This is a genomic window from Sphingopyxis sp. Soil_C_28 (assembly GCF_057657055.1).
Genome location: NZ_JBDGJE010000001.1, coordinates 1,020,230 through 1,077,900 on the forward strand (window position 1 = coordinate 1,020,230; position 57,671 = coordinate 1,077,900).

Genomic DNA, 57,671 nt, shown 5'->3' on the forward strand with positions numbered 1-57,671 from the left:
GGTGTTGCCCGACGTCAGGCGATAGAGTGGGGGCTGTGCCAGATAGACATGGCCGCGCCGCACGATATCGGGCATTTCCTGAAAGAAAAAGGTCATAAGCAACGTCGCGATATGCGCGCCATCGACATCGGCGTCGGTCATGATCACGATTTTTTCGTAACGCAGCCGGTCGGCGTCGCAATCCTTGCGCATCCCGCAGCCGAGCGCGAGCGCGAGATCGGCGATTTCCTGGTTGGCGCGAATCTTGTCGGCGCTGGCGCTCGCGACGTTCAATATCTTGCCGCGAATGGGCAGGATCGCCTGTGTCTTGCGATTGCGCGCCTGCTTGGCGCTGCCGCCGGCGCTGTCGCCTTCGACGATAAACAATTCGGTGCCTTCGGGACCGTTATTCGCACAGTCTGTCAACTTGCCGGGCAGGCGCAGTTTGCGGCCGCTGGTCGCGGTCTTGCGTTTGACCTCGCGTTCGGCCTTTCGCTTCAGCCGCTCATCCATGCGGTCGAGGACGAGGCCCAGCAGCGCGCGGCCGCGATCCATATTGTCGGAGAGAAAATGGTCGAAATGGTCGCGTACGGCGTTTTCGGTAAAGCGCGCCGCTTCGGGGCTGGAAAGCCGATCTTTCGTCTGGCTCTGAAACTGCGGCTCGCGGATGAAGACCGACAGCATCATCTCGCCGCCATTGAAGACGTCTTCGGCGGTTATCTGCGCGGCTTTCTTTTGTCCGATCAATTCTCCAAAGCCGCGCAATCCCTTGGTGAGCGCCGAACGGAGGCCCGCTTCATGGGTGCCACCCGCGGGGGTCGGGATGGTGTTGCAATACCAGCTGTAGCTGCCGTCCGACCACAAGGGCCAGGCAATCGCCCATTCGGCGCGCCCCTGATCGCCGGGAAATTCCTGGCGCCCCACGAATGGCTCGGCGGTTGCGCACTCGCGGGTGCCGATCTGCTCTTTTAGATGGTCGGCGAGGCCGCCCGGAAACTGGAATGTCGCTTCGGCAGGGGTGTCGTCGCCGATCAGTTCGGGCGCGCATTTCCATCGGATTTCGACGCCCGCGAACAAATAGGCTTTCGATCGCGCCATGCGGTAAAGGCGTTGCGGCTTGAAACGCCCATGATCGCCGAAGATTTCGGGATCGGGAATGAAGCTGACGCTCGTCCCGCGGCGGTTCGGCGTCGGGCCCAGCTCTTCGAGCCCGTCGAGCGGGGTGCCGCGAGAAAAACGCTGACGATAGAGCTGCTTGCCGCGAGCAACCTCGATTTCGGTTTCGACCGACAGCGCGTTGACGACGCTGACCCCGACGCCGTGAAGGCCGCCCGAGGTTGCATAGGCCTTGCCCTCGAACTTGCCGCCCGAATGGAGCATGGTCATGATGACCTCAAGCGCCGACTTGCCCGGAAATTTGGGATGCGGATCGACGGGCATGCCGCGGCCGTTGTCGGTGACGATCAGCCGGTTTCCCACCTCTAGCGTCACTTCGATGCGATTCGCGTGACCCGCGACCGCTTCATCCATGCTGTTGTCGATCACCTCGGCGGCGAGGTGGTGGAGCGCACGTTCGTCGGTGCCGCCGATATACATGCCGGGGCGGCGGCGGACGGGTTCCAGGCCCTCGAGCACCTCGATTTGCGACGCGTTGTAGCTTTCGGTCGCGGGGCTGCTGCTGTCGAACAAATCGTGACTCATGGCTCAGCTATAGGGGGCGGGAAAGGCCACTGGCAAGGGCAGTTTTGGGCGGTTGCCGACCACTCGGTTCGTCCCATTTCTTTCACTGGAGGGAACTTTGCGTACGCGCGAAGGGTTTGGGGCGCTGACTGTAAAGTCATTCAAAAAGTGGAGTAAAAAATGAAAAACATCTCTCTCCTCGCCGCGCTTGCGGCCAGTGCGCTGGCGATGCCTGCGATGGCCCAAGACGGTCGCGATACCTCGCAGGACTTCAACGGACCCTATATCAGCATCGTTGGTGGTGCCACGCTGCAGGGCAGCGATCGCGGCGAAACGCTGCTGTTCGACACCAACCGCGACGGCACCTATGGCGACCAGGTCACGACCGTGGGCGGCGCCAACGCGTTTTCGCCGGGCTTCTGCAATGGCGCAGCAACCGGTACGTCGAATGCTGGCTGCCGCAATGACAAGGATGGTCCCGAATATTTCGGTCGTCTGGGTTTCGACAAGCGCATGGGCAATTTTGTTCTCGGCGCGGTGATCGAAGGCGGGCGCAGCCACGCACGCGACAGCGTCAGCGGTTTTTCGACGACGCCCGCAAGCTACACGATGAGCCGTGAAGCCGACTATCAGGCGGGTGCCCGTCTGCGTGCCGGTTATACCCCCGGCGGCGGCGCGCTGTTCTATGTGACCGGTGGCGGCGCCTATGCTCGCCTCGACAACAAGTTCACGACGAGCAACACCGCAAACAGCTTTGCCGACAACGGCAAGACCAATGGCTGGGGCTATGCCGCTGGCGGGGGCGCCGAAGTCATGGTTACCAAGAACATCTCGCTGGGCCTTGAGTATCTTTACACGGATATCAAGGACAAGGACTATGTCGTCAATGTTGGCCCCGGCACCGCGCCGGCGACCAACCCGTTCCTGCTGAACGGCGGCGGGACCGATATCCAGCGCAGCAACCCCCACTTCCGTACGCATAGCGTACGCGGTTCGCTGAGCTTGCGCTTCTGATCTCTTGGGAGCGTGAACGGGAGGCGTCGGGTCGAAAGATCCGGCGCCTTTCGGCTATCTGGACACGGGTGCCGCGAAAATTGCGAAATTGCCGTTGGCGCTGCTGACTAGGCGGCCGTCCTGATAGAGTCGCGCGTCGATATTGACGACGCGCTTGCCGCGATGCAGCACTTCGGCCTCGCATGTCAGACGACCCTCGCCGACACGAATGTGATAGTTGAATTTGATTTCGAGCGTCGCGCACCACTGGTCTTCGGCCAGCAAGCTTGTCAGCGCGCCGCCCATTGCGGTGTCCGCCAGTGAGTAAGCAACGCCGCCGTGGGCGGCGCCCTGCGGACTGAAATGGCGTTGGCGGTCGATGTCGATCGCCATGGTGCATCGTCCGTCGCCGCGCTCGATCATTTGCAGACCGAGCGCGCGCGCGAATTCAAACTCCTGCCCGAAGGGCTTCACCAGACGCGCCTTAACGGACTCGGGGGCCACCGAACGGCGGGGGCGGGGGCGGACGGCGGGTACCACGGGGCAACTGCGCCTGATAGGCGCGGCCGCAATGTTCGACGCAATAGGGAAAGCCAGGGTTCACGGCTTCACCACAAAAATGAAAGTCGGGCTCGCCCGGATGCCCCATCGGCCAACGGCAGATGCGGTCGTTGAGATCGAGCAACGTCGTCTTGTCAGCAATTTCCGGGCTCGGCTTGGCGGGCACCAGACGGCGGGGCGGTGCGGGCGGGATCGGCGCCTGCTGGTCGCCCGGGCCCTGGCGGATGAATCCGCCAGGGCCGATCGAGACGATGCGCGGGGAATCGGATTTTGGTGTCGCGTCGGCCAGAGCGCCGTCGGCGTTCGGGGTGTCGACCGGGGCCCGTGCTTCGGGTTTCGGTGCTGCAACAACTGGGCGCGGTGCAACCGGTGCGGCAGCGCGCGGGGCTGCCACGGGCGCCGCGGGCTTCGGCGCAGCTGGTGCCGCCGCCTTGACCGACTTGACCTTCTCGGTCGCTTTCACCGGTGACGGGCGTGATTTCAGTCCCAGGCGATGCGCCTTGCCGATCACCGCGTTACGGCTGACACCGCCGAGTTCGTCGGCGATCTGGCTGGCAGTCAGCCCTTTTTCCCACATATTGCGCAGGCTTTCGATGCGCTCATCGGTCCATGACATAGTTCATTCCTTATCATTCCACGCCGCGGGCGGTTTAACGATCCACGTTGCCGGCCCTTTTGAGACCGACATTCAGTCGCTGCCCAGCTTGCGGTAAGATCGGGGAGGCGATAGGCGAGAACGCCATGAACGACCAGCCCCAAATTTCGCGCTCCGACTCGAGCAATTTCGTTGCAGTACCGACCTTTGCCGAACCCGGCGTGCCTCATATCCACACCCTGAACGTTCCGGGCATGCAGGCCCTATATGTCAAGGAGGTGCGGCGGTTTTTCAAGGTGCAGCTGCAAACTATCTGGGCACCAGCGATTACTACGCTTTTGTTCCTCGTGATTTTCACTGTCGCGCTGGGCGGGGCGGGGCGCAGGGTCATCGGCGTGCCCTTCGCCGATTTCATCGCGCCCGGTCTCATCATGATGGCGATGTTGCAGAACAGCTTCGCCAATTCCAGCTTTTCGCTGCTTGTCGGCAAGATCCAGGGAACGATCGTCGATTATCTGATGCCGCCGCTCGCGGTCGGCGAACTGATCATTGCTCTGGTCGGCGCCGCCATCACGCGGTCGATCCTTGTTGGTCTGGCGCTGTGGCTCGCGATGCTTTTGTGGCCGGGGGTGCATGTCACACCTGATCATCTCTGGGCGGTGGCTGTATTTGGCGTGCTGGGCGCTTCGATGCTCGGTTTCCTCGGGCTTATTACGTCGATCTGGGCGGAAAAGTTCGATCATGCCGCGGCGGTAACAAATTTCGTCGTCACCCCGCTCGCGCTGCTGTCGGGCACTTTCTACTCGGTCGACAAGCTCGCGCCCTGGTTCCAGGAGATCGCGCACGGCAATCCGGTCTATTATGCGATCATGGGCTTTCGCTACGGCTTCATCGGCACGGTCGATTCGACGATCGCCAATCCGGTGCTGACCGCCGCGCTCGTGCTGGTCGCGGTGAATATCGCGCTGGGGCTGCTGACCTATCGCCTGCTCGCCTCAGGCTGGAAACTGAAAGCCTGACGCCGTTTAGTGGCGGTGGATGGCGCGGACGCGATAGCGGCCGTGGTCCAGTCCTTCGAACATCGCATCGACCTGCGGATGGTCGATCGGTCCGCCATCGCCGTCGGCAACCAGATTCTGCTGGCTGACATAGGCGATGTACGACGAATCCCCGTTTTCGGCGAGCAGGTGGTAATAGGGCTGCTCTTTCGCCGGGCGGATTTCTTCCGGGATAGCCTCATACCATTCGTCGCTGTTCGCGAAGACCGGATCGATGTCGAATATGACGCCGCGAAAATCGAACATGCGATGGCGGACAATATCGCCCGGCGCGAAGCGCGCACGCCCGATGAGCGGGGCAGTAACGGTGGCGGGAAGTTCGGAAGTGGATTCGGCGGTCATATGGTCAATCTATGGCAGTTTACGCGCGTTTCAAGTCCGTTACATTCCAGTTCGGCTGTGGTTTGCCGAATCGGGCTGTGATCCGCGTTACAGATGCATTGGCAATGCGGGCTAAATAGCTCTTCTGGCTTTTGCATATCCCATTCGGGTTGTGGGCCGCACGATCAGGGGAGAAGCATTTATGTCTGACGTATCACCCAATGGTTCAGGTCCGGCTTCGGGCGTTATTCAACGAGCTAAGGACATCCTCCTCAAGCCCAAGGAAACATGGCCGGTCATCGCCGCCGAGCCGGCGACGACGCAATCGATCTACGTGCCTTATGTGCTGGTGCTGGCGGCGATAGGCCCGATCGCCGGGTTCATTGGCGGGCAGGTTTTCGGGTTTACCATGCTCGGCGTGACCTATCATCCGCCGCTGGTCGGCGCGCTGGTGTCGGCGATCGTGACTTATGGCCTCTCGCTGGCAACCATCTTCATCCTTGCGCTGGTCATCGACGGCCTCGCGCCGAACTTTGGTGGGCAGAAGGACCAGATCCAGGCGCTGAAAGTCGCAGCTTATTCGGCGACCGCGGGCTGGGTCGGCGCTATTTTCGGGATATTGCCCGCGCTCTCCGTGATCGGCCTCCTGTTCGCGCTATACGGGCTTTATCTCTTGTATCTCGGCCTTCCGGTGCTGATGAAGGCGCCGCAGGACAAGGCACTCGGCTACACCGTGGTCGTGATCATCGTTTATATCGTGCTGTTCCTGATCGTCGGCGCGGTTGTCGGAGCGCTCGCCGCGCCGTCGCTCGTTACCATCAGGTGACGGACCTCGCAGCTGCCCCGGTTCTGCACCGGGGCGGCTCGCTGTGGTCGAAAATGTAGAAAAATGGAGGAGAGTGAGGGATTCGAACCCTCGGTACCGTTGCCGGCACTTCGCATTTCGAGTGCGACGCTTTCGACCACTCAGCCAACTCTCCTCGCTGAGAGGAGACGCCCCTAGCGGCGGTCCGGACGTCTTGCAACCCTCTCGTCACAAAATTACGGCCCGCCGCTGGAATCTGTCGCTCGATCAGGGTTTTTCGGCTTCCCACCAATAGGGCTGGCGCTTGCGCGTTCCCGTCTCGGCTTCGTTCATCGTCAGCGGGTCGTAAAGCCGCCCGCCGAGCATCACGCGGTGGATTTGTTCGGTGTTGCGGATGTTGGCGGTCGGGTCCGCGTCGAGAATCAAAAGATCGGCGAGCTTACCGGCTTCCAGAGAGCCCACATCCTTCGCATAGCCCAATGACGTTGCGGGCATGATCGTCGCAGCGCGGAGCGCATCGATATTGCTCCAGCCGCCGCGCACGAACGACCAGATTTCCCAATGCGCCCCCAGCCCGGACTGCTGGCCATGCGCCCCGATCGAGACCATGCGGCCAGCCGCGGCGATCTTGCCCGCTTCGCGTGCCGAATCATCGTCGACATAATCGCCCTCCGGCGCGATCACGCGGCGCTTGTTGTTCGCCGCGAGCTCGGTCGGCGGGGCGTGACGCGACAGGATCGGATGTTCCCACACATTGGTGTGCGCGCGCCAATAGGGATCGCCGGCGGGGCCGCCATAGGTCACGACCAGCGTCGGGGTATAATCAACCTGCGTCTGCCCCCACAGCTGGACCAGATCCTTGTAGAAGGTGTGGAGCGGGATGTTGTGCTCGACGGTCGAATTGCCGTCCTGGATCAGGGTGACGTCTTGCGTAAAGAGCGAGCCGCCCTCGGGCACGACAGTCAGGCCCTCGGCTTGCGCCGCCTTCACAACCATCTGGCGCTGGTCACGGCGCGGCTGATTATAGTTTTTGACGCTGTGGGCGCCCTGCGCCTTCAGGCGGCGGACGTGGGCGAGTGCGTCGTCATAGCCGTTGATCTCGGCATAGACCCCGGCGGACTTGGCGCCATAGATGATCTCGCCGGTCGAAAAGATACGCGGCGCGAGAATCAGCCCGGCGCGCTGCATCTCGGACGAGACGAAAATCTCCGACGCGCGCGACGAGGGATTGTGGCTGGTCGTAGTGCCCATCGCGAGATTGACGATCTCCGACCAATTCTGTTGCGGCACCAGTTCATCGTCGCCGTGCGAGCCGTGGGCGTGGGCATCGACGAAGCCGGGGACGATTGTCTTGCCGGTCGCATCGACTGTGACGGCGCCTGCGGGAACGGTGATCGAAGCCGCCGGACCGACTGCGGTGATACGGTCGCCGTCGATGACGATCGCGCCATTTTCGATCACGCCGCCGTCCTTGTCGGCCATCGTGACGATCTTGGCGCCGGTAATGACGACAATGCCCTTATGCTTCGACGCCGCCTGCGTCATCGACAGCGACACACCATCGGTCGGCGGGGTGAACTTCGGGGCCTTGTCATCGACCGGCGCGTTGGTGAAGAGGCTGGCGAGGTCGGCGCTGAACAAGGTCGCGCCGCGGCTCCAGTGAAGGCGACGGCCGCTGTCCGACCAGTTCATATATTCGGCGCCGCTGCCAGAGACGCGGGTTACGGGAAGCGCCCCGCTCTTGGTGCCGAGCGAGACGTCCTGGCCGCCGGGCATCAGCGGGGTGACGTAGGCGTCGTAATTCTGGCGGAAGGCCAGCGTGCGTCCGTCGGGCGAGATTTCATAGTCGCTGACGAGTTCGCCATTGGCGTGGACGCGCTTGTCCTGACCGTGAAGGTCGGTGCTGACGAGCTGGCTCTTACCGTCGGCGGCAGTGACCATGAAGACGCGGTCGCTGGTCGAAGCGAACTGCGGCTTGGCGCCGTCGCTGCTGATCCTTTCGGCTGCACCGCCGGTCGCGACGATACGATAGACGCCGGGATCTTCGCTCCAGCGTGCCGAGGTCAGCCCGCCGCTGCCGCGCCGTTCGAACGCAATCGTCTTGCCGTCGGGCGAGAAGCGCGGTTCGGCATAATGGCCGGGTGTCGCGGTGATCTTGCGCGACGCGCCACCACCGGCGCCGACAATATGGATTTCGCCCATGCTGCCATCGGTCCAGCGCACGAAGACGAGCGACTTGCCGTCGCGCGACCAGCTCGGCCACAGCTCCATCGCGTCGTCCTTTGCCGCGGTCAGGCGGCGCGCGCTGCCGCCGGTCACGGGCTTGACCCACAGCTTGCCGAGCGTTTCGAACACAACGCTGCGGCCATCGGGCGACACTTCGGCCCAGCGCGGCATTTGCGTCGCGAAACTGTCGGGGGCGACTTCGACCGTCGGGTGCGTCGCGTCGACGATTACGCGGTCGTCGTTGACGCTGAACGGGATGACGCGTGCGTCACCGCCGGCGCTGTCAACGCGGCGCAGCTTGCCGCCGGCCCAGAAGACGATGTCGCGGTTGTCGGGCGTCCATGCCATATTCGGATAGACGCCAGTGACGGCCCAGGTTTCCTGCACATCCTGGTCGAGCGCGTCATAGACTTTCTTCTCCGCGCCCGAAACCAGATCCTTCACATAGAGCTTCGACTGCATTCCTTCGCGGCGCACGAAGGCGAGGCGCTTGCCGTCGGGCGAGGGCGTGGGGCGGACCGCACCGCCAGCGCCCGATGCTGCCGTGCTGACTTCGCCATCTTCGAGGCTGTAGCGTTCAATATGGAAAAGGTCGGTGTTGCTGTCCTGCGCATATTCAAAGATCGGACCCGGCGTGACGTTACGGGTGTAGAAAACGCTCTTGCCGTCGGCCGCGAAGATCGGTTCGCCGAGTTCCTTCTGATGGCGCTCATTGGGCTTCTTGACCAACGGCACGCCCGCGCCGCCCGAGACGTGGTACATCCACACCTCGCCGGTCCCCAGCGACCGGCCGGTAGTGAAATGTTTCTTGGCGACGATGAACTGGCCGTCGGGGCTCCAGCTCGGCTGATTGAGCAAGCGGAAATCCTCTTTCGAGATCTGGCGCTTGTCGCTGCCGTCACGGTTCATCAGCCAGATATTGTCGCCGCCTGCACGGTCGGAGACGAAGGCGATGCGCTTGCCGTCGGGCGAGAAGCGCGGTTGATGCTCATAGGCGAGCCCTTCGGCGATCCGAGTTGGTGTCCCGCCCTCGATCGGCATGGTGTAGATATCGCCCAGCATGTCGAAGGCGATCGTCCGCCCGTCGGGCGCGACGTCGACATTCATCCAGCTACCTTCGTCGACGGCGAGTTGGACTTTGCGCGTCGCGAGGCCCGGAGGTGCGTTGACGTCCCATTTGTCGGGCTTCGCATCGGGAGCTGGAGCTGCCGCCGGCGCGCTTTGCGCCCAGACCGAGGTTGAACAAGCCAAAGTCGCCGCGAGGGCGAGAGCGAAGCGCGCCATGAAATTATCCCCGTTTGAAATTATGTGCTGACCATATGGTCCGGGGACGAACTTGCAAGTGACAGGTTTCGACGAAGAACTGGCAGGGTCGACGGGCGACTGCTAGCCCGGACGAAAGATAGATGTCGGGGAGAGTGAAGCGTGCCGTTGAAGGGGATTAGAGTACTCGATTTCGGCCGCTATATCGCGGGGCCTTATTGCGCGGCGCTGCTGGCCGATTATGGCGCTGACGTAATCCGGATCGAGGCGCCGGGGGGCAACGACGACCGCTTCACGGTGCCGGTCGCCGAGGACGGATCGGGGGCGATGTTCATGCAGATGAACCGCGCCAAACGCTGCCTGACGCTCAAGCCGGGTAGCTCAGAAGGGCGCGAGATCGTTCGGCGCCTGGTCGAGACCGCCGATGTCGTGATCGCCAACCTGCCGCATGATGCCTTGGCCAAGCTCGGGCTTGATTACGATAGCCTGTCGGCCATCAACCCGCGCATCATCCTTGCAACGGCATCGGCGTTCGGCAGCGAGGGGCCGCTCGCGAGCCGCGTCGGCTTCGACGCGGTGGGGCAGGCGATGTCGGGAACGGTGCATCTGACCGGAACGGCCGACCAGCCTTACCGGGCACAGGTCAATTATGTCGATTTCGGCACGGCGCTCCACTGCGCCTTTGGCGTGATGCTCGCCCTGCGCGAGCGCGAGGTGACGGGGAAGGGACAATGCGTGTCAGGATCGCTCCTCGGCACTGCGCTTGCCATGTCGAACGCGCTGACCATCGATCATGCGCTCAACGGCATCGACCGCCAGCCGATCGGCAACCGCAGCTTCAGTTCGGGGCCGACAGATGTGTTCCGTACCCGCGACGGCTGGATCATCACCCAGATCGTCGGCGCGGGGATCTTCGCGCGCTGGGCCGAACTCGTCGGGCGGCCCGAGCTGGTGGGCGATCCACTCTACGCCAGCGATATCCTGCGCGGCGACAATGGCGAAGAATTGAGCGCGATCATGCAGCGCTGGTGCATCGAGCGGACGAGCGCCGACGCGATCGCAGAACTCGCCGCCGGACGGGTGCCAGCGGCGCCGGTGCTGCGCGCCGGTGAGGCACTGGCGCAGCCGCAGGTCGCGGCGATGGGGTTGGTCGAACCCGTCGATTATCCGGGCGCGGCAGGCACGGTACCGGTCATCCGTGCGCCCATCCGTCTTTCTGGAAACGATAAGGTCCAATCCGCGCGCGCGCCGCAAGTGGGTGAACACAGCGACACGATCCTTTCCGAGCTCGGCTATGACGCCGAAGCTATTTCGGCTTTGCGCGCGGCAAAGATTATTTGAACCGGGAAGGGTGGACAAACGCCAATCCCCACTTAAGTTACCGGTCAGTATAAAAATCAACCCAGGAGTTCTCGATGACCGATAACAGCGAATATGTGCCGCCGAAAATCTGGACCTGGGACAAGGAAAGCGGCGGGCGTTTCGCCAACATCAACCGTCCGATTGCCGGGCCGACGCATGACAAGGATCTGCCGATTGGCAAGCATCCGCTCCAGCTTTACTCGCTTGGCACGCCCAATGGCGTAAAGGTGACGGTGATGCTCGAGGAATTGCTCGCAGCGGGCCATGAGGGCGCCGAATATGACGCGTGGCTGATCAAGATTGGCGACGGCGACCAGTTTTCGAGCGGTTTCGTCGACGCCAATCCGAACAGCAAGATCCCCGCGCTGGTCGATCGCAGCGGCGCTGCACCGATCCGCGTGTTCGAATCGGGCGCGATCCTGATCCATCTTGCCGAAAAGTTCGGCGAATTCCTGCCGACCGAACCGGCTAAACGCGCCGAAGTGCTGTCATGGCTGATGTGGCAGATGGGCAGCGCGCCCTTCCTCGGCGGCGGTTTCGGACATTTCTACGCTTACGCTCCCTTCAAGCAGGAATATCCGATCAATCGCTATGCCATGGAGGTGAAGCGCCAGATGGATGTACTCGACCGCCGTCTTGGCGAGAGCGAATATCTGGGCGGCGCCGACTATTCGATTGCGGACATGGCGGTGTGGCCTTGGTACGGCGCGCTGGCCAAGGGGCTCGTCTATGACGCGGGCGAATTTCTGCAGGTAGAGGGTTACAAGAATGTCCAGCGGTGGACCGATCAGCTTGCGGAGCGCCCGGCGGTGAAACGCGGGCGGATGGTCAATCGCGTGATGGGTGATCCGGCGAGCCAGCTTCACGAGCGGCACGATGCGTCGGACTTTGAATTGAGGACGCAGGACAAACTGCAGGATGCCGAATGATGCGCAATTTGCGCAGCGACAGGGCAGGGCGGCCTTAGCGATTTTTTCAATCGTGCCGGCTGCTGCGGCAATATCCGCGCATCGGCTGAAGTTTGAATCCCGCAAAATATGTAAAAGCGGCGTCGGGTTCTTTCGACGCCGCTTTCATTTGCGCGCGGCCATTCTGCCGGCATGACAGCTGTTACCCGACCTTCGCGGCGCGTCCGCAAAATCGCCACGACCGGCCTTACCCTGGGGCGCGAGGAGCGCGGCGCCGCCATCGTCGAAATGGCGTTGGTTTTGCCGCTGCTCCTCGCGTTACTGATGGGGGTTCTGGTCTATGGGCAATATTTCATGTTCGCGCACAATGTGCAGCAAGCAGCGAACGATGGGGCCCGCGCGTCGATCATCGGCCTCGATGCGGCTGACCGGCGCACGGTCGCATTGCGGGCCGTGACCCGCAGCTTGCAGGCGGTTGGCGGGACGCACAGCGTGGCTGTCTCCGAAACAAGCGAAGCGATCACTGTCGCGGTGACGTTCATCGTGCCGCAGGACAGTTTCCTGCGGTCGAGTTTTGTGCCGTCGCCCGGCAACATCATTCGCGCCCGCGCGACCTTCGAATTGCCGGTGGATTGAGCATGACAATCTTGCCTTTCCTCCGCCGCCTGATCGGCCATCGCGGCGCCAGCATCAGCATCACGACTGCGTTCGGCATGACGATGCTGATCGGTTCGGCGGCCTTCGCGGTCGATCTGGGTTCGCTCTATCTCGATCGCCGCAAATTGCAGGGTATTGCCGATGCTGCGGCGATGGCAGCGGCGGGCCGACCAGGCGAAGAACGCGCGGCGGCGCAGCGGATCATTGCGGCCAACTGCGATTGCGATATCCGCATCGCGGCGATGATCCCCGGCACCTACACCGCCGATCCAACGCGTCAGGCGGAGCAACGCTTTGCGGGCGGGGGCGCATCGCCGAACGCGGTGCGCATCACGCTGACCCGCAACCGCCCGCTGTTCTTCGGCAGCTTTCTGACCGGAAAGCCGGACAGCGTCATTCGCGCGACCGCGACGGGTGCGCGTCGCGGCTATGCGGCCTTCTCGGTCGGCTCGCGCGTCGCGGTGTTGAACGGCGGCCTGCCCAACGCATTGTTATCGGGCCTGACCGGCAGCCAGCTGAACCTTTCGGTGATGGATTATAATGCGCTGGCCAGCACCGATATCGACCTGCTCGCCTTTTCGGATGCGCTGCGCACCGAACTGAACGCCGATGTGCTGACCTTTGGCCAGACGCTCGATGCGCAGGCGACGCTGCCGCAGGTCGTGTCGGCGCTGGCCAGCGCATCCGACGGGCAGGCGGCAAGCGTGCTCGAACATATCGCCGATCGCGCGTTGCCGCGGACATTGCTGCCATCGCGCGCGATCGATCTGGGGCCGCGTTCGTCGAGCATTCGCGTCGATGCCGCCAATCCGGTCAAGGTCAATGCGCTCAGCCTGCTGCGCGCCATGCTGCTGCTCGGCAATGCGAACCGTCAGGTCGATCTGGCCTTGGCGAGCAGCCTGCCGGGCGGATCGGGGATCGACGTCGCGCTGATGATCGGCGAGCCGCCGGCGAATTCGCCGCTGATCGCGGTGACGGATACAAACGACGTGATCGTCCGCACCGCGCAGGTGCGCCTGAAAATCGAAACGCGCATCGCAACACCTCTGGCCAGCGTTCATGTTCCCGTGCTCGCCGAACTCGGATCGGCGTCTGCGCGGATCACCGATATCGACTGCCGGCCGAACAGTAGCGCCGCGGTATCGCTTGGCGTCGTGACGTCGCCTGCGATGGTGGCAATCGGAACGGTCGCGGACGCCGATTTCAAAAATATGAAACGTCCGCTCGACCCCAGTCCCGCGCGCGTGGTGAAACTGCCGCTGGTCAGCGTCGATGCCGGGGCCGAGCTGATCCTGTCGGATCTCGGTGAAAAACGGGTCGCCTTTTCGCGTAGCGAGATCGACAGCGGAAAGGTCAAGACGGTGTCAAGCACGGGGCTGGTCGCGGGCGCGGCGAAATCGCTTTCGGATCGAATGGAGCTGGACGTCAACGTGCTGGGGCTGGTCCTCAACCTGAAGGCGCTGACGGCCGTGGTCGGCGAGACCGTGGCGCTGGCCGCCCCGGTGCTCGACACCGTGTTGTCGGACCTCACGGGCTTGTTGGGTGTCCATGTCGGGCAGGCCGATACGCGGATCAACGCACTGCGCTGCGGCAAGGCCCGGCTGGTCTGATCGCAAGCGCGATGGCGCCGTTCCGGATACGACGGCGGGCCGATGCATCCCTTTCGAACCGAAAGCCGCCGAATCCCACCTTATAGGCTCGATAGACGTTGACGAGGTTGAAGGGGATGAACGTGGCGGCTGCACAGGAACCACAGCGTGTATCGGCGGCGGACTTCATCCGCGGCTTTGCCAATTGGCGATTGCAGTCGGCGCGCAAGCCCGTGGTCGTAACGCATCACGGCAAGGACGCACATGTGCTGATCTCGCTCGATGATTATCGCCGTCTGGATGGCGAGATGGCGAGCCAGATCGCCGCCGCCTCTGACGTACTGCAAGTCTCGCTCGCCGGCATCGTCGACTCGTTTCGTGACGGGGTGATCCTGATTGACCGGCAACACCGTATCGCGGCGATCAATCCTTCGGCATCCGACATGCTGGAGATTCCGGCGGCCCGGCTGATCGGCGAAGAGTTGATGGCGGCGGTGCCCGGCCTCAAGGAAAACCTGATCTTTCATCATATCGTCCGGATGGTCGATTACCGCGAGCGTTTTTCGGGCGACGTGCCTGGCATGTTCCGCCCCTATCAGTGGCTGCATGTCGATCTGGTTCCGCTGCCGGTCGGCGGCGCGATCGTGCTGCGCGATGTCAGCGAAGCGATGGAAGGCTTCGTCGCCGGTGATCTGCGCCAGGCGACGCTTGATGCAGTCGAGATCGATGGCGACATCGGCCACGCGCGCATCTCCGTCCGCGAAACAGTCGAGTCCGCGAACGCAATGCTGACCGGCCTCTTGGGGGTCGATGTCGCCGCCGTCCGCCGCGTCCGTTTTTCTGCCTTGCTGGCGGTTGGACAGCGTGCGGCCTTCGCCGAGGCGCTCGAATCGGTCTTCCGTTCCGGCAATCCCGCGCGGGTCGCGTCGCAAATGGTGACGCGCGATGGGTCGGTTATCGACGTTACGCTGTCGATCGTCGAAGTTCGCGGCCCTTATGCCAGCGATGGAGCCGTCGTGCTCGTCACGCGCCGCGTCGTTTAGAGCCAAGCTTTCTTTTTCACTTTTCGCCCGGCCGCCGCGCACGCTGGACAAGCGGCGACGTTGAGCGCAATCAATCGGACGAGGTGAGTTGCAAGTGGCAACTTGCCGTTTACGTAAAGGTGAGCGCTCAGTATAAGGGCGCCATTGCCCAATGGGAGATTCGTGATGGACATGGAATTCAGCCCCGAAGATCTCGCCTTCCAGCAGGAAGTGCGCGACTTCATCGCCGAAAATTACCCCGCCGACCTGCGTGACAAGCAGGATGAGGGCGAAGAGATGTCCAAGGAGGATTTCCTCGCCTGGCACAAGATACTGTACAAAAAGGGTTGGATCGCCCCGGCGTGGCCGGTCGAATATGGCGGCACGGGCTGGACGCCGACGCAGCGCTTCATCTGGTCCGAAGAAACCGCGCGCGCCGACTGCATCCGGCTGATGCCCTTCGGCCTCGCCATGGTCGGCCCGGTGATCTACACCTTTGGAACGCCCGAACAGAAAACCCATTTCCTGCCGCGCATCCTGTCGGGCGAGGATTGGTGGTGCCAGGGCTATTCGGAACCGGGTTCAGGCTCCGACCTTGCGTCGCTTCGCACGACGGCCGTTCCTGACGGTGATGACTATATCGTCAACGGCCAGAAGACCTGGACGACGCTGGCGCAGCATGCCGACTGGGGATTCTTCCTCGTCCGCACCGACAAGGAAGCGAAGCAGCAGGAAGGCATCAGCTTCCTTTTGATCGACATGAAATCGCCTGGCATCACCGTGCGCCCGATCATCACGCTGGGGGGCGAGCACGAAGTCAACGAGGTGTGGCTCGAGGATGTTCGCGTCCCACAGTCGCAGCGCGTCTACGAAGAGAATAAGGGCTGGACCTGCGCCAAGTTCCTGCTCGCGCACGAGCGCACCGGCATCGCCGGCGTGGCGGCGTCGAAGCGCGGGATCGAGAAAGTGAAGGCGATTGCCCGCACTGAAATCGACGGCGACAAGCCGTTGCTCGCCAACGCGTTCTTCAAGCGCAAGGTCGCTGAGTTGGAAGTCGATCTTGCAGCGCTGGAATTCACGGAGCTGCGTAGCCTTGCCGGCCCCAACGCAAACCGCGGTCCCGGGCCGGAATCGAGCCTGCTCAAAATCAAGGGTTCGGAGATCCAGCAGCGGCTGACCGAATTGTCGCTGGAGGCGGTCGGCCATTATGGTGCGCCCTATTTTCGGGGATTTGGCGAAGGCGACAACGAGCATCCGATCGGGCCCGATTACGCGCACCGCGCCGCGCCGACCTATTTCAACATGCGCAAGACGACGATCTATGGCGGGTCGAACGAAATTCAGCGCAACATCATCGCGAAGATGGTTCTCGGCCTCTGATCAAATAATCCACGTCATTCCGGCGAACGCCGGAATCTCGGCCATGCGGCCTTGAGACCCCGGCTTTCGCCGGGGTGGCGGTGAAATTAGGGAATAAGAAGAATGGATTTCACCTACACCGAAACGCAGGACATGATCCGCGACACGCTCGCCCGTTTCCTCGGCGACACCTATGATTTCGAAACGCGCCAGAAATTCACCAACAGCGACGGCGGACGCGATCCCGCGATCTGGACCGCTTTGGCGCAGGAACTGGGCATGCTCGGCGCGCCTTTCGCCGAAGAGCATGGCGGCCTTGGCGGCGGCGCGCTCGAAAATGCGATCGTGATGGAGGAACTGGGCAAGGTCATCGGGATCGAGCCCTATCTTCCGACCGTCGTCATCGCGGGCGGCGCGTTAAAGGCCGTCGGCGGCGCACAGGCCGATGCGATGATCCCCGAGATCATCGCAGGCAACGCGATCATCGCCTTCGCCTATGCCGAACCGCAGGGCCGTTACGACGTCGCCAACCTGCGCACCACCGCGAAGAAGGATGGCGGGGGCTATGTCCTGAATGGTCACAAGAGCGTCGTTTATGCCGCGCCATGGGCGACCCATTTGCTCGTCACCGCGCGCACCGGCGGCAATCCGCGCGACCGTGACGGCGTTTCGCTGTTCCTGATCGACGCGAACCTGCCGGGTATCGTCCGGCGCGACTATCCGACCGTCGACGGCAGCCGCGCTTCGGAAATTTATTTCGAAAATGTGGCGATCCCGGGTGACGCATTGCTGGGCGGCGAGGGCACCGGCCTGCCGCTGATCGAGCAGATCGTCGACGAAGCGACCGTCGCCGTCTGCGCCGAAGCGACCGGCGTGATGCAGAAACTGCACGAAGGCACGCTGGAATATACGCAGCAGCGCAAGCAGTTCGGCGTTCCGATCGCGAAGTTCCAGGTGCTCCAGCACCGCATGGTCGACATGTTCATGGAGGTCGAACAGGCGCGCTCGATGACTATCATGGGCACGCTGAAACTGGGGCTGCCAGCGAACGAACGCATGGCGGCGGTCTCGGCCGTTAAGGCGAAGGTCGCACGCGGTGCCAACTTCGTCGGCCAGAACGCGATCCAGACGCACGGCGGCATCGGCATCACGCAGGAACTGGCTATCGGCCATTATTTCAAGCGGGCGACGATGATCGAAGGCCAGTTCGGCAGCCACGACTATCATATGGATCGTTACGAGCGGATCACGCTGGCAGACTGATTTCGCGAACGCCGTCGATGGAGCTAATAGGCGACGTCGACGGCGATCCGCAGCGTGCGCGGGCGAAGAGGGGTCATGAACCCCGAATTGCCCTCAACAAACGGGGTTCCCAGCGAAAAGCGGTTGCCGCGCGAGTCGAACAAATTCGTCAGCGTCAGCGACAACCCGCGGCGTTCGTTGCCAACCCGCAACGCGACGCCGGTATCGACATAGTCACCCTGGCTTTCGCCGAGCACGGGGCCAATGCCGAGCCGTGACGGCCCAATATAGCTGGCCCAGCCATTCACGCGGAAATCCTGGTCGCCGATCATGGTCGCATAATTGACCGACCCGCGAACCGCGTGGCTCGCGACATTCGGAATGCGGCCCAAGCGGCCCGGTGCGGCATCGAACACGGGTAAAATCTGCGGCGAGAGATCATCGACGCGGCTGTGGTTATAGACCGCACCGAGTTCGAAGGTCAGGGCGGCGGTTGGCCGCATCGCGATTGCGCCTGACACGCTGGTAATGCGGCCGTCGCCGATATTGGCGGTGGTCGGGAACCCGGTGCTGTCGATGAAGTCGGCCTGGATGTTGCGCCAGCGGCTATGCGAGATCGAGATGCTGGCGTCGAGCAGGCTCTGTCCCTTGTCGCCGAAGCGCATTCCCGCTTCCCAGGTGCGGACTTGATCGTTCAGGAAACGCCGCACGAAATTGCCGTCGACGGCGAGCCCTCCCGGGCGGAAACCTTCCTGATAGCGCGCATAAAGCCGCACATTGCGGAGCGGCGTCGCGAGCAGCGAGAAGGACGGCAGAAGGTCGGTTTCGTTGCGCGACGCGGTCGTCGCGCGGTTGGCCTGCGCCAGCGCGAAGGAGACCCCTTCGGCGGCGCCGCCCAGCTTCGCGTGAGACAGGCGAACGCCGCCCGACGCGATCAGGTTGGGCAAGACTTCGGCCGTCGCTTCGGCATAGCCGGTGAATTCGGTCACCCGGTTGGTCACGCCGGGCAGGACTGCCCGGAGCGGTCCATAGGCATATTCGCGGTCCTGCCGCGCCCGATTGTCGATGAAGCTCGCGCCGATCACCCAGCCGAGTCCGTCACGGTATGGACGCGACAGGCGGTTTTCGCTGGCAAACATGCGCGTTGCATTATGCTGGTCGAGCACGCGCGGAACATCGTTCAGCGGAAAGACCTGAATCGGTGCGAACAGGCGTTCGACATCGACGGTGCCGACCGAAGGTGGGGCAGATATGCCCCCGTTGGACATGTCGGTTCCTTGCCGCGCCTCGGGCAGGCTGGCATCGAACCGCTCGAAGAGGCGGTGGTCGATATAGGCATTGGACGACTGGAAATGCAGGTCGTCCCAGTCCTTCATCACGACAATCGTGCCCATGCCGTAACGCGCGGAGGCATTTTGTTCGACCATCGAGTTGCGGGTGAGCGGATCGCCGTTCTTGTCGGCATATTGCGCGTCGTCTGAGGTGATCGCCTGATAGACGCCGCCGAAATCGACGGTCCAGTCGTTCCCAGCCTCGAGACGAAAGGTGCCGCGCCCGCCGCGAACATGGACGCGGTTGACGTCGTTCTGCCCGCGGAGCGGATTATCGATATAGCCGCCGTCGGTCAGCATATAGCCGACGAGGCGCAGCGCGTTGCCGTTGTCACCGATGGGGAGGTTGGCGATCGCCGCGATGTCACCGCCGGGGTCGCCATGCTGTGTGACCGACACGCCGGCGATCGCCTGAACCGTCATGGCCCGCGGGTCGGGTGCCTTGGGTACGACACGGATGATGCCGCCGAGCGACCCCGCGCCATAGAGCGTCCCCTGCGGTCCTTCGAGGATTTCGACATTGTCGATGTCGTAGAGGCGGAGATCGGGGTCGGGCGCGTTATAGCTGAGGCGGATATCGCCGAGATATTGTCCTACGGTCGACTGCGTCGGTCCTGTGAAGCTGGAATCGGCGATGCCGCGGATGAACAGCTTGTTGCGCCCCGAGCCCAAATGGGTCGAGGAAACGGTCGCGGTTCGCGAGAGGATTGAATCCATCCCGCGTTCGCCGCCAAACGCCAAATCGCCGCCATTCAATTTGGTGACGACGCCGGCGAAGTGCGAAAGAGGAAGATTGGTCTTTGACGCGGTGACGATGATTTCGTCGTGCGCCGAGGCGACCGTATCGCTCGACGGTTCGCGCGCCCGCGGCTGCGACGCTTGCCGCGGTGGCGGCGCGGCGCGAGCAACGCGGGGTTGGGCGGGGCGCCGTTCGATTCGCCAGCTGGTGGCGCTGACCCGAATGGCGCGGGCGTCGGAGCCGGCAAGAAGGCGCCGGATCGCCTCGTCAACACTCATTCGTCCACGCACCGGTTTGACGCGCGCCTGCCACAGTTTTGCGTCGACGACGCTGATGCTGACACCCGCCTGCCGGCTGATCACCGGCAAAACCGTCGACAGGCTTCCCTTGGGCACGTCGAACGCGCGGTCTTCCCCCGCCAAAGCCTGCGCAGGCAGGCTCAGCGCAATCGCTGCAGCGGCAAGGGAAAGACGTGGGGGCATGTTCAGCGGGTCAATATCCAGCCATCGCCTTGCCGTTTGGCCTTCGTCCCCGACAGGGCAGCAAGGTCGGCAATGGTACGCCCCCGGTTCTTGTCGACGATCAGGGCGCCGCGGAACGACAGGTCGCTCGCCTCGGGCGCAATGCTCACCTGCATCCCGGCGGTGCGCTTCAAATCCTCCGCGACAATGGCCAGCGGCGTGCCATTGTAGACGAGCAGGCCGCTGCGCCAGCCACCCACGCTGGCGACATCGACATCCTGAATCACTGGCGCTTTGCGATCGCCATCGCGGGCATCGATGCCCTTGCCCGCGACAAGGCGAACCTTGTCGCGGTCGGGATTATAGAGGACGACGCCTTCGGACACGGCGACAGACGTCTGGCGGCTACGGCGTACGACGTTGAAAGCGGTCCCGAGGTCGACGATCTTTGCATCGCCGGTCTCCACGACAAAGGGATCGTCGTCGCGGTGGACGACATGGAACATCGCTTCGCCTGATTCGAGCCGGGCAAAGCGCGGGCGATCTTTGTCGATCTCGATCACCGACGCGCCATTGATCTCGATTTTCGAACCATCGGCCAGTTCTACGGTGCGATGTTCGCCCGCGATCGTTTCGATCCGGTTTTCGTTGCCGAAGAGACCAAGGCCGGACAGGCTGATCGCGCCGATCAATGCAGCGGCCATCGCGCCGCTGAACCATGCACGCCGCGACGGGCGACGCGGCGCGTCGGACAGGACCACGACCGATGGCTGGGTTGTCGAAGGCAGCGCGTCGAGATCGCAGTCAAAGCTGGCCGACGCGTCATAGATCGCCGCATGTGCAGCGTCTTCAGCAAGCCAATCGGCAAAGCCGTCCCAATCGTCGAAAGCGGGATCGCGCTGACGGATCACCCAGTCGATTGCGCGCGCTTCGATCTTTGCCGGATCAGCTTGCATCGAACTGCCTCCGTGCAGCGGCGAGTGCCGCATATACTTTGCGCAGATCGGCTTCAACGGTACTCAGGCTGACCCCCATTTCGGTGGCAATATCACGTTGACCGATGCCATCGACACGGAAGCGGCGAAAGATGGCGGCGGGACGCTCGCCGGTGGCGGCAATCGCGGTTTCGACGAGCGCAAGTTGCTCGCGGGATATCAATGACGTCTCGGTCGAGGGGCTCGGCATCGCCGAGGCCTCGCCCCATGCCTTGTCGCGCAGATCGCTCTGCCGGGCCGAACGATAGCGGTCGAGCATCAGATTGTTGGCGGCGCGCATGATGTAGGGGAGGGGATCGGCGATCGGGCCGGCTCGCCGGTCGGTCAGACGCATCCACAGATCCTGGAACAGGTCTTCGGCGCCATGCCCGGCACCGCGCACTTCCAGAAAGCGGACGATGCGATCCCGGTTGGCGAGCAATACGCCTTCGATGCCCTGTGCGGCGTCCGTTCGATCACGCGACTCTGTCATGGATTGCTTGCTTTGGAACGCCATCTTCTGTCGGTAAGCGCCACTTCGCCCTGCGCCATACGTCCCCCTGATGACGCCGTCATATAGCGTCCATGCTCCGCCGCGCAACTGCGGTACCGGGAAAGTGAGGGCGGACGGTGCAAGCATCTGTTTCTTTGTTTCTTTGTCCCAAGGCAAGGGGGAAGCGTGGGTAGGGGTTACGCTTCCCCCTTGCGGGCGGGGCCGGTCGGGGGGCTAGAGACCGACCCGCAGACTCGCACGGAAAGCCCAGCCGATATGGCTTTGCTGTTCTTCCGCGGACACTTCGCCAGCGACCTGAAAGGCCGAATTGCCAGCGATGCCACGGAAACGGCCGACCCAGCCGCTCGTGCGATCATCAGGAGTAAGGGTGAACGGCGTGCCGTTCTTGAACGATGCCGTCGTCGCGCCCAGCGTGCCGCCGACGATCTGACGACGACCGCCTTCGAGTTCGAAGCGCGTCCAGCCGTCATATTCGTCGGCACCGCCAAAATCGAGACCGATAGCGACCGTGCCCGACACGGCAAGCTCGTCGCTGTCGCGGCTGAGCACCTTGAGATCCAGCGCGTCGCCGCCGCCGGTTTCCTGATAGCCGTCTTCCTTCAGCTTGAAGTAGTCGACGGCGACCATCGGACGGATCGTTAGTCCGCCGGCACGGGCGTCATAGGCGAGCGAGCCCGAGGCCGACCAGAGAGTGCCGTCCCATTTGCCCTTCATCGTCTTTTCGATGTCTTCGGCGCCCGCTTCGGCACGGAAGATACGCGTGCCCTTCAGGCTGACCGGCGCACCCGAAACGCGCGCATTCGCCATGAACCCGTCGGAGCGCAGGCGCCAGTGCAGCGCGCCTTCGAATTGGCTGGTGCTGACTTCGTTGGCGTTGCTGCCGTTGCCGTCCTTGCCGTTGAGAAAGGCGATCGAGCCGCCGAAATTACCGAGGTCGCTCTTGATCTCGGCGCCCGCCGAGATGCCCCAGCCGCTGACGTCGTAGCTCGCCGTATCGCCGACGCTCTTCGACGTGCCCCAGACGGCCTGATTGACCCAATAGCCCCATTTGCCTTCGTCCTGGAACGGAGCGTTGGGATCCTGGAGGTAGCGCGACAGCGCGCGCGATCCGGAGGTGACGGTTTCGAAGACGCCGCCCTCATGCTCGGGGAGCATCTGGCCTAGCTGGCCCCGGAACTGGGCGCCGTCGGTGATGCCGAGGAATACGTCCTCGATCTTCTGGTCGGCGATTACTGCATCGAGCACTGCGTCGAATGCGCCGGCTTCGGAGCGGTTGAGCCCGAGTTCGGTCGTGCTCTTGCGCGACACGTCGACGATCAGCTGGGTCGCGTTCGAGGTCAGCGTGCCCTTGTATAGGAAAGGAAGCAGCGTCTGCGATGCCGTGAGGTTGCTCGCGCCGGTCAGGGTTCCTGCGGTGAGCACGATATGCTTGCCCTCGGCCTTTTCGATGCTCGACAGCTTGAGCGCGAGTTTCGATTCGGCGCCGAAGCTGGCGTTGCCGGAGACCTGAAGGTTCGTTCCCGTGTTGCCGGTATCGAGCATCACGCCAAGAGTGCCCTTGTCGGTGATGGCGAGCGAAGAGATCGTCGCGGCGCCGCCGACGTCGAACGTCCCGCCGGCGACCGAAACCGCCAGACCCTGCGAATTGGCGAGCGTACCCGAGAAGATCGACGTGCCACCGATGGTCAGCGTATCGGTGCCACCACCAAAGTCCGCCAAACCGGTGAACTTCGAGGTTCCAGCGAGTGTCATCGCATCATTGCCGGTGCCAAAGCGGGCGTTGCCAGCATAGGTCGCGTCACCCGACAGCGCGAGCTTGTTGTTGCCGGCGCCAAAGAAGCTGTTCCCCTTCACCGAGCCGTCGGCAATGTCGAACACATCGTTGCCGCCGCCGAAGCGGACGTCGCCGACGATGCTGGGCGCCGTGATGCCCGCAGCGACGGCGGTCTGCTTGACGGACGCCCCGGTGACGTTCGCGGACAGGTCGATCGCGACGTTGCGGTCGGAGCTGGCCAGCGCGCCGGCGGCGCTGATCGTGCCGCTGTTTTCGACCGTGCTGACCTTGCCCGACAGGTCGACGATGGCGCGTGCGGTGCCGTTGTCGCCGCCGGTCTTGGCTGTGATCGACCCGCTGTTGCGGATGAGCGGGACGTCGCCCCCGGCCTCGATAAGGACTGCGGTTGCCACGGCGCCTGCCGCATTGCCGCCGGTCGTCGCCTCGATCTTGCCCGCGTTGCGGATTTCCGGCGTCGTGGCGCCGCTTCCGATACGGATTGCCGTTGCCGCCGTATCCTTCGAAAGCGCCGTCACGTTGCCGGTCGCGCCGATACCGATGCCGCCAGCAATGGTTACGGCGCCGCCGAGGCCTCCGATCTGGATGGCGTTGCCGTCCTTGCCGGCATAGAGTCCGCTACCAAGAACGGCGCCATCGATGATGAAGCCAAGGCCGGTGCCGGTTCCGGCGACGGGGCCGATCGTGACGGCGCGGTCCGCCGACCCGATGCGGATCGCCGCTGCCGAGCCGAAAGAGCGCACTACGGCACTGCCTTCCTTGTCGTCGTCGATGCCGTCCTTGTCCTCGTCCTTGTCGGTCGTGCTCGAATCTTTCGGCGGAACCGCGAGGATGATGCCGCCGGTTACATTGCCTTCGATCGACAGCGCGTTTCCGCCGATCAGCAGGTCGTCAGCGTCGAGCTTCGACGGGTCGGTCGGCGGAGCGGTGAAGCGATAACCGGTCGCGGTGAGGTTGCCCTGGACGACGAGCGCGCCAGTGATGTTGCCGGTGAGGCGCGCGCCGATTGCATCGACCCCTTGCGCACTGATCGTGCCCGCGAGGCGGACATTACCCGTCACATCCTGCAGCCCGACGCCGAGCGCCCGGTCGCCGATGACGCCGACGGTCCCGTCGTTGGTGAAATTGCCCGTCAGTGGCCCCCCAAGGCGGATGCCCGCCGAATTATTGCCCTCAATCGCGATCGCGCCCGAGTTGACGATATTGCCGGCAAAAGCACCCGCAGTTGCGATGCCGACGCGATTGCTGCCGATGGCGAAGGCGCCGTCGAGGTCGCCGTCGTTGTCGATGTCGGTCGGGGCATAGGTTTCGCCGAGGGTGATCTTGCCGCTCGCGCTGTTCGTGATGCCGCCCGTCGTCCCGGCGCCCGCGAGGATGCCCGTCGCGCCGTCGACATTGCTGAACTCGATCGTGCCCTCGTTGACGACCTTGTGATTGCTGTCGATCGTGACCGCGGGACCGGTGACCGTCGGCTTGATCGAGCCAGCTGCAACAATCTTGATGTCATCGGCTGCACCCGATTTGATCGTCGATGTTAGAACCGGCGCGGTGGTGGCCGTGCTGATCGTCGTTTCGGCATAGGCCGTGGTCGAAAGGAGGGTGGCCAGGCAGGTGGAGGCCAGCAAAGTCTTGCGCATCGGGTTCCTCTTGTGATCGGGGGCCGGGATATCTTCCCGGCGACAATCACAAGACGGAGCAGCGAACGCGCAGCCTTGGAAAAATATCGCGCGTCAATCGCGCGGTGCTGCCTCGTTCAGTTTGAGGCCCAGCGTCGACGCGTTTTGTACGGCTTCTTCGCGGCTGTTGGCGCGCAGTTTTCGCATCACATTTTTGAGGTGCCACTTGACCGTTTCAGGCGCGAGCTGCAGCGTCCGGGCGATTTCCTTGTTCGATTCCCCGGCATTCAGCGCACTCAAAATTTCGATCTCGCGCTCGGTCAGGAACGAAAAGGCCTCACCGGGGGCTGCAAAATGGGCGCTCTCCAGCGCTGGATTGCGCCGCGACGGTTCGGCGAGTTTTAGCAGCGCGAGAAAAGAACCCGACGAATAGGCCTCGCTGCAGAAATTCTGCACGGCGCGAACGCCGGTAACGTCGAGTACATCGACGATGGTGCGGCGGAACCCGACGCTGGCGGCGTGATTGAGGAAACGAACAGTTTCAAGTTCGACCATCTTGTCGCAGCGTCCGCTGAGTTGAGGAAGGATGTTGAGCAGCGTGGCCGTCGCCCGCAGTTCGGCGTCGTCGGCGTTCGAGGCGAGCCGTAGCAGCCGTTCGGCCACGGTCGTGAGCCGCGGACGGTCGCCGTTGGCGATCGCTTCATAGGCACGCATCTCGGACAGCAGGGCGAAAGCGCGCCCTGCCGCCGATAGCGGGTCGAGCACGGCGCTTTCCTCGTCCGCGGTCGCAACGACGGCTTCCGCGTCGATCGTTTGCGGCAGGCGTAGACGCGCGCGTTCGACGATGCACAGCGCTTTAAGGGGCGCCCATTCGCGCTCGAACGCGACAAGTTCGGCGCGGTCGATCAGCGATGCCGCCTTGTTCACATGTCCCATGCCGGCGGCCGACCGGATGGCGACGAGAAAAGCAGGGAGCAATGCGTCCTGAAACGGGCTTTGTTCGAGTAGCGGAAGCGCGCGTGCCGCCAGTTCGGCTGCGGCAGCCATTTCGTCGCGCTCGTAGCAGCAGCGTGCCAGCCCCGCCTCGACCAGCGCAGTGGCAAGATTTGGTACGGAGGAAGGACGCAGGCCATCGCGCAACACGCGCTCGGCATCGGCGAGCTGGCCTTGCGCGCGCGAAAGCGCCGCGCGCGTGCACACAGCCAGCGCGAGAGGCAGCGCAAGCGGCGGTCGCGCTCCACGCAGCATCAGCGGGCGGACGGCGTGGTGAACCAGCCCGAACAGGCCACGTTTCAATGCGCCATGGGCGAGCACGGTGCGGATCATCGCGACGGCGAAATCGGAAAGCTCCTCGGGCGATGCAAGCAGCTGGTCGCATTTCTCGACGACCTCGGCGAGCTGGTCGCGATTATAGGCCCGGTGAACCAGATCGACCGCGCGCGCTTCGCCGACCGCGCCGCTGGCAGTGAGAGCCGCAATCGCCGCGCTTGCGCCGGGCTCCGCCATGAGCGTGAATAGCCAGGCCCGCGCCTGAACCAGGGCCGGGAAGGCGGCAATCTGTGCCGCGGGCAATCGGTTCATCCACGTCGCAGCGCGCGAAATCTCCCCACATTCTATCATCGGCAAAATGCTGCCCGCCAACAATTGGGCCGCTTGCTCGAAATCGCCTGCCATCATCGCCTGTTCGGCGGCTTCGACGGGCATTTCCTGCGCGACGAAATAGCGCGCCCCAACGCGGTGCAACTGGAGCGGAGCATCCGCGTCGGTTTCGAGGTGCCGTCGAAGCGCGGCCTGGAACGCCGGATGCAGACGATGCCATCCACTGCCGTCGGTCGGGGCCTCGATGAACATACCGCGTGCTGTGAGATCGCGCAGCAGCGTGGCGCTATCCTTTTCTCCACTCAAAAGCTGGCAAAGCTCGGCATTGAAGCGCGGGGCGACCGCACAGCGTTGTAGAAAGAGGCGCTCGGCGTCGGGCAGGGCGGCGATCAGCGGCGCGAAATAGGCCTCGATTCGCTCGCTGAGCGCGGCGGTCGATCCGTCGATGCGCGCCAGCCGGACGCCCGCAGGCCACCCCTTCATGATCTGGTTGAGTTTAGTCCCTTCGCCTCCGTCGTGCGATGCGGCTGTGCCATGCAGGAAAAGCTGAACCTCCTCGTCGGCAAGCGCGAGGTCGCCGCTGCCGATGGAAAGCGCCATGCCCCTCCGCTCGACGTCGTCAAACGCCACCGCCGGCATCGTCCGGCACGACAGGATCAGCCGCAAAGGGGTCGGGGGATGACGCAACAGGCGGTTCAGCACCTCGATCGTGCGCGGATCGGTCAAGCGGTCGACGTCGTCGAGAATGAGAAGCAGGGGGTGTTCGGAGGCCTCGATCCGGTCGGCGAGCGCGCTCGCGAGGATCGCCGCCGAAGCCGGAGCCGAGGACAGGGTGGCCAGGCTGTCTTCGCGAGGAGCGCCGCGCGCCAGCCGCACCGCTTCGAACAGATGCCCAACTGTCGCCGGTTCCCTGTCCTCCGGGTCGAAGGATACCCATCCGACCGACCAGCCGGCCAATCGGGCGTTCGCGAACACGGTCGCGGCAAAAGCCGTCTTGCCATATCCGGCGGGCGCCCGCACGAGGCAAAGTTCGTGCCGCGCAAGTTCATCGAGCCAATTCTGCCAGCGGTCGGTACCGACCATGTCGGCTGGAAAGCGCGGCGGCGCATATTTGCCGCGCGGCATTCGGGGAGGGCGGTGCTCCGCCGCGGCGCGATGCTGCGCTTTTGTTTCTATCCTCTGCCCCGGCTGGATGGTCATATCTTCGCCCTCCATCTGAGCGTCATGGCTATAGCCATGCGGCCCCGACCGCAAGCGTCCCCCCCATCGCTCCCCCCGCCACCCGGTCTGTCATTGCCGTGGCGCGCGCCATAGCCTCCTCATTGTCGAAGGGCCCACACAGAATGGGTTCGAACCGTGGGAGAAAAGGCGTGACGAAGAAAGCTATCCTGGCAAGCTGTCTGTCCACCACCATGCTGATTGGCTGGCATGGCGTCGCTTACGCGCAAGAAGCCGACGCGGCGCCCGAGGCGGAAAGCGGCGGCATCGCCGAAATCGTCGTCACGGCTCAGAAACGCGCGCAGAATCTGCAGGATGTCCCCGTCGCGGTGTCTGCCATCGGTGGCGACGCGCTGGAGAGCCGCGGGATTACCGAAACGTCGGATCTGATGGGCGCGATCCCCAGTTTGCAAGTCACCAGCCCTTACGGAAACACCCAGCCGAACTTTGCACTTCGCGGCATTTCGGTCGCGAACGAGTTTTCGGCGTCAACCGCGTCCCCTGTCGGGGTGTATGTCGACGAGGTTTATCAAAGCTTCCGCGCAAGCCATGGTCAGCAGCTTTACGACATCGACCGCGTCGAAGTCCTCCGCGGTCCGCAGGGCACGCTGTACGGCCGCAACACCACGGGCGGCGCGGTCAGCTTCTTTACCCGCAAGCCCGACCTCGATGGCAACAACGGCTATCTGACGCTCGGTTACGGCAATTACGACACTAAAACGGTTCAGGGCGCGGCCGAATTCACGCTGGTTCCCGACGTATTGGGCATCCGCATCGCCGGTACCCGCTCGAAAGGCGACGGCTGGCAATATAATCCCGCGCAGGGCCGTCATGTCGGCACCACCGACACGATCGGCGGTCGCGTGTCGCTCCGCTGGAAACCGACCGACCGGCTCGATATCAATCTGAAATTCTATACCGCCAAGGACGACCCGCTCGGCGCCAACGCCTATGCGATTGGACAATTGGAAGGCGATCGCGACGCGCTCGGCTATTCGCGTTTCGACCCGGCGCAGAACGGTGGCCGCGCACTGCGCCGCAATGAAGTGTCGGCCGACACCGGCGGCACCAATTATACAAAGTCCACGGGCGGCTCGCTGAACATCGGCTACGAACTAAGCGACGATGTCACCCTCACTTCGATCACCGGCTTCGACAAGGGCCGTTACGCCATCGATCCGAACGACTGCGACGGATCGCCCAACGATCTTTGCGCAATCCGCTTCCGGTCGCGCAGCAAGAATTTCAATCAGGATTTCCGGATCGCCTATTCGGGCGATAGCCTCGATATCATCGGCGGCCTCTATTATGGTAAGGATACGGTGAAGACGTCGAACGAACCCGATTTCTTCGGCGTCATCCGCCCGCTGCTGCTCGGCGCGGGCCTACCCGGAAGCTACAATAACGCCGCGGTCGCAACGCCGGACTCGATCGGTATCGTCCCGGCCTTTGCCGCCAATCCCGCGCTCGATCCGACCAATCCAGCAAGCTGCGCTCCCGTTGCAGTCAACCCGACCGGCTTCCTCGATGCGCGTTCGCTTATCGCGCTGCTAACCGATATTCAGCTCAACAATTCGGGCGGCGGCGGTTTTGGAGGGGCGATTTCCGCCGCCTGCCGCGCGGCTGGCGCGCCGCCGTTCACGCCGATCCTGGGATCGCAGAAATTCGATATCCAGCGGCCGTCCAAAGCGATTTATGGCGATGTGACGTGGAAGGCGACTGACGAGCTCACTGTCGCGGCCGGGCTGCGCTACACGATGGACAAGGTGAAGTTCCGCAACGGCAGCACGATCCTGTACAGCCTCGACGGCACTACCCCCGTGGCCAACCTGATCCCGTACAGCAACCCATATAACCCGAACCTGCCGACGATGAATCTCAGCAGCAAGGCTAACCGGCTGACTGGTCGCGTCAACGTCAGCTACAAGTTTGCCGACGATGTCATGGGCTATCTGCAATATAGTCGCGGCTATCGCAGCGGCAGCTATAACGGGCTGGCCTATCAGGGCACGAACCAGGTCTATTATATCAAACCCGAACAGGTGAATGCCTATGAGGGCGGTTTGAAAACGCGCTTCTTCGATCGCCGCGTGCAGCTCAATCTCGCAGGCTTCTATTACGATTATTCGAACCAGCAGACGACGCAGGTGGTCGGCGCGACGACCTTTACCCGCAGCGCGAACGGCCGCGTTTATGGCGGCGAGGCCGAACTGACGATCCAGGCAGCCGACTCGCTGCGGTTCGATGCGACGCTCGGCCTGCTGAACAGCAAATATAAGGGCAATGTCGTCGATCCGGCCGACCCAGCGACCCAATTCACCCGCAACGTCAACGGAAACTCATTCCCCAACGCACCGGAGACGACGTTCACGGCCGGCGTCGAATGGGATGTGTTCGATAGCAATATCGGCAAGCTGACGGTGCGCGGCGACGCCAATTATATGGGCAAATATTATTTCGACTCGTTCGGCGATTATGATCAGGACCCTTGCGATCGGGTCGGGGCTCCGGGTGCCATCCGGCCGGCGGGCACGGCCTTCACCTGCGGCAATCCTTCCTATTGGCTGATCAACAGCCGGGTCACTTACCAGAAAGACAATTTCTCGGTCAGCGCCTGGGTCAAAAATCTGACCAACAAATATTATTACACCTACGGCCTCAACATCGATGTGTTCGGGCTCGACTATCTGAACCGCGGAATGCCGCGCACCTATGGCGTCGAAGCGACGATGAAGTTCTGATCGCTGACGCCAAGGGGAACGACGGGCGCCCCCTCCCTCAGCCCACCGTGCCCAATTTGTTGCTGACCCGAATTTAAGGAACATGGCATGATGCGTTTTATCGGCAAGAGCGTGCTGATAACCGGCGCTGCGCGCGGCATCGGGCTCGCCGCCGCCCAGGAATTTGCGCGCGAAGGCGCCTCGGTGACAATCACCGATATCGACGGACAAGAGGCGGAGATTGCCGCTGCGGCGATCCGCGCCGAAGGGCATAAGGCGGAGGCGAAACGGCAGGATGTTGCCGACGAGGCGGAATGGGCGGCGCTCGTCGCCGATGTCGTCGCGCGTGAGGGCAAACTCGACATCCTCGTGAACAATGCCGGCATGGGTTTCCTGAAATCGGTCGTCGATACGAACCTCGACGAATGGCAGCGGCTGATGGCGGTCAATCTGCAGAGTGTCTTCCTCGGCGTTCGCGCCGGCATCGGGGTGATGAAGGAAAAGGGCGGGATAATCGTCAACGTCGCCTCGATCGCCGCGAACGTCGCCGAGCCGCTCTTCCCCGCGTATAATGCCAGCAAGGCCGGGGTTGCGATGCTGACCAAGGCGGTAGCGGTGGACTGCGCGCGCAAGGGCTGGCCGGTGCGGATCAACTCGCTGCATCCCGGCTATTGCGAGACCAAGCTGGTCGCCGATGCGGTCGGCAGCCTTGGGGATGCCGCCGCCGATTTCGCCGCCGCGACCGGGGGCGCAATCCCGCTTGGCCGCATGGCGACGACGCGCGAGATCGCACGCCCGCTGCTGTTCCTCGCCAGCGACGACGCCGCCTACATGTGCGGCAGCGAGCTGATCGTCGACGGCGGCTACACCGCGGTCTGATCCGAATTCCATCAAAACAGGAACGAAAATCCAATGAGCAAGAAACCGGTCATCGTCTATGGCGCCTCGGGCTACACGGGCCGCCTCGTCTGCGAATATTTGCGCGAACTCGGCATCCCCTTCATCGCGGCAGGACGCGACAAGAAGCGCGTGCAGGAGGTGATGGACAAGGTGCCGGGCATCGAGACCGCCGATTATGAAGTCGCCGAGGTCGAGCATAGCGTCGAGGCGCTGACCAAGCTGTTCAAGGGCGCCAGGGTCGTCTGCAACATGGTCGGCCCGTTCATCAAATATGGCCCCGAGACGGTCGAGGCGTGCCTCGCCGCCGGCGCCCATTATCTCGATACGACGGGCGAACAGGACTGGATGCTGCTGGCGCAGGAAAAATGGGGCGATGCCTTTGCCAAAAAGGGCCTGCTGCTGTCGCCTTGCGTCGCCCAGATGTACACCACGGGCGAGATCGCGGCGAACATCGCGCTCGAACAGGCGCCGGGGCTCGACACGCTCGACATGCTGGTGCTGTGGAAAGGTTTCCCGACCTATGCTTCGGTGCAGACGATCTTCACGATCCTCAAGGCTGACTGGTATTATCTCGAGAACAACCAGTATGTCCAATGGCCGACCCTGACCGCGACCGAATGTCAGGTGCCCGGCCAGCATGCCACCGCGCTGACTTTGCCATGGGGCGGCACCTCGCACCCGATCTGGTTCAAGCAGGATCCGCGCGTCTCGACGGTCAAGGTCTATGGGGGGGTGTTCGCGCGGGAGGTGATGGATAATGTCGTCGCCATGACCAAGATGATCGACACCGACATCAAGCCGCTGCCGTTCAAGGAGCAGGAGGCCGCGCTCGCCAAGATGGCGGAATCGGTGCAGGGGGACATGCCGCCACGCGAAAATCCGCGGCTCAATACCAGCATTGATTCGGTTTACGCCTCGGGCCCGCTCGGCCGCGCGCATGTGTTGATCCACGGCAATAGCAATTACAAGCAGACGGGATTGATGCAGGCTTGGGCGGCGATGAACCTGCTCCAGCAACCGCCGCGCCGCGTCGGTTTCGCCTCGGCGTGCCAAGCGTTCGGGCATCATGAGATATTGGGCGTGCTGCGCCAGTTCGGGCTGGTCCTGAAACCGATCGTCACGGTCGACGACTGATGCGACTGGTCGACTGGCTCGACAAGGGGGCGTCGCTCGGCGCCGATGCACCCTGCCTGACGATGGACGGGAAAAGCCTGTCCTATGGAGAGGTGCAGGCGCTCACCCACCGCGTGGCGCATAGGCTGAATGCGTCGGGCATCGTGCCGGGCAAGCATGTCGCGATCCTGTCGGGCAACGATCCCGTCGCCTTTGCCTGCGTCTTCGCCATTTCGCGCGCCGCGGCGGTGTGGTGTCCGATCAACCCGCGTAATGAAGCCGCCGAGAACGCCTATGTCCTCGATAATTTCGACTGCGCGGCGCTGTTCTTCCATTCGAAATTCGCCGGACTGGTGGGCGAGTTGCGCCAGCGCCTGCCCAAACTCGAGCTGCTCGTCTGCCTCGATGCGGAACAGCTATTCGCGCCCTCTCTCGACCCGTGGCTGGCGGGCGTCCCCGACACCCCATTCCGGGCGGCGCCCGTCAGCGACCTCGCAATGATTCCCGGCACCGGCGGCACCACCGGCCATCCCAAGGGGGTGATGCTGACCAATCGCAACCTCGAGGCGATGACCGCGCTGACCTTGATGGGCTATCCCTTCGAAGGGCGACCGGTCTATCTCGCGATGGCGCCACTTACACATGCGGCGGGGGTGTTGGCGTTCCCGATCATGGCGCATGGCGGCGAAATCGTGATCATGCCTTATCCCGATATTGGCGAGTTTCTGGCGCTCGCGTCGCGCCATCGGGCGACGCATACCTTCCTGCCGCCAACACTGATCTACATGCTGCTCGACCATCCCGCGCTGCCCGTGACCGATCTCTCGTCGCTGCAATGTTTCTGGTACGGCGCCGCACCGATCTCGGCCGCGCGGCTGGAGGAGGCGATCGGCAAGCTCGGCCCGGTGATGGCGCAACTTTTCGGCCAGACCGAAGCGCCGATGATGATTTCGATGATGGCGCCGAGGGACCATTTTAATCCCGACGGTTCGATTGCGCGCGCGCGCCTGTCTTCGGCGGGAAGGCCGGGTCCGCTGGTGCAGGTCGCGATCCTCGACACCGAAAACAACATCGTGGCGCAGGGTGAGCGCGGCGAGATCGTCGTCAGGGGCTCACTGGTGATGGATGGCTATTACAAGAACTCCGAGGCCACCGCCGAAGCAAGCGTGGACGGATGGCATCGCACCGGCGACATCGGCTATCTCGACGCCGACAATTTCCTCTTCATCGTCGACCGCGCCAAGGACATGATCATCACCGGCGGCTTCAACGTCTATTCGGCCGAGGTCGAACAGGCGCTGCTGGCGCAGCCGGCGGTGCAGGACGGCGCCGTGTTCGGGTTGCCCGACGACAAATGGGGCGAGCGTGTGTGCGCGGTCGTACAGCTTCGCGCCGGCCACAGCGCCGATCCGGATGCACTGATCGCGGCGGTTAAGGCCGCGATCGGCAGCGTCAAGGCACCCAAGGAGCTTGAGATCTGGGACGATTTGCCCCGCTCGAAGGTCGGGAAGGTGCTTAAGAAGGATATTCGCGCGCAAAAGCTCGCGGCGCGATCCTAATTGCGCGCGGTCACGATCCAGGCCGCGCCGTCGATCAACACCGACGTCTCGCCAGGCCGCTTGGCAAAGGCAGAACGCACCGCCCTCGCGGCGGCCGCTCTAACCTCGTCGGGCTGATCGGCGAGCGCCCGCGAGAGCGGCCCCACCTGAAAGGCCATGTCGAGCGCATCGTCGATTGCGGCATCGCGTGTCGCTCCGCTGCCATAGGAAATGGTCGTGTCAAAAGGCGTGATGTCGATCGCGGTAAAGCCCGCCGCGGCAAGAATGCCGGCCAGCCTTTGCCGATCGCCAAAGGCGAAAGGCCCCGGCGCATTCGGATCGGCGGGGGTGGGATGAACGATATCGCGGATCGCCGCCATCGGCAGGCGAACCCAGTCATTTTCCTGTGCACCGCGCCAACACACGAAGGCGAGCCGCCCGCCCGGTTTCAATGCGCCGCGCATATGCGCGAACGCGGCCACCGGATCGTCGAAGAACATCACACCGAAACGCGAAAAGAGCAGGTCGAACGCGTGGGACGGAAGCGGGGCTGTGGCGGCGTCGGCGCATCGAAATTCGACGGGAGATGTTGCCGGGGCCAAGGCGCTTGCGACCTCCACCAACTGCTCGGATATGTCCACGCCAAGTATATATCCATCCGGTCCGATTTGTTCGGAAAGGGCCAGCGTCGACGTGCCCGAACCGCAACCGATGTCGAGTATCTGTTCGCCGGGCTGCGCATTCGCGGCACGGATCGCCGCACTGCCGAATTCTTCAAGCATCACGTCCAGTCGCGCGAGATTGGCGGCCCAGCGGTTGCCGCTGTCACCATTCCAGTCGTGGGTCGGGGCGGTCGGGATATCGGACATCGGGACACCTTCTTTATTGAGAACGAATCGCAACTAGATCCGTTGTCGCTGGAATGCAAGGCACCGCGCATAGCTATGCCTTGTTGCATCGCCTCGAACCATGCGACATTCGTCGGGCGAACCGGCTGCGTTCGGACCGGTAAGGGAGAGTTATGAGCGAACAGATCGTCACGGTCGATATCGGCGGAACGCACGCACGCTTCACGATCGCCGAGGTAGAAGGCGGCCGCGTCCTGTCGCTCGGCGAAGCGACGACTTTGCATACCAAGGATCATGCGAGCTTCCAGACCGCGTGGCAGGATTTCGAGCGTCAGCAGGGCGGAACCCTACCGCGCGCGGTCGCTATCGCGATTGCCGGGCCGACGCGCGGCGACATCATCCGGTTCACCAACAATCCGTGGATCATCCGTCCGGCGTTGATCAACGAAAAGCTCAACGTCGATCGCTATGTCCTCGTCAACGATTTCGAGGCGGTGGGACATGCCGTTGCGCAGGCTGGCGAGAATTATTTCGAGCGGTTGACCGGGCCCGACGAACCGCTTCCGACGACCGGCACCATCACCATCATCGGTCCCGGTACCGGGCTGGGTGTTGCGCACATTTGGCGCAATGGCACGGACTACCGCGTGCAGGCGACCGAGGGAGGACATATCGATTTTGCGCCGCTCGACAGCATCGAGGATGCGATCCTCGCGCGACTGCGCAAACGGCATCGGCGGGTGTCGATCGAGCGGATCGTATCCGGGCCGGGCATTGTCGATATATATGAAACGCTGGCCGCGCTGGAGGGCCGCGCGATCCCGCGGCTCGATGACAAGGCGATCTGGACCAACGCGCTGAGCGGCGAAGACAGCCTCGCCGCGGCCGCCGTCGACCGTTTCTGCCTGTCGCTCGGCAGCGTGTCGGGCGATCTTGCGCTGGCGCAGGGGGCGAGTGGCGTGGTCGTGGCGGGCGGGCTCGGTCTTCGTATCCGCGACAGCCTCGTGCGCTCCGGATTTCCCGAACGTTTCATCGAAAAGGGGCGGTTCGAGGGTTTCATGTCGGCGCTTCCGGTCAAGCTCATCACCCATCCTCAGCCCGGTTTGTTCGGCGCTGCGGCCGCCTTTGCACGGCAATACGCCTGAATTGGCAATTTCCGCTGGTATCGGCCCGCAAAAATCGGCAGCAATGGAATTTCGATTTTTGAAGGATTCCGTCGCTCGTGTCCGTTCGCCCCGTCCTCGGCATCATCGCTTGTAACCGGCAGGTCGGCGCCGAATATGCGCAGGCGGTGATGAACCGTTATGCGAAGGCGGCGATGCGTCACGCCGATTGCGCCGCGCTGCTCATCCCCTCGCTTCCCGACTATATGCGCGCAGACGAAATCGTCGGGCGGCTCGACGGCGTCCTGCTCACCGGATCGCCCTCGAATGTCGAGCCGGCGCGCTATGGGGAAGACGATGAAGGGGAGGGGCCGTTCGATCCCGACCGCGACCGCATGATGCGCGATCTGGTCAAGGCCGTGATCGCGTCGCAGCGGCCGCTATTCGGTATTTGCCGTGGGTTTCAGGACATCAATGTCGCGCTCGGTGGGACGCTGCGCCGCGATACCGCGACGAATGGCGAGTTGCTGCGCCATCATACGCCCGACGGCACTCTGTTCGATGCGATGTTCGATCACCGGCACCATGTCGATCTGGTGGAAGGCGGGACGCTGGCTTCGGCCTATGGCGCCCCGTCGCTTGATGTAAATTCGGTTCATTATCAGGGCGTGGGGCGGCTCGCCGACGGGCTGTCGGTCGAGGCGCGTGCACCCGACGGGCTGGTCGAGGCGTTCAGTGCGCGGCCGAACGGTGCCCCCTTGCTTGCGGTGCAATGGCATCCTGAGTGGGGAACCGACGGCAATCAGGAGAGCCAGACCTATTTTCGCCTGCTCGGACAGGCGCTGCGGGGCGAGCTGTGAACCGGCACGTCACCCGTTACGACCGCTATCTTGCGCGGCTTTGCTTCTCCCCCTGATCGATGGATCGGGCTGAATTGCCCGGCCTTTCTTCTGCGGCTTCGACCGCCTCCAACGATCAGGAATATGATATGCCCCGTAATCACGACATCGCCGAACTGCGCCGCCTCGACGTCGCGCATCACCTTCCCGCGCAGGCCGATTGGGCCGAAATCGAAAAGCTCGGCGGCAGCCGCATCATCACCCATGCCGAGGGTTGCTATATCCACGACGGCGACGGCCACCGCATCCTCGACGGCATGGCTGGCCTGTGGTGCGTAAACGTGGGCTATGGCCGCGAGGAACTGGTTGATGCGGCGGCGGCGCAGATGCGCGAGCTGCCCTTTTACAATACCTTCTTCAAGACCGCGACGCCGCCGACGGTGATGCTCGCGGCGAAGATCGCCGAACTGACCGGCAATCGTCTGCCGCATATTTTCTTCAACGCGTCGGGCAGTGAAGCGAACGATACGGTTTTCCGCATGGTGCGCCACTATTGGAAGCTGAAGGGCGAACCCAGGCGAACCGTCTTCATCAGCCGCTGGAACGCCTATCATGGCTCGACCGTCGCGGGTGTTTCGCTGGGCGGAATGAAGGCGATGCATGCACAGGGCGACTTGCCCATCCCTGGTGTCGAGCACGTCCGCCAGCCCTATGCCTACGGCGAAGGGCAGGGGATGACCGAGGACGAGTTTTGCGACGCTTGTGTTCAGGCGATCGAGGACAAGATTCTCGAGGTCGGCCCCGAGAATTGCGCGGCCTTCATCGGAGAGCCGGTGCAGGGCGCGGGCGGTGTCATCATCCCGCCAAAAGGCTATTGGCAGAAGGTCGAGGCCGTGGCGCGCAAATATGGCTTGCTGGTAGTCGCCGACGAGGTGATTTGCGGTTTCGGCCGAACCGGAAAAATGTGGGGGCATGAGGTGATGGGATTTACCCCCGACCTGATGCCGATGGCGAAGGGGCTGTCGTCGGGGTACCTGCCGATCTCGGCCACTGCGGTCGCGAGCCATGTGGTCGATGTGCTCAAGACCGGGGGAGACTTCGTTCATGGCTTCACTTATTCGGGGCATCCGGTTGCAGCAGCCGTCGCGCTCAAGAATATCGAGATCATCGAGCGCGAGGGGCTTGTGGAGCGCACCGGCAGCGTCACCGGTCCGCATCTCGCGAAGGCGCTGGCGACGCTGAACGATCATCCGCTCGTCGGCGAGGCGCGTTCGATCGGCCTGTTGGGTGCGGTCGAGATCGTTGCCGACAAGGCAACGCGCGCACGCTTTGGCGGCGCCGAGGGCACGGCAGGACCGATGGCGCGCGATGCGTGTATCGCGAATGGATTGATGGTGCGCGGCATCCGTGACAGCCTGGTGATGTGCCCGCCGCTGATCATTTCGACCGAGCAGATCGACGAGATGGTTGCCATCATCCGCAAATCTCTCGATGAGGTGCTGCCGAAACTCCGCGCGCTCTAAACAGGAAAGCCCAAACCCCTATGCCCTCCGGCCTTTTTGCCCTGCTCGACGATATTGCGACCATCGCCAAGGTCGCCGCGGCGAGCATCGACGATATCGGTGCCGCCGCATCGAAGGCCGGGGTCAAGGCGGCGGGTGTGGTCGTCGACGATACCGCGGTGACCCCGCGCTACGTCACCGGCTTTACCCCCGACCGCGAACTGCCGATCATCTGGCGAATTACCAAGGGGTCGATCTTCAACAAGCTGGTGCTGATCCTGCCGGCATTGCTGTTGCTGTCGACCTTTGTGCCATGGGCGATCACGCCGCTGTTGATGCTCGGCGGCGCCTATCTCTGCTTCGAAGGCGCGGAAAAGGTGCTGCACTCGCTGCAGAAGGATACGACGAGTCTGGCCAAAGACGCCGAAATCGTCGCCGACAAGGACCATGAAGAGGCGATGGTGAAGGGCGCAGTGCGCACCGACTTCATCCTCTCGGCCGAGATCATGGTGATTGCTTTGAACGAAGTGCTCGACGAGCATTTCGCGATGCGCGCCGCGACACTCGCGGTGGTGGCGATCTTTATCACGATTGCGGTCTACGGCGTCGTCGGCCTGATCGTGAAAATGGACGACATCGGCCTGCATATGGCGAAAGAGGGCAACAGCGCACGCCGGGCGATCGGGCGTGGGCTCGTTTCCTTCATGCCGAAGCTGCTCGCCGCGCTCGCGCTGATCGGAACCGCGGCGATGCTGTGGGTTGGCGGGCAGATTTTCCTTCACGGCCTCGACGAATATCATATCGGCAACATCGGACATGGCCTCCACGATTTTGCACATGCGGTGGCGGGCGGCTTGCCCGGCGCAGGCCTGTGGGAATGGCTGATCAATGCCGGCGGCGCGGGTGTATTTGGGCTGCTGCTCGGCGGCGTGATTGTCGGCGTGCTGCATCTTCTGCCGGGGAAGAAGGGCCATTGACCTCGTCAGGGGCGATGAAGGAAAGCTCTTTTCCGGTTTTAGCCTAGCAACACCACCGGGCTGTCCGCGCGCCAGTGCATGCTGACCTTGTCGCCCCAGGTGAAATCCTCCTGGTCGTGGCGCGAGAGATTGGGGCGTGAGACGCGGAGCATCGCTCCCGATTCCAGCTCGATCTCGAACAGAGTGATATCGCCTAGGTAGCTCATCCCTTTGATCTTGCCGCGCGCGAAATTATAGCCGTCAGGCGCGTCCTGCGCCGCGGCCTTGACGGCCTTGCCTTCGCCCGGAACATGAAGATAGATTTTCTCGGGACGCAGCGCGACCCAGACGTCGGCGCCATGCGGGCCGGTGACGCCATGGTTGAGATAGACTTTGCCAAGCCCGGGGCAGTCGACCGCCGCCTTGTCGGGATCATCGAGCGTCAGCTTGCCCTCGAAGATGTTCACCGAGCCGACGAAATCGGCGACGAAGCGGTTCGACGGATATTCATAGAGATCGGATGGGGTCGCGAGCTGCGCCACTTCGCCCTTGTTGATAACCCCGATGCGGCACGCCATCGACAGCGCCTCATCCTGATCGTGGGTCACCGTGACAAAGGTGATGCCGACCTTTTCCTGAAGATCTGAAAGCTCGAACTGCATCTGCGCGCGCAGCTTGGCGTCGAGCGCCGACAGCGGTTCGTCGAGCAGCAGAACTTTGGGCCGCATGACGAGACTGCGGGCGAGCGCGACGCGCTGGCGCTGGCCGCCCGACATCTGGTCAGGCATGCGCGCCTCGAACCCGCCGAGCTTCACGAGCTCAAGCGCCTCGGCAACGCGGTCCTTGATCTCGCCGCCCTTTACGCCGGCAATCTTCAATCCATAGGCAACATTGTCGGCGACGCTCATGTGCGGGAACACGGCATAGCTTTGGAACACCATGTTGACAGGGCGCTTGTTGGGCGGAATACCCGCCATATCCTGCCCGTCGATCAAGATCTTGCCTTCGGTCGGGAGCTCGAAACCCGCGATCATCCGCAGCAAGGTCGTCTTGCCACAGCCCGACGGGCCCAGCAGCACGAAAAATTCGCCGGCATTGATATCGAGGCTGACATTGTCGACCGCGGTGACCTTGCCGAAACGCTTCGAGATATTCTGGATCTGGATGATCGGTTGGGCGGGTTCGGTCATGGTCAATGGGTTTCCGCAATGGCTTTGACGCCCTGGAGTTTGAGCGCGACGAAGGTGAGGGCAATTGTGAGGACGATGAGCAGGGTCGAGGCGGCGTTGACCTCGGGCGTGACCGAGAAGCGGACCATCGAATAGACCTTCACCGGGAAGGTGATCGTGTCGGGGCCGCTGGTGAAATAGGTGATGACGAAATCGTCGAGGCTCAATGTGAAGGACAGTAACGCGCCGGCAACGAGCGCGGGCTTGATGTGCGGGATCAGCACGTCGCGGAACACCTGCCACTCGCTCGCGCCCAGATCCTTCGCCGCTTCCTCCTGCTCGCGATTAAAGGTCGCGAGGCGCGAGCGAACGACCATCGTCACAAAGGGAAAGCAGAAGGTGATGTGCGCGATGGTGATCGCGCCAAGGTTGAACGGCCAGACGAGATCGGTCGGCCAGTCGACCGCGGCAAAGAACATCAAAAAGGCGACGCCAAGGCAGATTTCGGGGACGATGATCGGCAGCGAAATCGTGCCGTCGATCGCGCTTTTCAGAGGAAAGCGGAAACGCCAGAGCATCACCGCGGCGACGGCACCAAGAACAAGACTGGCAATGGTGGCCAGCGCGGCGATGGTCAGCGAGTTCAGCAGCGCCTCGACGAGCTGGTCATTGCCCATCGCCTTCTCGTAATATTTGGTCGTGAAACCGCGCCACACGACGTTGCGCTTGCTGTCGTTGAAGCTGAAGATCATCAGCACGACGAGCGGCGCGTAGAGGAAGACCATCACCGCGCCGACCCACAGGCGCATCCATAGGGTGCGGCTATATTCGAGCGGGGCTACGGGGGTGCGGGCGAAAAGCGCCATCAGCGGACCTCCGGCACTTTTTTGCGCATCGACTGGATCGCGATCAGCGCGAACATTGCATATATCAGCAAGAAGGAGAGCGCGGCGCCGAAGGGCCAGTCGTTCGCCTTTTTGAACTGGCGCTCGATCACGTTGGCGATCATCTGGCTGTCGGTCCCGCCCATCAGGTCGGGGGTAAGATAGGCGCCAAGCGCAGGAATCAGCGTGATCATCACCCCGGCGATGATGCCCGGCGCGGCGAGCGGAACGACGATCCGCATGATCGTGCGGAAATGCCCGGCGCCAAGGTCAAGGCTCGCCTCGATCAGGCTGCGGTCGAGCCGGTCGAGCGCCGCATAGAGCGGCAGGACCATGAAGGGCAGGTGGACGTAGACGAGCCCGAACACGACCGCGAAATTGTTGAAGAGAAGCTGCACCGGTTCCCATGTCGGAAGCGGTTGCAGTCCGACGAGCGTCTTGATCCAGCTCGTTCCTTCCCACAGCGCACCGAGCCCCTTGTTGGCGAAACCCTGCGTGCCGAGCAGCATCATCAGCGCATAGGTGCGGATCAGGAGGTTGGTCCAGAAGGGCAGCATGATACCCAGCAGCAGCCAAGGCCGCCATTTCTCGCTGGCAAAAGTGATCGCCATCGCAACGGGAAAGCCGATGATCAGGCAGATGAGGGTGACGAGCGCAGCGACCGCGAAACTCTTGCCGAAAATGGTCAGGTACAGCCACTCGGTCGCGCGCTTGTAATTGTCGAGCGTGCCCGAAAACTCGATTTCGGTCAGGCCCTTATTCTCGCCAAAGCTGTAGAGCCAGACGATCGCCATCGGCACGAGGAAGAAGACGATGACCCAAAAGAGCGTCGGAAGCGATACCGCCGCAAAGACCCTTTTGTTGGTTTTCCAGTCCTGTTCGGCCACCCCCCGATGCCCCTTTCAGATTTCTAGGCTGCCCGGACCCTGGTGAAGGCTTCTTCGTAAAGCGGCTGCAGTTCCGGATTGAACCGCGCATATTCGCACTTCGCCAGCACGTCGGCGGGCGGGAAAATGACCGGATTATTCTTGTAGCTGTCGGGCATCAGCGCCTTCGCCGCCGAGTTGGGCGTCGGATACAGGATCGTCTCGGTGATTTCTTTGTCGACGTTCGCGTCGAGGATATAGTTGATGAAGGCGTGGGCGTTCTTCGGATGCGGCGCACCCTTCGGGATGCACAGATTGTCCGAGTTGAGCTGGCTGCCTTCCTTGGGCACGACGAAGTCGATGTCCTTGTCCTCGGTCATCGCCTGCGCAATGTCGCCATTATATTCAAGTACGACGTCGACGTCGCCTTTGAGCAACAGATCCTGCCCGTCGTCCTCGTGGAATTTCTTCACATTGGGCTTTTGCTTGATCATCATCTTTTCGATCGTCGCGATGTCCGCTGGGGTCAGCGCGTTGACCGATTTGCCGAGATATTTGCCATAAAGGCGGAACATATCGCCAGCCTCGGACAGCCAGGCGATGCGGCCCGCATATTCGGGGCTATCGAACAGGACTTTCCAGCTGTCGGGCCGCGCCGATACTTTCGATTTGCGATAGCCGATGCCAAGCGCCAGCCATGTGTAGGGCATCGAAAATTTGCGCTGCAGATCATATTCGACGTCGATGTAGGCGGCATCGATATTCTTCTTGTTCGGGAGCAGCGCGTGATCGAGCGGCATCAGCATGCCGGCCTTGCTCATCCGCTCGACGAAGTCGTTCGACGGCACGATCACGTCATAGCCCGGATTGCCGGCCTTGAACTTGGCGAACAACACGTCGTTGCTGTCGAACAGGTCCATCGTTACGTCGACGCCCGTTGCTTCCTTGAAATTGTCGAGCGTGTTCTCGCCGATATAGGTGTCCCAATTGTAGAAGTTGAGCTTGGCTTCCTCGCCGTTCGCGAGCTTCTTGCCTTCGCCCTTGCTGCACGCGGCAAGGCCGCCGAAGCTTATCCCAATTGCCGCGACGCCCATCGCTTGCAGGAGCGAGCGGCGCCCCCGGGTTTGCTTGATCAGTTCAATCGGATCCATGTGCAGCCTCCCTGTTTGTGACGCCAAGCTGACTCAATAATGGCGGCTTGGAAAGAGGTTATTTTGCGCTGCAACACGAATCTTTGAAAGATTCATGCGTTGCGCAGGTACCAGTCATAATCGAGCGTCGGCACGACGCCGAAATAGCGGTCTTGCTCGACGCGCTTCACGATGCTGAACATGTCGACGAAGCGCGTCCCCAGATAGTCGCGCATCAGGTCGGACGCATGGAAGCGGTCGACCGCGGCGAACCAGTTCGACGGCGGCTTGTCGTCGCCGCTGTTGTCGCGGTCATAGCCGTTACCGACCACCGCTGCGCCGGGATCACTCTTGTTTGTCATGCCGTGATGCATACCCGCGAGGACCGCGGCGACGGCCAGATAGGGGTTCGCGTCGGCGCCGCACGCGCGATGCTCGACATGGCGGCTGGGCGGCGGGCCCGCGGGGATACGGAACGACACGGTGCGGTTGTTGACACCCCACGTCGGCGCAACGGGCGCGTAGCTGTTCGCCTTGAAGCGGCGATAGCTGTTCGCATGCGGCGCGAAGAGCGCGAAGGCGTCGCCAACGGTCGCGATCATCCCGCCAATCGCGTGGCGCAGCGCCGGTGTGCCCTCAGGGTCGTCGCTCGCGAAGATATTGGTGCCGCTGTTGTCGTTCATCGAGACATGAATGTGCATCCCGCTGCCTGCCTGCTCGGCAAAGGGCTTGGCCATGAAAGTCGCCTCGAGCCCCTGTTGCTGGGCTATCGCTTTGACGAGGCGCTTGTACATGATCGCGTCGTCGCAGGCGCGCAGTGCGTCGGGCTTGTGGCGCAGCGTCAGTTCGAACTGGCCCGGCGCGAATTCCGAGATCGCACTTTCGAGCGGCAGGCCCTGGACATCGGTTGCGGCATAAAGCGCGTCGAAGAAGGGACGGAAATCATCGAGTTCGCGCAGCCCATAGACTTCGACGTTGCGCGGATTGTCTCGGCTGTACGCAGGACGGGCAGGGCGGACCGTGCCATCGCGCGCACGGCGCGCATCAACGAGATAGAATTCGAGTTCGACCGCGAGCACCGGGGTCAGCCCGTCGGCGGTAAAGCGGTCGATCACGCCGCCGAGAACATGGCGCGGATCAAGGTCGTGCGGCGTACCGTCGAGTTCATAGAAATCGACAAGGAACTGTGCGGCGTTGTCGCCACCCCACGGCGTGCGGACAAGCGTACCGGGGATCGGCTTCATCGAACGGTCGGCGTCGCCATCTTCCCAGACAAGGCCGGTTTCGACGGTATCCTGCCCGGTAATATCGACGACGGTGATCGATCCGGGGAACATGCGGCCGCTTTCGTAAACCGCCATCACCTCATGCTGGCGCAGGCGCTTGCCGCGCGGGACGCCGCCGAAGTCGGTGTAGATCATTTCGATCGAATCGACGTCGGGGTTCGCCTTGAAAAAGGCCTCCGCTTCCGATCGTTCCGCGATCACTCCCGATGACTTCGACATCGCCCCACTACTCCTTTAATGTACGTACGCAGTCGGCGAGTGCGCCGACCAGCCGGTCGATCTGATCATCGCCGGTGACCGGGCTCACCAACATCATATTGTGAAACGGCGCTAGCAAAATTCCGCGGTTGGCCATGCTCAAATGGATCGCCGCCTCCAGTTCGGGTTGCATCGCCGCCTTTGCTTCGCTGCCGTTGCGGGGCGGGTTTGGACAGGTCAGCAGCTCTACGCGCGCGCCGACCTGCGTGATGTGCCATTCGAGGTCGGCCGCCGAAATTTCCCGTTCCAAGCCTGTAACCAGCCTTGCCGCACCGCGGAGCATCAGGTCGTAGGCGGCAGGGGTGATGACGTCCGACAGCATCGCGTCCATCGCGGTGATCGCGAGCGCATTGGCCGACAATGTCGTGCCGATGCCGCTGTGCCCCGCGGGACGCGAGGCGTTGAGTGCCGCCATGTGTTCCGCGACCTTAGCCGAAAAGCCATAGACCGCGCACGGCACGCCACCGCCGATCGACTTGCCGACAACCATCAGGTCGGGCGTGGCACCGTGCGTGACGCCATGGCCGCCATAGCCCGACGAGATTGTGTGCGTTTCGTCGAATATCAGCAGCGTACCGGTTTCGTCGCAGAGCCTGCGGAGTGTCGCCAGGAAGCCGGGAGCGCCCAGCACCATGCCGGCATTGGTCATCACCGGCTCGGCAAGCACGCACGCGATATCGCCGCCGCGCAAAGCTGCCGTCAGGGCCTCTGCGTCGTTGAATTCGATCACGGTCGTCGTGGCTCGCAGGTCGTGGACCTGGCCGACCAAGCTTGCCCGCATGTCCGGCGCGCCGCCTTTCAGGTCGACGAAGGCGTCGTCGACCGCACCATGATAAGCGCCATTGAAAGTCACGATTTTCTGCCGCCCGCTGATCCCGCGACACCAGCGGATGACCGCGCGGTTGGCTTCACTGGCGGTGGTGGTGACCTGCCATAAAGGCAGGCCGAACATCGCGGTGAGCCGCTGCGACAGCGCCGCGCCGCGTGTCGTCGGGAGCATATAGCTCAGGCCCTCTCCCGCCTGCTTTGCGAGCGCGGCGGCGAGGGCGGGCGGCGAATGGCCAAACAGGCTAGCCGTGTCGCCGAGGCAGAAGTCGTCGTAAGTCTGCCCGTCGATGCTCGTCAGCGTCGCGTCTTTCGCCGACGCCGCAACGATCGGTACCGGGCTCGGCCAGTCCTTCATCCAGTGGAACGGCACCGACTGGAACCAGCCCGTCGCGGCTGCGTGATGCGCCAAGGCGCGCGGATTGGCGCTGCGAAAACGCTCGGCTTCGCGGTCCGCGACACGCTTGATAGCGGCGTTCGAGATCACCCGAGCCTGTCCTTCATCGCATAATAGAGGAGCCCGAGCGTGGCGAGCGGCTGGCGCAGCCATTTGCCGCCGGGGAAGGGCTTCGCGGGCAGATTGGCGAGCACGTCGAAGCGTTCGGCTGTTCCCGCCATCGCCTCGGCGATCAACTCGCCCGCCAGCGTCGTGACCATTGCGCCATGCCCCGAGAAGCCGTGCGCGTAGAAGACATTCCCGCGCCGCCCGATATGCGGCAGCCGGTTCATCGTCACCGCGACTACACCGCCCCAACCATAACCGATCGGGGCGTCGGCGATCTGCGGGAAAACCTCTGCCATGAAAGGCCGGACGAACGCCGCGATGTCGCGCGGCGGTGTCTGCGAATAACGCTCGCCGCCGCCGAAGATCAGGCGCTTGTCGGCCGATAGGCGGAAATAGTTGAGCACGAAGCGGCTGTCGGCGACCGCGGCATCGCTGGGGAGCAGGGCGTCGGCGTTCGCGAGCGGTGCGGTCGCGATGTTATAGTTCATTATCGGCACCGTGTAGCGGCCGAGATCGGGCTCGATATGGCCGATCCAACTATCTGTCGCATCGATAACATAGCGCGCCCCTATATGCGCGCGGTCGGTGATCACGCCGTGGCCTTCGGCGGTATCGGTGATCTGGTAAGCGCGTTCATCTTCCCAGATGCGCACACCCGCGGCTTCGGCCGCTTTCGCCAGCCCGATCGCATAATTGAGCGGATGAAAATGCCCGGCCTTTGGGTCATAGACGCCGCCATGATAGAGCGGGCTTGCGATGTGGCTCGCCATATCCTGTTTCGCGACGACGTCGCTTTGGTAGCCGAAGCGTGTCGCCAGATAATCGGTTTCGCGGTTCATCGCATCGAAATCTTTGGGCGTCCACGCCGCCTCGAGATGCCCGGTCTTCAGATCGCAATCGATGCCATGCTTTTCGATGCGTGCTTTTACCGGGTTCGCGCGCCAGCACAGGTCGAACAGTGCATCGGCACGTTCGCGGCCGAATTCGGTCTCAAGTTCGGAGGCAGACCAGCGCAGGCCGGGGATCAACTGACCGCCGTTGCGGCCCGAGGCGCCAAAGCCGACATGTTCGCGCTCGACCAGGATCACCGAGAAGTCGCGCTCGGCACAGGCGAGTGCGGCCGACAGGCCGGTGAAGCCGCCACCGATCACCGCGACGTCGAACGACAGATCATCGCCCATTTCATAGGAAGACCGCCACTCGTGCGCGGTTGCGGCATAATAGCTGTTGGCAAGCGGATCGGTCATGGCCGGCTCGCGGGTCAGACCCGCATCAACAGATGTTCGCGTTCCCAGCTCGACACGACCGACTGGTAATTGAACAGCTCATAATCCTTCACCGCGAAGAAGATTTCGAAGAAATCGTCGCCGAGCAGGTTGCGGACCTTTTTGCACGAACTGAAGCGGTCGAGCGCCGCTTCGAGCGTGCGGGGCAGGGTGCGCGCGCGGTTATATGCGCTGCCGGTGATCGGCTTGGCCGGCACCATCCGATCGACGATGCCGATATAACCGCAGATCAGCGACGCGGCGATCGCGAGATAGGGATTGCTGTCGGCGCCGGGCAGGCGGTTTTCGACGCGACGGTTCGCCTTGTCCGAAATCGGCACGCGGAAGCCGCACGACCGGTTGTCCTCGCCCCACTGGACGTTGATCGGCGCCGCGCTGTCGGGGCGCATGCGGCGGAAGCTGTTCACATTCGGCGCCCACAAGGGCGAGATTTGCGGCATATAGCGCACGAGCCCGGCGATATAGCTGCGGAACATCGCGCTATCGCGGCCTTGTGCGGTCGAAAACAGATTCTTGCCCGTCGTCGCATCGACCACCGACTGATGGATGTGCATCGCGCTGCCCGGCTGGCCCGCCATCGGGTTCGCCATGAAGGTCGCATAGACGTCATGCTGTTTCGCCACGTTGCGTACGACGCGCTTGAACAGGAACACTTCGTCCGCGAGCCGCAGCGGGTCACCATGCTCGAAATTGACCTCGAGCTGCGCGGCGCCCATTTCGTGAATCATCGTGTCGATATCGAGCCCCATCAGCTCGCAATCGTCATAGATATGATCGATGATATCCTCATATTCGTTCATCGCTTCCAGCCCGTACGGCTGGCTCGCGGTCTCGCTCCGGCCCGACTGGCCGGTAGGCGGGGTCAGCGGAAAGTCGGGGTCGGTATTCTGTGACACAAGATAGAATTCCACCTCGGGCGCGATGATCGGTTTCCAGCCTTTTTCGGCATAGAGCGCGAGCACCTTTTTCAGGATCGTCCGCGGCGCGATGTCGACCTCGCTGCCGTCGCCGTTGAAGGCGTCGGCGATCACGAAAGCGGTGGGCGATTTGAACCCCGGGGCGATGCAGATCGTGCTCGGATCGGCGATCAGGATCTTGTCGGGGTCCTTGTCCCAGATATCGTCGATATCTTCCGGATAATGGCCGTCGATCGTGCAGATGAAGACGCTGCCCGGAATGCGCAGCGACTTGTCCTTGACCGAGGAGAGGAATTTTTTGGCGGGCAGGACTTTACCGCGCTGGACCCCGTTGATGTCGGGGACGATGCATTCGACTTCGTCGATTTTATGGTCGTTGATCCATTGTTCCAGATTGACTGACATGCGCCCCCGATTGAGCCGGGGAACCGGCCCTGTTGTGCGGGGGGAGCGTATCGCAAGCTTGGACGAAGCGCCAGAGGGGGCGGCTATTCTGCCAGTTTTGGTATTAAACCATGCCGAATTCTTTGCTTGCGCGAAACTCACCAAGCTCCATTCTCGCCATACCGGGCTTGACCCGATGCCCGCCCAGTCCTCAAGAAGGGCGGCGATGATTGAGAGCCTGAAGGAAAAACGGCGATGCAGGGTGACAATGACCAGCTGGCGTCCTTCTGGATGCCCTTTACCGCCAACCGGTCGTACAAGGCGAACCCGCGCCAGCTCGTGTCGGCGAGCGGCATGCATTATCAGAGTAGTGACGGGCGGGCGATCCTCGACGGCACGTCGGGACTATGGTGCAGCAACGCCGGGCATTGCCGGCCCGAGATTGTCGAGGCGATCGCGAAGGCCGCGGCCACGCTGGATTTCGCACCGACATTTCAGCTGGGGCATCCGCTGCCTTTCGAGCTGGCGCAGCGCCTTGCTGACCTGATGCCCGACGGGCTCGACCGGATATTCTTCACCAACAGCGGCTCCGAATCGGTCGATACAGCGCTGAAAATCGCGCTCAATATCCAGCGCGCGAAGGGGCAGGGGACGCGGACGCGGCTGATCGGGCGCGAGCGCGGTTATCACGGCACCGGTTTTGGCGGGATCAGCGTCGGCGGGCTCGTCAACAACCGGCGTACGTTCGGGATCGGCTTGCCTGGTGTCGATCATATCCGCCACACACACGATATAGAACGCAACGCGTTCACGCGCGGATTTCCGCAGCATGGCGCCGAGCTGGCGGACGACCTCCAGCGGCTTGTCGACCTGCATGGCGCCGACACGATCGCGGCGGTGATCGTCGAACCGATGGCAGGGTCGACCGGTGTGCTGGTGCCGCCTGTCGGCTATCTGCAGCGCCTGCGCGATATCTGCGACAAGCATGGCATCATTCTGATTTTCGACGAAGTTATCACGGCGTTCGGCCGCGTCGGCGGCGCCACCGCGGCGGGACAGTGGGGCGTGACGCCCGACATCATCACGATGGCAAAGGGGCTGACCAACGCCGCGGTGCCGATGGGTGCCGTCGCAGTAAAGCGCGAGCTACACGATGCGGTGATCGACAGCGTGCCCGGCGGGATCGAGCTGTTCCACGGCTACACCTATTCGGGGCATCCGTTGGCCAGCGCCGCGGGTCTCGCCACGCTGGATCTCTATGCGCGCGACGGCTTGTTCGACCGGGCCGCTGAACTGGGCAGCTATTGGGAAGATGCGGCGCACAGCCTGAAAGGCGGTCGCCACGTCATCGACATTCGGACCATCGGGCTGGTCGCCGGAATCGAGCTTGCGCCGCGTCCCGGCGCCCCGACGGCGCGCGCGATGGAATTATTCCATGCCTGTTTCGACAATGGCCTGCTCGTTCGCGCAACCGGCGACATCATCGCGCTGTCGCCGCCGCTGATTGTCGAGAAGGAGCAGATCGACGAGATGTTCGGAAAAATTGGCGACTTGCTCGATCGCATCGACTGACGGGAAGGCCGGTCAGTCGGCGGCGGCGCTTGCTTCAGCGTTTGCCTCTGCCTTGGCGGCTGCAACAGCAACCTGCCGCGCGCGCGTAGCTTCGGTCTGGATCAGACGTTCGGCCATCGTGCGCCACGCCTGTTCGGCGCGCAGATTGCGGTCGCGAACCTGCGACAAGCTGCTTTCCGCCGCGTCTGACGCGCACTTATCCGCCTGAATCAGGTAGAAATCGCTGGTGTTCGACATGGCGGAAATCCTTGGAGTTGTAGGTGGTTGAAGGGTCGGGCTGTGTGTCAGTCGACCATTTGAGCGATCAGGCGGCGCAGTTCGCGCTGCGATAGCGTCGGCGATCGCCGTGCTGGTTTGTCGGCTCGCGCATCAATGGCGGAATAGGGCCGAAGGAGGGAAGGAAATGCATTCAATGTGAAGTTCATAATATCCTGTAGTTTATTCTGTTCTGGTTGGTTGGAATCAGCGTCGATTGCCCTTGCGGGGGCCGCCGCCGGCAGGACCGGCGCCGCGATCGCGATAGATGATGCGACCCTTGGTCAGGTCATAAGGCGTCATCTCGACGCGAACGGCGTCGCCCACGACCGACCGGATACGAAAGCGTCGCATCCGGCCTGCCGTATAAGCGATGATCCGATGATCATTTTCCAGAATGACGCCGAAGCGTCCGTCCGGAAGAATTTCATCGATCTGGCCGTCGAGGGTTAGCAGTTCCTCTTTGGCCAAAGATCAGGCCGACTGGATGTTGACGGCGGAAACTTTACCGCGCTGGTCGGTTTCGACGTCATAGGAAACGCGCTGATCCTTGTTCAGCGTCGACATCCCGGCGCGTTCGAGGGCGGTGATATGGACGAAATTGTCGCCCGAGCCGTCTTCGTTGGCGATGAAGCCATAACCTTTGTCGGTGTTGAAGAATTTTACTGTGCCGATGGGCATGGGATTGTTCCTTTCACGGAAGCGGAGTTGCCACCGGCTTATGCTGGTGGCGCCAGGTAGCGTGAGGAGGGACGTGTCCGCCATTCAGGCAAAGAAATCCGTCGAAAGCGACGATAGCCTGCTGAAGATGGGCCTTAAGCTACGAAAAGTCAAGGATAGGCCGGGATTCGCGCTTGACGAAGCGTGGATTCACCCTTCGATGGAGAGCGGAAAAGTCACCGAAACGCGGGTGCCTTTGCCAACTTCGCTATCGATGTCGAGCTGTCCCTGATGGCGTTCGCTGATGTGTTTGACGATGGCCAGGCCAAGGCCGGTGCCGCCCACCGACCGGCTGCGCGCTTCGTCGACCCGGTAGAAGCGCTCGGTCAGGCGCGGCAGGTGATCGGATGCGATACCATCGCCCTGATCGCTGACCGATAGCCGCACGCGGCGTCCTTCGCGGACAAGCTCAACCGTTACCGGCGTGCCGGCATGCCCATATTTCATGGCGTTCGAAATGATATTGTGGGCGAGTTGCCCCAATTGGGCCTCGTCGCCGAGCATCGGTTGTGTGACGTCTCCTAATTGGGCGACCACATCGTTCGCCCGTACCTGTTCGCTGTCGCGAAGCTGGGCGATCGTCGTCTTGACGATTGCGGCAAGATCGACCGGCGTCGTCGGGCGGCGAAAGCGGTCCGCCTCGACCCGCGATATCGAGAGGAGGTCGATGACGAGTTGCTGCATTCGCCGTGCCTCACGCTCGATGATCGCCAGAAATCGGTCGCGCGTCGGCGCATCGGCCTCGCCATTCATTTCCTGCAGCGTTTCGACATAGCCGAGGATCGCGGCAAGCGGCGTGCGCAGTTCGTGGCTGGCGTTGGCGACGAAGTCGGAGCGCATGCGATCGGCCGCGTCGATCGCCGAGCGGTCGGACAGAAAGATGATATATTCGCTTCCCGACAGCGCCGCAGTCCGCATCGTCCAACGCTGCCCCGGGCGCGGAAAATCGACCAGATCGACAGTGTTGAGCGCCGCATTTTCATCGATACGCGACAGCCAGTCGGTGGCCGCGGGATGGCGGATCGCGGTCCGCATGTCGGCCCCGACAATATGCCGGCCGAGCAGGCGGATCGCCGCGTCGTTGGCAATCGTGACGATGTTGTCGGCGGTGCCGATCAGCGGTTCCTTTTCCTGATCGACCCAATGGGCGAAATCGGGGTGGCGAAGCAGGGACGCTGGCGGGGTCTCCTCGGGCTGTGTGCCCTGGGTGTCCGGCAGCGCCACCGGAAGCGCGCTGTAGACGGTGCCAGCCGCAATAAATCCCGCGACCGCCATGATGGCGATCGACAGCGGATCGCCCCCCGACAGCGCGGCAAAAATCGCCGCGATGGCGACTAGTGTCAGAGCGATGACCAGAGTGGAGAGGCGATCGAACATCGCGGCGGGCCTCGCACGAAGCGGTGCGGATGCGCAAGGATGTTTCGGGCCGTTAATCTCTCGTCGGTGGCCGTCCCAAAGCGGGAAGCTCTGCGGCGAACGCGGTCTTTCCCTTTTCCTCGGCGCTTCATTGGGTTATGCGCGCGACATGGAAAATAGCGACATTCCCGCCGAAAACTCCGTCGATACCGAAGAGACAATCCCTTCGCGGCGCAAGATGCTTGCCCTTGGCGCCGTTGGCGTGTCAGCGGCGCTGACGATCCGCCCGGCTTTTGCGCAAACGGCGGTATCGGTGATGAATTGCCAGATTCCCGTGCCCGGTCCTACCGGCGCCGGGAAATATATCGACACCGCGGGCAAGCTGGTGCCGCCGGGCACCAAGGGCGCTTTTCCGGGATCGTTGCGGCCGTTTACGGGCGAGGAAGTCAAGCGCGCGTTTCGCGGCCAGACGCTCCCCGGGACGAGCTACAATCAGTCGCAGGCCTATCTTCAATATATCCGGCGCTTGCAGGCGGGGCAGAGCGGCTTTACCTGTTTCGCATCGATCACGACGTCGCGCTGATTTCGTTCCTTTTCGGGCGATGTCGGTTCGACCGCATCGTCAGCCAAAGGAATTTTCGTGAAACTAGCATCGCTCAAAAAGGGCCGCGACGGTCGCCTCGTTGTCGTTTCGGACGATCTCGCCTGGTATGCCGACGCAGGCCACATCGTTCCGACGATGCAGGCAGCACTCGATAATTGGGCCTATGCCGCGCCACGCCTTGCCGCGCTGGCCGAAGATCTCAACCATGATGCGATCCCGAAAGAGCGCTTTCACGAGCGCGATGCCGCATCGCCGTTGCCGCGCGCATATCAATGGGCCGACGGCAGCGCCTATGTGAACCATGTCGCTCTGGTCCGGCAGGCGCGGGGCGCCGAAATGCCTGACAGTTTCTGGCACGATCCGCTGATGTACCAGGGCGGCAGCGATGCCTTCCTCGCTCCCCGCGATCCGATCCCGCTTGGAGACCCCTCGTGGGGCTGTGATATGGAGGCCGAAGTGGTGGTCGTGACGGGCGACGTGCCCGCCGGCATCGATGCGATCGCGGCCCGCGACGCAATCCTGCTGGTCGGGCTGACGAATGATGTGTCGCTACGCGGCCTGATCCCGGCAGAGCTTGCCAAGGGTTTCGGCTTTTTCCAGTCGAAGCCGTCGAGCGCGATGTCGCCGGTGTTCGTGACCCCCGAAGGGCTCGGCGCCCGCTGGAAGGACGGAAAGCTGCATGGCGCGCTGTGCGTGGACCTGAATGGTCAGCCGCTGGGCCGCGCCGATGCGGGCGTCGACATGACGTTCGATTTCGGCGCGCTGATTGCGCATGCTGCAAAGACACGCGACCTCGGTGCCGGCACGATCATCGGCTCGGGTACCGTATCGAATCGCGGCGCCGACGGGGGCCCGGGCAAACCGATCGCGGACGGGGGGCTCGGATATAGTTGCCTGGCCGAGGTGCGGACGATCGAAACGATCCAGCAGGGTGAACCCAAGACGCCGTTCATGCAAAAGGGCGACACGGTGCGCATCTGGATGGATGACGATCGTCACCACAGTATCTTTGGCGCGATCGAACAGAGCGTAGGTTGAATCGAAAGAGAGGGCGGAATCGCTTCCGCCCTCTCTCGATTTCGGGTTGGCGCCGAGGGCCTATTTGGCGCCGAAGCTGCCGCCGGACATCGCGTCGCTCAGCGAACAGGCCGCCGGGCCCAGAATGACGATGAACAGCACCGGCAGAATGAACAGGATCAGCGGCACCGTCATGATCGCGGGCAAGCGTGCGGCCTTTTCCTCGGCACGCATCATGCGCTCGTTGCGGAATTCGGCGGACAGAACGCGAAGCGCGCTGGCCAGTGGCGTCCCATATTTCTCGGTCTGGATCATGGTCGTGACCACGCCTTTCACCGAGTCCAGATTCACGCGATAGGCAAAGTTTTCGAAAGCCTGACGCCGCTCGGTCAGAAATCCGAGTTCGATCGACGTCAGAGCGAATTCCTCACCAAGTTCGGGATAGGCGCGGCCCAGTTCTTTCGACACCCGCGAGAAGGCGGAGTCGACGGTCAGGCCGGCCTCGGCGCAGATCACCAGCAGGTCGAGCGCGTCGGGAAGGCCTTTGCGGATCTTGTCCGTGCGCTTCTGCCGCATATTGTCCACAAAGAGATCGGGTGCCTTGTAGCCGAGCAGCAGGGCGCCCATCGTGTAGGCCGACCGTTTGAATGACGTGAGGCTGGGCCACATATCGACCCAGTAGATCAGGAAAAGGGCGAGGCCGCCGAACAATATCGGCAGGACCATGCGGCCGAAAATGACTGCCACAGCGAGGTCCTTCGAGCGGATACCGGCCTGTGCCAGCTTTTGCTGGACCTCCTTGATCTGGCCTTCCTGCAAGACCTGGAGCCGACCCAGAAAGGTACGCATCCTGTCGGCGGTCTGGTTCTTGCGGACCAGCCGGGCCCGGCGTTTCGTAGTCGACGCCGTGATACCTGCCTTAAGCTGCTCGCGGCGATCGTTCAGCGCCTTGACGCGCTTGGTCATCGGATTGCGAACGGTGAGCGCGCTGTAGATCGCGAGCAATACCGCAAATACGCCCACGGCCGCCAGCAGGGTTCCGACCCAAACGACATCGATGCCGAGGATCGTCGGGCCGCTTTGGGCGCCCGAGAATGCCGAAGAAAGGAGGAAGCTGCTGTTCATTGGTTTCGCCTCCTCAGATTTCGAAGCTGATCATTTTGGCCATGATGCCGGCGCCGATACTCATCCACACGAGCCCGGCCAGCCCCGTAATGATGAGGCGCTCTTCGACAAAAAAGCCAGCCAGATAGCTGGGGTTCATTGACCAAACGATGCCGAACACGAAGAAAGGCAGCGCACCGACGATGTAGGCCGATGCTTTCGCTTCCGATGACATCGCGCGGATTTTTAGCTTCATCTGGGCGCGCTTGCGCAGGACGTCCGACAGGTTTCCCAGCGTTTCCGCCAGATTGCCGCCGGTTTCACGCTGGATCTGGATTGTGATGCAAAAGAACTGGAATTCGGGCGTGCCGAGCATTTCGGCCGATTCCAGCAGCGCAGCTTCCATCGTGTTGCCGATGCGGATGCGTTCGACGACGCCTTTGAATTCCTCGCCGACGGGACCCGGCAGTTCCTGGCTCACGACCTGGAAGGTTTCGGTGACCGGCAGGCCGGATTTCAAGCCGCGGACAAGCAGGTCGATGGCGTCGGGGAAACGGGTGTTGAATTTCGCGACGCGCTTTTTGATCGTCATGCCGACAACAAGATATGGCAAGCCGAGCCCGAGGAGCAGTCCAACGAGGCCGGCCATCAGGACCGGCGCCCGCAGGATCAGCATCCCGCCGGTGGCGACGACGAACACGATCATCGACGCAAACATATATTGGGTCAGGGTCCAGCCCTTGCCGGTCCGGCGTATGCGCTTTTCCAGCTCGTCCCGGCGAGGCAGCAGGTGGGTCAGCGCCGAGTCGCCGGAGCGGCCCGCCGACTGGATCGTCTTGCGCATCTGGGCAGCCACCACCGCTTCGGTCGAGGCCGCGTGACGGTCTTTGACCATGGCCAATCGGCGTGTCTTCGCCTTGCCGACCGAAGGGCCGCCAAGCAGAAGCACGAGGATCGTGAAGGCCAGGAAGGCCCCGGCGATGATAAGGATGACTGGCAGATTCATGGTCAGCTGATGCCCGCTTCTATCGCTGGAGGTGGTGATGGCCCGTCAGGCGGGCCATCATGCCGCCTGCTTCGCGCCCTTTTTCGTCAAGCCGAGTTTGCCAAGCAGCGAGCCGCCCGATTTACTCTTCGCGGCTGCAATCTGTGCTTCCTCGGCCTCGATATCCGCGCCGTCGAGGATGAGACGCATCAGGTTGCCCCACACCTGCGCCGACTTGGTGCCCTTGCAGGTTTCGGCGTAGGATTTGCCGAGTTTTGCAGACTGGCTGACCAGTTTCGGATCGAACGGAATGACGATGTCGATCTGGCGCTCGATCGAGGATTCGAATTCCTTGCGCGACAGTTCGCCCACGGCGGTCTGGAATTTATTTGCAATCAGCAGCACGCGTGCGCCTGGAACATTTTGCTTGAACCAGGACAGCAGGCGGATCGTGTCGCGCGCCGCAGCGAGCGTTACATCGCTGACGAGCAGGATCGTCCCCGCTTCCGACACGAGGTGCGGGAAGGGGATCAGGACCTGACGCGGAATATCGACGATCGTCATCTCGAACGCGGAGCGGAGCTCTTCTTCCAACTGGAAAAAGGCCGAACCGTCGGTCATCACCGGCTGGTGGATCGGCGCTTCGGCCGACAGCAGACTGAGCTTGTCCGACGCGCGCACCATGGCGCGTTCGATGAACAACCCGTCGATACGGCTGGGGTTGTCGATCGCGTCGATCAGGCCGCGTCCCGGCTCGAGGTCGAGGGTCAATGCGCCAGTCCCGAAATGAACGTCGAGATCGAGCAGAGCCGTCTGGCGGCCCGCTTGTTCGCTGATCGCCCAGGCGAGCGAAGTTGCCACGAGCGACGCGCCCACACCGCCACGCACGCCGACAACGCCCATCATATGATGCGGTTTGTCATCGTGCATGTCGGCATGTTTCGGCGCCGCCAGCATGGCCTGCGCCATGGTAAGCGATTCGCGTACCTGCTCAAGCGACAGCGGTTTCAGCAGATAATCCTGGATCCCGCTCGAAAGGAGGTCGCGGTACAGGCGAACGTCGTTCACCTGGCCCGCGGCAATCACGACCGTGCCGGGTTCGCAGACTTCGGCGAGCGCGTTGATGTCGTTGATCGGGTCACCCGATTCGGACATGTCGACGAAC

At 62.8% G+C, this 57,671-nt stretch carries 47 protein-coding genes and 1 tRNA gene (2 of these 48 running past the window's edge); 21 read left to right on the forward strand and 27 right to left on the reverse strand.

Going from position 1 to position 57,671, the window contains the following annotated elements; genetic code table 11:
* Window positions 1-1,680: the 5' portion of a DNA topoisomerase IV subunit B gene (gene parE / locus AC3A43_RS04755; RefSeq protein WP_487791377.1), read on the reverse strand. It extends 300 nt beyond the left edge of the window; the window shows 1,680 of its 1,980 coding nt (coding positions 1-1,680); it begins with the start codon at window positions 1,678-1,680; the stop codon falls past the left edge of the window.
* A 159-nt stretch (window positions 1,681-1,839) separates the two neighbouring features.
* Between parE and AC3A43_RS04760 the strand changes: the two genes are divergently transcribed.
* Window positions 1,840-2,673 (forward strand): outer membrane protein, encoded by an 834-nt coding sequence (locus AC3A43_RS04760; RefSeq protein ID WP_487791378.1) that lies wholly within the window; start codon window positions 1,840-1,842, stop codon window positions 2,671-2,673.
* Between the two features lie 54 nt (window positions 2,674-2,727).
* Here the strand turns inward: AC3A43_RS04760 and AC3A43_RS04765 are convergent, their stop codons facing one another.
* On the reverse strand, window positions 2,728-3,126 hold the full coding sequence (locus AC3A43_RS04765) for a PaaI family thioesterase (RefSeq protein ID WP_487791379.1): 399 nt from the start codon (window positions 3,124-3,126) through the stop codon (window positions 2,728-2,730).
* 10 nt (window positions 3,127-3,136) lie between these two features.
* Complete coding sequence (locus tag AC3A43_RS04770) at window positions 3,137-3,829, reverse strand: GcrA family cell cycle regulator (protein WP_487791380.1); 693 nt, start codon at window positions 3,827-3,829, stop codon at window positions 3,137-3,139.
* Window positions 3,830-3,954: 125 nt separating this feature from the next.
* On the opposite strand from AC3A43_RS04770, the gene AC3A43_RS04775 reads away from it, so the two are divergent.
* Window positions 3,955-4,827, forward strand: coding sequence for an ABC transporter permease (locus tag AC3A43_RS04775; protein WP_487791381.1), 873 nt, complete (start codon window positions 3,955-3,957; stop codon window positions 4,825-4,827).
* A gap of 6 nt (window positions 4,828-4,833) precedes the next feature.
* Here AC3A43_RS04775 and hspQ read toward each other — a convergent pair whose 3' ends face one another.
* Window positions 4,834-5,208, reverse strand: a complete 375-nt coding sequence (gene hspQ / locus AC3A43_RS04780) for a heat shock protein HspQ (RefSeq protein WP_487791382.1) — start codon at window positions 5,206-5,208, stop codon at window positions 4,834-4,836.
* A 181-nt stretch (window positions 5,209-5,389) separates the two neighbouring features.
* Here hspQ and AC3A43_RS04785 point away from each other — a divergent pair, with 181 nt between their 5' ends.
* A complete protein-coding gene (locus AC3A43_RS04785) occupies window positions 5,390-6,013 on the forward strand; it encodes a Yip1 family protein (protein ID WP_487791383.1) in 624 nt (207 codons plus the stop codon).
* Between the two features lie 64 nt (window positions 6,014-6,077).
* Here AC3A43_RS04785 and AC3A43_RS04790 read toward each other — a convergent pair.
* Window positions 6,078-6,167: transfer RNA gene (locus AC3A43_RS04790), tRNA-Ser, on the reverse strand.
* A 92-nt stretch (window positions 6,168-6,259) separates the two neighbouring features.
* Window positions 6,260-9,502: an amidohydrolase family protein gene (locus AC3A43_RS04795; protein ID WP_487791384.1), complete on the reverse strand. Its 3,243-nt coding sequence runs from the start codon at window positions 9,500-9,502 to the stop codon at window positions 6,260-6,262.
* Window positions 9,503-9,643: 141 nt separating this feature from the next.
* On the opposite strand from AC3A43_RS04795, the gene AC3A43_RS04800 reads away from it, so the two are divergent.
* The 7 genes from AC3A43_RS04800 to AC3A43_RS04830 all read left to right on the forward strand — a co-directional run bounded on the left by AC3A43_RS04800 (window position 9,644) and on the right by AC3A43_RS04830 (window position 17,641).
* On the forward strand, window positions 9,644-10,822 hold the full coding sequence (locus AC3A43_RS04800) for a CaiB/BaiF CoA transferase family protein (RefSeq protein ID WP_487791385.1): 1,179 nt from the start codon (window positions 9,644-9,646) through the stop codon (window positions 10,820-10,822).
* 74 nt (window positions 10,823-10,896) lie between these two features.
* Window positions 10,897-11,772, forward strand: coding sequence for a glutathione-dependent disulfide-bond oxidoreductase (gene yghU / locus AC3A43_RS04805; RefSeq protein ID WP_487791386.1), 876 nt, complete (start codon window positions 10,897-10,899; stop codon window positions 11,770-11,772).
* A 171-nt stretch (window positions 11,773-11,943) separates the two neighbouring features.
* Window positions 11,944-12,387: a TadE/TadG family type IV pilus assembly protein gene (locus tag AC3A43_RS04810; RefSeq protein ID WP_487791387.1), complete on the forward strand. Its 444-nt coding sequence runs from the start codon at window positions 11,944-11,946 to the stop codon at window positions 12,385-12,387.
* A gap of 2 nt (window positions 12,388-12,389) precedes the next feature.
* Complete coding sequence (locus AC3A43_RS04815) at window positions 12,390-14,018, forward strand: TadG family pilus assembly protein (RefSeq protein ID WP_487791388.1); 1,629 nt, start codon at window positions 12,390-12,392, stop codon at window positions 14,016-14,018.
* A 122-nt stretch (window positions 14,019-14,140) separates the two neighbouring features.
* Window positions 14,141-15,040 (forward strand): PAS domain-containing protein, encoded by a 900-nt coding sequence (locus AC3A43_RS04820; RefSeq protein ID WP_487791389.1) that lies wholly within the window; start codon window positions 14,141-14,143, stop codon window positions 15,038-15,040.
* Between the two features lie 165 nt (window positions 15,041-15,205).
* The gene (locus AC3A43_RS04825) at window positions 15,206-16,399 is read left to right on the forward strand and encodes an acyl-CoA dehydrogenase family protein (RefSeq protein ID WP_487791390.1); all 1,194 of its coding nucleotides are present in this window, start codon (window positions 15,206-15,208) and stop codon (window positions 16,397-16,399) included.
* 102 nt (window positions 16,400-16,501) lie between these two features.
* Window positions 16,502-17,641 carry an acyl-CoA dehydrogenase family protein gene (locus AC3A43_RS04830; protein WP_487791391.1) on the forward strand — a complete coding sequence of 380 codons (1,140 nt, stop codon included), beginning with the start codon at window positions 16,502-16,504 and terminating at the stop codon, window positions 17,639-17,641.
* Window positions 17,642-17,664: 23 nt separating this feature from the next.
* Here AC3A43_RS04830 and AC3A43_RS04835 read toward each other — a convergent pair whose 3' ends face one another.
* The 5 genes from AC3A43_RS04835 to AC3A43_RS04855 form a co-directional block, all read right to left on the reverse strand.
* Complete coding sequence (locus AC3A43_RS04835) at window positions 17,665-20,172, reverse strand: TonB-dependent receptor (protein ID WP_487791392.1); 2,508 nt, start codon at window positions 20,170-20,172, stop codon at window positions 17,665-17,667.
* 2 nt (window positions 20,173-20,174) lie between these two features.
* A complete protein-coding gene (locus AC3A43_RS04840) occupies window positions 20,175-21,107 on the reverse strand; it encodes a FecR family protein (protein WP_487791393.1) in 933 nt (310 codons plus the stop codon).
* On the reverse strand, window positions 21,097-21,765 hold the full coding sequence (locus AC3A43_RS04845; protein ID WP_487791394.1) for an RNA polymerase sigma factor: 669 nt from the start codon (window positions 21,763-21,765) through the stop codon (window positions 21,097-21,099). The genes AC3A43_RS04840 and AC3A43_RS04845 overlap by 11 nt, the downstream gene beginning before the upstream one ends.
* Before the next feature lie 87 nt (window positions 21,766-21,852).
* Window positions 21,853-25,068 (reverse strand): autotransporter domain-containing protein, encoded by a 3,216-nt coding sequence (locus AC3A43_RS04850; RefSeq protein ID WP_487791395.1) that lies wholly within the window; start codon window positions 25,066-25,068, stop codon window positions 21,853-21,855.
* A 93-nt stretch (window positions 25,069-25,161) separates the two neighbouring features.
* Window positions 25,162-27,846 (reverse strand): winged helix-turn-helix domain-containing protein, encoded by a 2,685-nt coding sequence (locus tag AC3A43_RS04855; protein WP_487791396.1) that lies wholly within the window; start codon window positions 27,844-27,846, stop codon window positions 25,162-25,164.
* Window positions 27,847-28,016: 170 nt separating this feature from the next.
* Between AC3A43_RS04855 and AC3A43_RS04860 the strand changes: the two genes are divergently transcribed.
* The 4 genes from AC3A43_RS04860 to AC3A43_RS04875 all read left to right on the forward strand — a co-directional run bounded on the left by AC3A43_RS04860 (window position 28,017) and on the right by AC3A43_RS04875 (window position 34,156).
* Window positions 28,017-30,605, forward strand: coding sequence for a TonB-dependent receptor (locus AC3A43_RS04860; RefSeq protein WP_487791397.1), 2,589 nt, complete (start codon window positions 28,017-28,019; stop codon window positions 30,603-30,605).
* A gap of 87 nt (window positions 30,606-30,692) precedes the next feature.
* Window positions 30,693-31,463: a glucose 1-dehydrogenase gene (locus AC3A43_RS04865; RefSeq protein ID WP_487791398.1), complete on the forward strand. Its 771-nt coding sequence runs from the start codon at window positions 30,693-30,695 to the stop codon at window positions 31,461-31,463.
* A 33-nt stretch (window positions 31,464-31,496) separates the two neighbouring features.
* Window positions 31,497-32,618, forward strand: coding sequence for a DUF5938 domain-containing protein (locus tag AC3A43_RS04870; RefSeq protein ID WP_487791399.1), 1,122 nt, complete (start codon window positions 31,497-31,499; stop codon window positions 32,616-32,618).
* Window positions 32,618-34,156: an AMP-binding protein gene (locus AC3A43_RS04875; protein WP_487791400.1), complete on the forward strand. Its 1,539-nt coding sequence runs from the start codon at window positions 32,618-32,620 to the stop codon at window positions 34,154-34,156. The genes AC3A43_RS04870 and AC3A43_RS04875 overlap by 1 nt, the downstream gene beginning before the upstream one ends.
* On the opposite strand, the gene AC3A43_RS04880 is transcribed toward AC3A43_RS04875, so the two are convergent.
* Window positions 34,153-35,004: a class I SAM-dependent methyltransferase gene (locus AC3A43_RS04880; RefSeq protein WP_487791401.1), complete on the reverse strand. Its 852-nt coding sequence runs from the start codon at window positions 35,002-35,004 to the stop codon at window positions 34,153-34,155. The genes AC3A43_RS04875 and AC3A43_RS04880 overlap by 4 nt on opposite strands.
* 152 nt (window positions 35,005-35,156) lie before the next feature.
* Between AC3A43_RS04880 and AC3A43_RS04885 the strand changes: the two genes are divergently transcribed.
* The 4 genes from AC3A43_RS04885 to AC3A43_RS04900 all read left to right on the forward strand — a co-directional run bounded on the left by AC3A43_RS04885 (window position 35,157) and on the right by AC3A43_RS04900 (window position 39,404).
* Window positions 35,157-36,128: a glucokinase gene (locus AC3A43_RS04885; RefSeq protein ID WP_487791402.1), complete on the forward strand. Its 972-nt coding sequence runs from the start codon at window positions 35,157-35,159 to the stop codon at window positions 36,126-36,128.
* A 77-nt stretch (window positions 36,129-36,205) separates the two neighbouring features.
* Window positions 36,206-36,946, forward strand: a complete 741-nt coding sequence (locus AC3A43_RS04890; protein WP_487791403.1) for a gamma-glutamyl-gamma-aminobutyrate hydrolase family protein — start codon at window positions 36,206-36,208, stop codon at window positions 36,944-36,946.
* A 128-nt stretch (window positions 36,947-37,074) separates the two neighbouring features.
* Window positions 37,075-38,448, forward strand: a complete 1,374-nt coding sequence (locus tag AC3A43_RS04895; protein WP_487791404.1) for an aspartate aminotransferase family protein — start codon at window positions 37,075-37,077, stop codon at window positions 38,446-38,448.
* A 20-nt stretch (window positions 38,449-38,468) separates the two neighbouring features.
* Entirely contained in the window at window positions 38,469-39,404 is a 936-nt protein-coding gene (locus AC3A43_RS04900; protein WP_487791405.1) for a DUF808 domain-containing protein, read from the forward strand.
* A gap of 38 nt (window positions 39,405-39,442) precedes the next feature.
* Here the strand turns inward: AC3A43_RS04900 and AC3A43_RS04905 are convergent, their stop codons facing one another.
* The 8 genes from AC3A43_RS04905 to AC3A43_RS04940 form a co-directional block, all read right to left on the reverse strand.
* Window positions 39,443-40,573 carry an ABC transporter ATP-binding protein gene (locus AC3A43_RS04905; RefSeq protein ID WP_487791406.1) on the reverse strand — a complete coding sequence of 377 codons (1,131 nt, stop codon included), beginning with the start codon at window positions 40,571-40,573 and terminating at the stop codon, window positions 39,443-39,445.
* 2 nt (window positions 40,574-40,575) lie between these two features.
* Window positions 40,576-41,418: an ABC transporter permease gene (locus tag AC3A43_RS04910; protein ID WP_487791407.1), complete on the reverse strand. Its 843-nt coding sequence runs from the start codon at window positions 41,416-41,418 to the stop codon at window positions 40,576-40,578.
* Window positions 41,418-42,323 (reverse strand): ABC transporter permease, encoded by a 906-nt coding sequence (locus AC3A43_RS04915; protein WP_039574282.1) that lies wholly within the window; start codon window positions 42,321-42,323, stop codon window positions 41,418-41,420. The genes AC3A43_RS04910 and AC3A43_RS04915 overlap by 1 nt, the downstream gene beginning before the upstream one ends.
* Before the next feature lie 23 nt (window positions 42,324-42,346).
* Window positions 42,347-43,453 carry an ABC transporter substrate-binding protein gene (locus AC3A43_RS04920; protein ID WP_487791408.1) on the reverse strand — a complete coding sequence of 369 codons (1,107 nt, stop codon included), beginning with the start codon at window positions 43,451-43,453 and terminating at the stop codon, window positions 42,347-42,349.
* Window positions 43,454-43,545: 92 nt separating this feature from the next.
* On the reverse strand, window positions 43,546-44,937 hold the full coding sequence (locus AC3A43_RS04925) for a glutamine synthetase family protein (RefSeq protein WP_487791409.1): 1,392 nt from the start codon (window positions 44,935-44,937) through the stop codon (window positions 43,546-43,548).
* A 7-nt stretch (window positions 44,938-44,944) separates the two neighbouring features.
* Window positions 44,945-46,288: an aspartate aminotransferase family protein gene (locus tag AC3A43_RS04930; RefSeq protein WP_487791410.1), complete on the reverse strand. Its 1,344-nt coding sequence runs from the start codon at window positions 46,286-46,288 to the stop codon at window positions 44,945-44,947.
* Window positions 46,285-47,553 carry an NAD(P)/FAD-dependent oxidoreductase gene (locus tag AC3A43_RS04935; RefSeq protein ID WP_487791411.1) on the reverse strand — a complete coding sequence of 423 codons (1,269 nt, stop codon included), beginning with the start codon at window positions 47,551-47,553 and terminating at the stop codon, window positions 46,285-46,287. Before AC3A43_RS04935 ends, AC3A43_RS04930 begins: the two co-directional genes overlap by 4 nt.
* A gap of 14 nt (window positions 47,554-47,567) precedes the next feature.
* Window positions 47,568-48,914, reverse strand: a complete 1,347-nt coding sequence (locus tag AC3A43_RS04940) for a glutamine synthetase family protein (RefSeq protein ID WP_487791412.1) — start codon at window positions 48,912-48,914, stop codon at window positions 47,568-47,570.
* Between the two features lie 234 nt (window positions 48,915-49,148).
* On the opposite strand from AC3A43_RS04940, the gene aptA reads away from it, so the two are divergent.
* Window positions 49,149-50,465 (forward strand): omega-aminotransferase AptA, encoded by a 1,317-nt coding sequence (aptA, locus tag AC3A43_RS04945; protein WP_487791413.1) that lies wholly within the window; start codon window positions 49,149-49,151, stop codon window positions 50,463-50,465.
* Between the two features lie 12 nt (window positions 50,466-50,477).
* Here aptA and AC3A43_RS04950 read toward each other — a convergent pair whose 3' ends face one another.
* The 4 genes from AC3A43_RS04950 to AC3A43_RS04965 form a co-directional block, all read right to left on the reverse strand.
* Window positions 50,478-50,702, reverse strand: coding sequence for a hypothetical protein (locus AC3A43_RS04950; protein ID WP_487791414.1), 225 nt, complete (start codon window positions 50,700-50,702; stop codon window positions 50,478-50,480).
* Between the two features lie 225 nt (window positions 50,703-50,927).
* Entirely contained in the window at window positions 50,928-51,191 is a 264-nt protein-coding gene (gene infA / locus AC3A43_RS04955; RefSeq protein ID WP_487791415.1) for a translation initiation factor IF-1, read from the reverse strand.
* Between the two features lie 3 nt (window positions 51,192-51,194).
* Window positions 51,195-51,401 carry a cold-shock protein gene (locus AC3A43_RS04960; RefSeq protein WP_487791416.1) on the reverse strand — a complete coding sequence of 69 codons (207 nt, stop codon included), beginning with the start codon at window positions 51,399-51,401 and terminating at the stop codon, window positions 51,195-51,197.
* Between the two features lie 189 nt (window positions 51,402-51,590).
* Complete coding sequence (locus AC3A43_RS04965) at window positions 51,591-52,817, reverse strand: sensor histidine kinase (protein ID WP_487791417.1); 1,227 nt, start codon at window positions 52,815-52,817, stop codon at window positions 51,591-51,593.
* A 148-nt stretch (window positions 52,818-52,965) separates the two neighbouring features.
* On the opposite strand from AC3A43_RS04965, the gene AC3A43_RS04970 reads away from it, so the two are divergent.
* Together AC3A43_RS04970 and AC3A43_RS04975 are read left to right on the forward strand one after the other, a co-directional pair.
* Window positions 52,966-53,379, forward strand: a complete 414-nt coding sequence (locus tag AC3A43_RS04970) for a hypothetical protein (RefSeq protein WP_487791418.1) — start codon at window positions 52,966-52,968, stop codon at window positions 53,377-53,379.
* 57 nt (window positions 53,380-53,436) lie between these two features.
* Entirely contained in the window at window positions 53,437-54,438 is a 1,002-nt protein-coding gene (locus tag AC3A43_RS04975; protein WP_487791419.1) for a fumarylacetoacetate hydrolase family protein, read from the forward strand.
* Window positions 54,439-54,498: 60 nt separating this feature from the next.
* On the opposite strand, the gene AC3A43_RS04980 is transcribed toward AC3A43_RS04975, so the two are convergent.
* The 3 genes in view from AC3A43_RS04980 to AC3A43_RS04990 are tightly spaced (at most 57 nt apart) and all read right to left on the reverse strand, a layout consistent with a single transcriptional unit that may run on beyond the window.
* Window positions 54,499-55,542, reverse strand: coding sequence for a type II secretion system F family protein (locus AC3A43_RS04980; protein ID WP_487791420.1), 1,044 nt, complete (start codon window positions 55,540-55,542; stop codon window positions 54,499-54,501).
* A 13-nt stretch (window positions 55,543-55,555) separates the two neighbouring features.
* Entirely contained in the window at window positions 55,556-56,527 is a 972-nt protein-coding gene (locus AC3A43_RS04985) for a type II secretion system F family protein (RefSeq protein ID WP_487791421.1), read from the reverse strand.
* 57 nt (window positions 56,528-56,584) lie between these two features.
* Window positions 56,585-57,671, reverse strand: partial view of a CpaE/TadZ family protein gene (locus tag AC3A43_RS04990; RefSeq protein WP_487791422.1) — the 3' portion only. 185 nt of this gene lie beyond the right edge of the window; the window shows 1,087 of its 1,272 coding nt (coding positions 186-1,272); its start codon lies off the right edge, out of view — the gene reads right to left on this strand; its stop codon occupies window positions 56,585-56,587.

Excerpts from the sequence above, each read along its gene's own strand:
- AC3A43_RS04760 (WP_487791378.1), top strand. The coding sequence starts at position 1,840 with ATGAAAAACATCTCTCTCCTCGCCGCGCTTGCGGCCAGTGCGCTGGCG.
- AC3A43_RS04770 (WP_487791380.1), bottom strand. The coding sequence starts at position 3,829 with ATGTCATGGACCGATGAGCGCATCGAAAGCCTGCGCAATATGTGGGAA.
- AC3A43_RS04775 (WP_487791381.1), top strand. The coding sequence starts at position 3,955 with ATGAACGACCAGCCCCAAATTTCGCGCTCCGACTCGAGCAATTTCGTT.
- hspQ (WP_487791382.1), bottom strand. The coding sequence starts at position 5,208 with ATGACCGCCGAATCCACTTCCGAACTTCCCGCCACCGTTACTGCCCCG.
- AC3A43_RS04785 (WP_487791383.1), top strand. The coding sequence starts at position 5,390 with ATGTCTGACGTATCACCCAATGGTTCAGGTCCGGCTTCGGGCGTTATT.
- AC3A43_RS04795 (WP_487791384.1), bottom strand. The coding sequence starts at position 9,502 with ATGGCGCGCTTCGCTCTCGCCCTCGCGGCGACTTTGGCTTGTTCAACC.
- yghU (WP_487791386.1), top strand. The coding sequence starts at position 10,897 with ATGACCGATAACAGCGAATATGTGCCGCCGAAAATCTGGACCTGGGAC.
- AC3A43_RS04810 (WP_487791387.1), top strand. The coding sequence starts at position 11,944 with ATGACAGCTGTTACCCGACCTTCGCGGCGCGTCCGCAAAATCGCCACG.
- AC3A43_RS04815 (WP_487791388.1), top strand. The coding sequence starts at position 12,390 with ATGACAATCTTGCCTTTCCTCCGCCGCCTGATCGGCCATCGCGGCGCC.
- AC3A43_RS04825 (WP_487791390.1), top strand. The coding sequence starts at position 15,206 with ATGGACATGGAATTCAGCCCCGAAGATCTCGCCTTCCAGCAGGAAGTG.
- AC3A43_RS04830 (WP_487791391.1), top strand. The coding sequence starts at position 16,502 with ATGGATTTCACCTACACCGAAACGCAGGACATGATCCGCGACACGCTC.
- AC3A43_RS04835 (WP_487791392.1), bottom strand. The coding sequence starts at position 20,172 with ATGCCCCCACGTCTTTCCCTTGCCGCTGCAGCGATTGCGCTGAGCCTG.
- AC3A43_RS04840 (WP_487791393.1), bottom strand. The coding sequence starts at position 21,107 with ATGCAAGCTGATCCGGCAAAGATCGAAGCGCGCGCAATCGACTGGGTG.
- AC3A43_RS04845 (WP_487791394.1), bottom strand. The coding sequence starts at position 21,765 with ATGCTTGCACCGTCCGCCCTCACTTTCCCGGTACCGCAGTTGCGCGGC.
- AC3A43_RS04850 (WP_487791395.1), bottom strand. The coding sequence starts at position 25,068 with ATGCGCAAGACTTTGCTGGCCTCCACCTGCCTGGCCACCCTCCTTTCG.
- AC3A43_RS04855 (WP_487791396.1), bottom strand. The coding sequence starts at position 27,846 with ATGACCATCCAGCCGGGGCAGAGGATAGAAACAAAAGCGCAGCATCGC.
- AC3A43_RS04865 (WP_487791398.1), top strand. The coding sequence starts at position 30,693 with ATGATGCGTTTTATCGGCAAGAGCGTGCTGATAACCGGCGCTGCGCGC.
- AC3A43_RS04870 (WP_487791399.1), top strand. The coding sequence starts at position 31,497 with ATGAGCAAGAAACCGGTCATCGTCTATGGCGCCTCGGGCTACACGGGC.
- AC3A43_RS04875 (WP_487791400.1), top strand. The coding sequence starts at position 32,618 with ATGCGACTGGTCGACTGGCTCGACAAGGGGGCGTCGCTCGGCGCCGAT.
- AC3A43_RS04880 (WP_487791401.1), bottom strand. The coding sequence starts at position 35,004 with ATGTCCGATATCCCGACCGCCCCGACCCACGACTGGAATGGTGACAGC.
- AC3A43_RS04885 (WP_487791402.1), top strand. The coding sequence starts at position 35,157 with ATGAGCGAACAGATCGTCACGGTCGATATCGGCGGAACGCACGCACGC.
- AC3A43_RS04895 (WP_487791404.1), top strand. The coding sequence starts at position 37,075 with ATGCCCCGTAATCACGACATCGCCGAACTGCGCCGCCTCGACGTCGCG.
- AC3A43_RS04900 (WP_487791405.1), top strand. The coding sequence starts at position 38,469 with ATGCCCTCCGGCCTTTTTGCCCTGCTCGACGATATTGCGACCATCGCC.
- AC3A43_RS04905 (WP_487791406.1), bottom strand. The coding sequence starts at position 40,573 with ATGACCGAACCCGCCCAACCGATCATCCAGATCCAGAATATCTCGAAG.
- AC3A43_RS04910 (WP_487791407.1), bottom strand. The coding sequence starts at position 41,418 with ATGGCGCTTTTCGCCCGCACCCCCGTAGCCCCGCTCGAATATAGCCGC.
- AC3A43_RS04920 (WP_487791408.1), bottom strand. The coding sequence starts at position 43,453 with ATGGATCCGATTGAACTGATCAAGCAAACCCGGGGGCGCCGCTCGCTC.
- AC3A43_RS04925 (WP_487791409.1), bottom strand. The coding sequence starts at position 44,937 with ATGTCGAAGTCATCGGGAGTGATCGCGGAACGATCGGAAGCGGAGGCC.
- AC3A43_RS04935 (WP_487791411.1), bottom strand. The coding sequence starts at position 47,553 with ATGACCGATCCGCTTGCCAACAGCTATTATGCCGCAACCGCGCACGAG.
- AC3A43_RS04940 (WP_487791412.1), bottom strand. The coding sequence starts at position 48,914 with ATGTCAGTCAATCTGGAACAATGGATCAACGACCATAAAATCGACGAA.
- aptA (WP_487791413.1), top strand. The coding sequence starts at position 49,149 with ATGCAGGGTGACAATGACCAGCTGGCGTCCTTCTGGATGCCCTTTACC.
- AC3A43_RS04950 (WP_487791414.1), bottom strand. The coding sequence starts at position 50,702 with ATGTCGAACACCAGCGATTTCTACCTGATTCAGGCGGATAAGTGCGCG.
- AC3A43_RS04960 (WP_487791416.1), bottom strand. The coding sequence starts at position 51,401 with ATGCCCATCGGCACAGTAAAATTCTTCAACACCGACAAAGGTTATGGC.
- AC3A43_RS04965 (WP_487791417.1), bottom strand. The coding sequence starts at position 52,817 with ATGTTCGATCGCCTCTCCACTCTGGTCATCGCTCTGACACTAGTCGCC.
- AC3A43_RS04970 (WP_487791418.1), top strand. The coding sequence starts at position 52,966 with ATGGAAAATAGCGACATTCCCGCCGAAAACTCCGTCGATACCGAAGAG.
- AC3A43_RS04980 (WP_487791420.1), bottom strand. The coding sequence starts at position 55,542 with ATGAACAGCAGCTTCCTCCTTTCTTCGGCATTCTCGGGCGCCCAAAGC.
- AC3A43_RS04985 (WP_487791421.1), bottom strand. The coding sequence starts at position 56,527 with ATGAATCTGCCAGTCATCCTTATCATCGCCGGGGCCTTCCTGGCCTTC.